Here is a 57,671-nt window from a genome sequence, read left to right on the forward strand (position 1 = left end):
CCCCCGCAAAACCCTCGACTGGGCCACCCCCGCCCAACGCCTCGACCAACTCCTCGTTGCAACAACCACTTGACCACAAGGGGTCTCGATACGCCGCTCCGCGGCTACTCGACCAGCATGGATCTCGCCGCACTGCGCAGAGCCCGCCACCTCTGCTGATCGAGTAGCCCGCGCAGTGGGCGTATCGAGATCCCCGCCATCAGCACTCGAGGCGACAGCTACCCCTCCCGGCGCTCCAGCTCCACCGCGCGGATCTCGTCCTGCAGGTCGCGGGTCGCCGTGCGCAGCGCCCGCTCCGCGTCGAGCCCCTGCGCCCGCGCCGAGGCGACGATCGCGAGCAGCAGCGGGCCGAGGTCCTCCTCCGACTCGATCGGCAGCGGCCCCTCCCCCGCGTCGACGATGCCGAGCGTCGTCGCCTTGCCGATCACCTTGTCCGCCAGCGCCAGCGCGGGCATGCCCTGCGGGATCCCGTCGAGGACGCTCGTCCGGTGCGGCTTCTCGGTCTTCTTCAGCTCGTCCCAGACGGCGATGACGTCATCGGCGGTCTCGGCGGTCGCGTCGCCGAAGACGTGCGGGTGGCGGCCGATCATCTTGGCGTTCATGTGCGCCGCGACGTCCTCGATCGTGAACGGCTCCGGGCCGTCGGCGGCCAGGTCGGAGTGGAAGAGCACCTGGTAGAGCACGTCGCCGAGCTCCTCGATCAGGTCGGCCCGGTCGCCGGCCTCGATCGCGTCGACCAGCTCGTGCGACTCCTCGATCAGGTAGCGCACGAGCGACTCGTGGGTCTGCTCGGCGTCCCACGGGCAGCCGCCCGGGGCGCGGAGGACGTGGACGGTGCGGATGAGCTCGTCGAGCCGGGGATGCGCGGTCACCCGGCCATCCTCGCATCCGCTCGGCGGGCGGAGGCCGGGAGGCTCAGGCGCGAGCGAGACGCCGGCGGGCGATCAGGAGGCAGCCGGCCGCGACGACCGGGACCGCCGCGAGCAGGCCCGGGGCCGACGCGACTCCCACCGCCGCAGCACCCGTCACCAGCACGCCGGCGAGGTTCCACAGCAGCACCGCGGCGCCGGCGCCGTCCCCGATCGGCAGCGGGATCGGCCCGAGCAGCGAGGGCGGGAGCGGGCCGCGGGTCGCGTCCATCGCCCGGGCCGCCACCGCGACCACCGCCACGGCGATGGCGGGCCACGCGGGCCCGGCGGCGAGAGCGCAGGCCGCGACGACGATCCCCACGGCGAGCAGCAGCGGCAGGATCCCGTGCAGCAGCAGCAGCTCGAACGGCGCAGGCGCGAGCAGCGCCGGCTGGCCCGCGGTCGCGGCGGCGTGGCGGAGGCCGTCGCTCCAGACCCCGGCGCCGCAGTAGGCGAGGACGCCGGCCAGCGCGGCGGGGAGCGCGAGGAGCGAGGGCGGCGCGACGGCCGCGACGGCGAGGGCCAGCCCCGCGGAGGCCAGCGCGGCGACTCCGGCGACGGAGCGGCCGGGCGTGCGCAGCGCGCCGATCGCGTCGCGGAGCGGCACGGCGAGGGCGAACGGGGCGACGCGGACGGCGTCGACGCGGCGGAAGCGGCCGGGCCGGGCGCGGTAGCCCTCGAGCGCGTCGGCGACCTCGCCGATCGCTCCCCTGCTCCGGGCCGACCGCCACTGCCGCGACTGCGCGACCACGACGACGCCGCGGACCGTGTCGAGCAGGCGCGGGACGACGGCGAGCGCGAGTGCGGCCAGGGCGGTCAGCACCACGGTGCCGGGCAGGGCCGATGGGTCGGCCGTCGCCAGCGCGCGGCCGAGGAGGGCACCCGGACCGGCCGGGAGCGCTGCTGCGGCGACCAGCACCCCGGTGAGCAGGGCCGCTCCTCGGCCGGGGAGGCACTGGCCGGCGAGCCAGGCGACGGCGAGGAGGACTGCGAAGGCCGCTCCGGCACCGACGGCGACGAGCGGTGCGCCGCCCACGGCGACGGAGATGAGCAGGGCGGCCGCGACGCTCGCGAGCACAGCGGCCGTCCCCGCGACCGTCACGGGCCGGCGCAGCACGAGGCGGCGAGGCAGGTCGGTGGCGAGCAGCACGGCGGTGGTGTGCGGTTCGCCGACCGCCGGACCGCGGACGCGGCCGAGCAGCACGGCGGCGGGCAGGAGCAGCCCGGCGGTGAGGCCGACGACGGTCGTCGGGTCGAGGGCGGCGAGGGCGGGGTCGGGCTCCGCGGCGAGCAGGACGACGGCCCGGAGCACGGGCAGGACGACGACCAGGAGGGTCATCGCCGCGAGGTAGCCGGCGTAGGCGCCACCGCGCCGCTCGGCCGCGGCGCGGGAGCGGTGCAGAGCGCGGACGGCGTGGACCCGCTCGCCCGGGCCGTCGACCCGGAGGCGCCTGACGCCGGCGCGGCCGGCCCTCATCGGCCGCCCAGCTCGAGGACACGGGTGGCCAGCGCGCTCGTCAGCAGCGGGCTGTGGGTCGCGATCAGCACCGCGCGCGCGCGGGCGGCCTCGCGGAGGACCTCGATGACGAGCGGCACGCGGTCGACGTCGAGCCGCTGCTCCGGCTCGTCGAGCAGCAGCACCTCGCCGGGCCGGGCGAGCACGAGCGCGAGGGAGAGGAGCTGGGTCTGCCCGGAGGACAGCTCGTGCGGGAACCGGCTCGCGAGGGTGCCGAGGCCGAGCGCGTCCAGACTTGCGACGGCCGTGCGGCGCGCCTCGGCGAGCGGCGCTCCCCAGGACAGGGCGACCATGGCGAGGTGCTCCTCGAGGGTCAGATCGCGCTCGAAGGGCGGGGTGCCGACGAGGGCGGCGACCCGGCGCCGATGCAGGCGATCTCGCTCCGTGACCGGGCGGCCGGCGATCTCGACGGTGCCGGAGCTCGGCGGCGTCAGGCCGGCGACCAGGCGCAGCAGCGTCGTCTTGCCGCTGCCGTTCGGACCGGTGACCGCCACGATCTCGCCTGGTTCGACCTCGAGCGAGATCGGGGCGAGCAGCTGTGTCTCCCCCGCCCGGACGGCCGCCTCACGCACTCGGACCAGCGGCGCAGGGCCCGGCTCGGATGCGGGACGGCGGCGGGGAGCGAGCAACGGCATGCCCTCATCCTCCCAGCGGGTGCGCGGGTGCGCGGGTGCGCGGGTGCGCGGGCGACGGTCGGCGGCGCGCGGTCTCGGCCGGGCGGGCGGGCGCCGTCGCGGGCCGCACATCCGCTGGTCATCGGCGCGTAACACGCGCCGACTACGGTGACCGCGGGGCGCGACCGCGGCCCGGAACAGGAACGCCACCGTGACCCTCACGCCTCCCGCCACCGGCACCGCCCTCGATCGCGGAGCGCCGCCGAGCGCCGAGCTGCACATCCACATCGAGGGCACGATCGAGCCCGAGCACATCGTCGAGATGGCGCGCCGCAACGGCATCGCGCTGCCGACCGAGGATCTCGACGCCCTGCGCGCGCGCTACGCCTTCGAGGACCTCGCGTCCTTCCTGGAGCTGCACTATTCGAACCTCACGGTCCTGAAGACGGAGCGCGACTTCTTCGAGCTGGCCACCGGGTACCTCGACCGCGCGAAGCTCGCCAACGTCCGCCGTGCGGAGATCTTCTTCGATCCGCAGACGCACCTGGGCAACGGGGTGCCGCTCGACGTCGTGATGGCCGGGCTCACCCGTGCGCTCGGGCGGAGCGAGGAGACGCACGGCATCTCGACCGACCTGATCATGTGCTTCCTGCGCGACCTCGGCGCCGACGCGGCGGACGAGATGCTGACGGCGATCCTGCCCTACCGCGAGCACATCATCGGCGTGGGGCTCGACTCGAACGAGGTCGGCTTCGGGCCGGAGCTCTTCATCGACGTCTACGCGCGGGCCGCGGCGGAGGGCCTGCACCTGGTCGCGCACGCGGGCGAGGAGGGCGGCCCGGAGACGGTCGCCGAGACGCTCGAGCTGCTGAAGGTGGAGCGGATCGACCACGGCATCCGCGCGATGGAGGACTCGGCCGTCGTGGCGATGCTTCGCGTGCAGGGCGTGCCGATCACTGTCTGCCCGCTGTCGAACGTGGCACTGCGCGCCGTCGACACGATGAAGGACCACCCGCTGCCGGCGATGCTGGACGCCGGGCTGATCGTCACGGTCTCCAGCGACGACCCGCCGTACTTCGGCGGCTACGTCGATGCGAACTACCGCGCGCTGGTCGAGGAGCTCGGGATGGACGACGCCCAGCTGGAGCGCCTCGCGCTCAACTCCTTCGACGCCGCCTTCATCTCCGCCGAGGACCGCGACCGCTGGAAAGCCGAGGTCCGCGCCCACTTCGCGCACTGATCCCCGCCGCGAGATGCCACTTGTGCACGCGACACGCCGTGAAAGGCGTGCACAAGTGGCATCTCGCGGGGAGGGCTAGCCCTCGGGGTGCGGGGCGAGGTCGGGGGTCGCGCGATCGAGGTCGGCGGCCTCCTCCTCAGGGCGGGGGGCGATCGTCTCGTCCTCCTCGAGCTCGGGGATGCTCGGCTCGTCAGGGCCGGGGATGCGCGGCGGGACGGAGTGCTCGTCGGAGGCGGTCATGATCGTCCTTCGTTCGGGGGTCGGTGTCGTCGGGATCGATGTCGTCGAGATCGGTGTCGTCGGGCGGCGTCCGGAACGGTGGCGCCGCCCGATCGAGAGGGTGCCGGCGGTCAGCTCGCGACGGCGGCGGGCTCGGGGAAGAGCGCGTCGAGCAGGTTCGCGACCCAGTCGATCAGCGCGCGGTCGCCGAGCGGGACGCCGTCGAGCACCGGCATCGGCACGACCACGGCGTTCGCCTGCTGCAGGTACTTCGCGGTCGGGTACATCCGGCGCAGGCGCACCTGGATCGAGTCGGCGAGGTGCGCGGGCGCGACGCGGACGTTCGAGCCCATCGCGACCACGTCGCTGAGGCCGGCGCGCTGCGCGCGCATCCGCAGCCGCGAGACCAGGACGAGGTTCTCCACCGCCTCGGGCAGCTCGCCGTAGCGGTCGGTCAGCTCCTCGACCACGAGGTCGACGCTGCCCTCCTTCGCGGTCGGCGAGGTCGCCGCGGACAGCTTCTGGTACGCCTCCAGGCGCAGGCGCTCGCTGTCGACGTACTCCTCCGGGATGCGCGCGTCGACCGGCAGCTCGAGCCGCAGCTCGGTCTGGCCCTCCGCGACCTCGCCGCGGAAGCCGTCGACGGCCTCGCCGATCATCCGCAGGTAGAGGTCGAAGCCGACGCCCTGGATGTGGCCGGACTGCTCGCCGCCGAGCAGGTTGCCCGCGCCGCGGATCTCGAGGTCCTTCAGCGCGATCTGCATGCCGCCGCCGAGGTCGGAGTTCGCGGCGAGGGTCTGCAGGCGGTCGTGCGCGGTCTCCGACAGCGGCTTCATCTCGTCGTAGAGGAGGTAGGCGTAGGCGCGCTCGCGGCCACGGCCGACGCGACCGCGCAGCTGGTGCAGCTGCGAGAGGCCGTACTTGTCGGCGCGATCGACGATCAGGGTGTTCGCGTTCGGGATGTCCAGGCCGGTCTCGACGATAGTCGTGGAGACGAGCACGTCGAACTTGCGCTCCCAGAAGTCGACGATGATCCGCTCGAGCTGCGACTCGCTGAGCTTGCCGTGCGCGACGGCGATGCGCGCCTCCGGCACCAGCTCGGCGAGCTGCGCGGCGACCCGGTTGATCGTCGAGACGCGGTTGTGCACGAAGAACACCTGGCCCTCGCGCAGCAGCTCGCGCCGGATCGCGGCCGAGACCTGCTTCTCGGAGTACGGGCCGACGAAGGTGAGGATCGGGTGGCGCTCCTCCGGCGGCGTCGCGAGCGTCGACATCTCGCGGATGCCGGTGACCGCCATCTCGAGCGTGCGCGGGATGGGCGTGGCGCTCATCGAGAGGATGTCGACGTTCTTCTTCAGCGCCTTCAGCTTCTCCTTGTGCTCGACGCCGAAGCGCTGCTCCTCGTCGATCACGAGGAGGCCGAGGTCCTTGAAGACGATGTTGTCGCTGAGGAGGCGGTGGGTCGCGATGACCATGTCGACGGTGCCGTCGGCGAGGCCCTCGATCGTCTCCTTCGACTCCTTCGCGCTCTGGAAGCGGCTGAGGGCGCGCAGGTGCACCGGGAAGCCGGCGAAGCGCTCCTGGAAGGTCTCGAGGTGCTGGCGCACGAGCAGGGTGGTCGGCACGAGCATCGCGACCTGCTTGCCGTCCTGGATCGCCTTGAACGCGGCGCGCACGGCGACCTCGGTCTTGCCGAAGCCGACGTCGCCGGAGAGCAGGCGGTCCATCGGGATCGGCCGCTCCATGTCGGCCTTGACCTCGTCGATCACGGTCAGCTGGTCGGGCGTCTCCGCGAACGGGAACGCCTCCTCCAGCTCGCGCTGCCACGGGGTGTCCGGCGGGAAGGAGTGCCCGCGCGAGGCCATCCGGGCGGAGTAGAGCTTCACCAGCTCGACCGCGATGTCGCGGACCGCGCGGCGCGCCTTGCTCTTCGCCTGCGCCCAGTCGCTGCCGCCCATCTTGCTCAGCGCGGGGGCCTCGCCGCCGACGTACCGGGAGAGGAGGTCGAGCTGGTCGGTCGGGACCAGCAGCTTGTCGCCCGGGAAGCCGCGCTTGCTGGGCGCGTACTCGAGGACGAGGTACTCGCGTCGCGTCTTCACGGCGTTGCGCCCGCCGCTGGAGATCTCGCGCTGCGAGAGCTCGACGAAGCGGCCGATGCCGTGGGTGGCGTGCACGACGAAGTCGCCGGGGCTGAGCTGCAGCGGGTCGACGACGTTCTTCCGGCGCGAGGCGAGCTTCTTCACGGCGCGCGAGTCGTAGCCGACGGTGCGGCCGTAGAACTCGGTGTCGGTGAGCAGAGCGACCTTGGCGCCGTCGACCTCGAAGCCGTGGTCGACGTTGGCCTGGAGCACGTAGGCGAGGCCGGGCTCGAGCTCGGCGGGCAGATCGGGGACGATGCGCGCGGCGACCTCGTGCTCGGCGAGCACCTGGTCGGTGCGCTCGACGGTGCCGGTGCCGGGGGCGGTCAGCACCACGCTCCAGCCGTCGGCCAGGCGGGCGCGCACGTGCGCGAGCGCGCCCTCGACCGCCCCGCCGAAGCCGGGCACGGGCTCGCCGTCGACGCGGACGGCGAGGATCTCGTCGATCCCGAGGTCCTCCGGCAGCACCTCGGCCTCGCCGGCGGCGGGACCCTGGCGGAAGGTGCTCATCGTCCACCACGGGTGGTCGGGCGTCTCGGCGCCGGGGGCGCTGAACTTCACGGCGTCGCGGAGGGCGCCGAGCGAGATGAACTCACCGGACGCGAGGTCGATCGGAGCTTCGGCGCCGGCGGTCGCGGCGCTCCACGCGGCCTGGAGGAACTCGCGGTTCGTCTCGGCGAGGCTGATCGCGCGGGTGGCGACCCGCTCCGGGGCGAGCACGGCCACCGCGGCGCCGGCCGGGAGGTAGTGCGAGATGGGGACCAGCCGCTCCAGCAGCGCGGGCGCGAGCGACTCCATCCCCTCGACCGGGATGCCCTCGGCGATCTTCGCGAGCATCGCGGAGAGGCTCGGGAACTCGTGCAGCATCTCCCGGGCGCGCTGGCGGACGGCCGGCACGAGCAGCAGCTCGCGGCTCGGCGGCAGCACGACGGAGTCGGCCTCCCCCGGCAGCGAGCGCTGGTCGGCGACGGAGAAGCCGCGGATGGAGTCGACCTCGTCGCCGAAGAAGTCGATGCGGCTCGGGTGCTCGGCCACGGCCGGGAAGACGTCGAGGATCCCGCCGCGGACCGCGAACTCGCCGCGCCGGGTGACCATGTCGACCCGCGAGTAGGCGAGGTCGACCAGCTCGGACGAGATGCGGCCGAGGTCGTAGCCGCGGCCGCCCTTGACCAGGCGGATCGGCGCGATGTCGGCGAGGTTGTCGGCGACGGGCTGCAGCGCGGCGCGCACCGAGGCGACGACGACGAGCGGCTTCTCGCCGGTCCAGGTCTTCATCCGGCGCAGCGCGTCGAGGCGGCGGCCCACGATCTCGGCGCTCGGGCTGAGGCGCTCGTGCGGCAGCGTCTCCCAGGCCGGGAACTCGACGACCTCGGCGTCCGGGAGCACGCAGCTGAGCGACGCGCGGATGTTCTCGGAGTCGCGGCCGGTCGCGGTGACGACGAGCGCGGCCTGCGGACGGTCGGCCTCAGCGCGGCGCTCCAGCAGGCCCGCCAGCAGGGGGACGCGGAGGCCGTCGGCCACGGAGAAATCGGCGTCGCGGATCGCGAACGCGAGAGCGTCGTCGAACGTGGAGGCGCGCGAGAGCGCCGAGATGATCCGGTTGAGAGGCACCGACCGAGTTTACTGCCGACGTCCGACACCGTGCGGTGTCGGACGTCGGTCCGCGCCGGTCCCTGCCCGGCGCGGCGCGGTCGGCTTCGCGATGGGGTGCGTACCGCAGAGCGTCCTACGTTCGGCTGCTCGAAATCGCTTGGCACGCGATTTCGAATTCGCCTTCGGCGGGGTCGGCTGGCTTGCCGGGTGCTCGTCGTTCTTGATCCGTCGGGAGTGGTTGTCCGGGAGGGGTTGAGGCGACCGTTTCTGACGGATCGACTCGGCGTTCGGGAGAGGGGCGGAATCGATCGGTCGTCGGTGGTCACCTGAGGGGAGCTGGAGCAGCCGTTCGTGACGGGTCGGCGGGGCAGTCAGGTGGAGGGGAAGAGGGGGCGGGTGCGGTGGGCGGCGGTGTGGAAGGGGGACGCGGGGAGGGTGGTGACTGTCTCGGGGACGGCCCGGGCGGGCCACTCGACGGCGAGGCGGAGCGTGGGGAGGGGTGGGAGGGGCCAGAGCCAGAAGTCGCGGGACCAGGTGTCGCGATTCACGTCGGGGCGGCCGTCGCCCTCGAGGACGGGGCCGTCGACCAGCGCCTCGAAGACGTCGGCTGTGGAGGCCCACGGGGACTCGTCCTGCGTGGTCACGGTGCGGCCGTCGGGGAAGGAGACGCCCCAGCGCAGGCCGTCGGGGGCGAAGCGCTCGTCGAGCTGCCCGCGGCCGTGTGCGCGCTCGAGGTACTCGAAGACGCGCTGGCGGGCGCGGCGGCCGGGGTCGGCGATCCGGACGCTCAGGCGCAGCAGCACGCCCTCGTCGTAGCAGCGGGCGAGATCGAGCGAGATCACCGTCGTCGCGGAGCGGCCGAGCTCGTGCTCCAGGAGCACCGTCCCGGGGATGCGGTGCCACGGCGGGCCGGTCCAGGCAGGCAGCTCGAACGGCGGCAGGAGGTCGTCCTCGTCGTAGGCACGCGGCTCGACCTCTCGGAAGAACGACTCGCTCACGGCTGCTCCTTCGCGTCGGTCGGCCCACGGTAGCGCGGGCGACGCCGCCGCGCTGCGGACGGCGGGTCTCGATACGTTCCTGCGGGGCTACTCGACCAGCATGGTGGACGGGGGACATCGCCGGCCGCCGGGCGCCCACTGCATGCTGATCGAGTAGCCCGCGGAGCGGGCGTATCGAGATCCACCACCGTCAGAACGCGAGTCTGCAGACCCGCCCTGCTGGTGGTGGCGGGTCTCGATACGCCCCTGCGGGGCTACTCGACCAGCATGGGGGGGGGGGGGGGGGGACATCGCCGTCTGCCGGGCGCCCACTGCATGCTGATCGAGTAGGGCGCGCAGCGGCCGTATCGAGATCCGCGGTGCTGAGGACGGTGGGTCTCGATACGCCCCTCCGGGGCTATTCGACCGGCATGAGCCGCGCAGCGCCCCGTATCGGGATCCGCGCAGGGCGCGCTACGAGGTCGTGTGGACCTTCAGCTGGGCGGCCTGGAGGCCGGCGTCGGCGATCAGCTCGACGGCGTCGGCGGCGTCGGCGATCAGGATCGGCAGGTTCTCGCGCTCGGGGCCGGCGAAGTCCTTGAGGACGAAGTCGGCGGCGGGCTGGCGGCCCGGGGGGCGGCCGATGCCGACGCGCACGCGGAGGAAGTCGGCGCCGTCGGTCGCGGCGAGGATGTCGCGGATGCCGTTGTGGCCGCCGTGGCCGCCGCCGTTCTTGAGGCGCAGGGTGTCGAAGGGGATGTCGAGCTCGTCGTGCACGACGATCAGGCGCTCGGGCGCGAGGGAGTAGAAGTCGAGCAGCTGCGCGGTCGGGCCGCCCGAGACGTTCATGAAGCTGTTCGGCTTGCCGAGGATCAGCTTGGGCCCGCCGGGGCGGAGGAAGCCCTCGGCGACCACGGCGTTCGCTCGGTTGTGCCGGCGGAAGGAGCCGCCGATCCGGGTCACGAGCTCGTCGAGCACCATCTGCCCCACGTTGTGCCGGTTGCGCGCGTACTGCGCGCCCGGGTTGCCCAGTCCGACGACCAGCCAGGTCTCGCCCATCTCGTTCCCTCTTTTCGATGCGCTCAGCAGCGACGTCTTCCGCGGGGCGCAGCCCCCGGACGCGGAACGGGCCCGCTCGCGATCGCGGCGGGCCCGTCCGTGCGGGTGGTGCTCCGACTACTCGGCGGCCTCGGTGGGCTCGGCCGGCGTGGTGGGCTCGCCCTCCTCGCCCAGGTCCTGCTCGACCTCCTCGGTGACGTTCACGATGAGCGCCTCGGGGTCGGTGAGCAGCGTCGCGCCCTCGGGGAGGGTGACGTCGGCAGCGGTGATCTGCGTGCCGGCCTCGAGGCCCTCGACCGAGACGACGACGTTCTGCGGGATCTTCGTGGCGTCGACCTCGAGCGAGAGCGTGTTCGCCTCGGTGGAGACGAGCGTGCCGGGAGCGGCCTCGCCCTCGACGTGCACGGGGATGTCGACCGAGACCTTCTCGCCGAGACGAATGACCGCGAGGTCGATGTGCTCGATGATCTGGCGGACCGGGTCGCGCTGGATGTCCTTGACCAGCGACGTCTGGGCGACGCCCTCGATGTCGAGCTCGAGGATCGCGTTCGCCTTGCGGGTCAGCAGGAGGATCTGGTGACCGGGGAGCGTGACGTGCACCGGGTCGGTGCCGTGGCCGTAGAGGACCGCGGGGATCTTGTTCTGGGCGCGGATCTTGCGGGCCGCTCCCTTGCCGAACGAGGTGCGGACCTCGGCGACGACCTTGTTGGTGAGTTCTGCCATGGTGTTCTCCTGGACGGCGCCGTGCGCCGCCTGCTCGGGTCCCGGCCTGGGGCCGCGGACGGGGTTTCGACTCGAACGCGTGTCTGCGTGAGGAAAGGTCCGCGGCGCTCCTTCCGGAGCTCCACCTGGTTCCACCGCGTCGATCACGGATGCACGGGGCATCCCTCGCCGAAGTTCAGCTGCTCACCCTACCGGCCGCGCGGCCGAGCCGCCACCCGCGGGCGCCCCTACCGCGCCCCCAGCCGGGCTGGCTAGCGTGCGGGCATGACTTCTGACGACTTCGGCTCCTACGTCGAGAAGAACGGCTTCCACCGCGACACCAACTACATCCCGACCCGCATCACCGCGGACGGCCGCGACGGCTACCCGGTCGAGGCGGGCCGCTACCGGCTCGTCGTCTCGCGCGCCTGCCCGTGGGCGAACCGCGCCGTGATCGTCCGCCGCCTGCTCGGCCTCGAGGACGCGCTGTCGATGGGCATCTGCGGACCGACGCACGACAAGCGCAGCTGGACCTTCGATCTCGACCCGGGCGGCGTCGACCCGGTGCTCGGCATCCCGCGACTGCAGGACGCGTTCCTCGCCCGCTTCCCCGACTACCCGCGCGGCATCACGGTGCCGGCGATCGTCGACATCCCCACCGGCCAGGTCGTCACCAACGACTACCCGGTGATGACGCTCGACTTCTCGCGGGAGTGGACGGAGTTCCACCGTGACGGAGCCCCGGACCTCTACCCGGAGAAGCACCGCGACGAGATCGACGAGGTCGCGGAGCTGGTCTTCCAGGACGTCAACAACGGCGTCTACAAGTGCGGCTTCGCGGGCTCGCAGAAGTCCTACGAGCGGGCGTACGACGCGCTCTGGGCCCGCCTCGACTGGCTGGAGGAGCGGCTCAGCACGCAGCGCTACCTCGTCGGCGACACGATCACCGAGGCGGACGTGCGCCTCTTCACGACGCTCGCCCGCTTCGACGCCGTCTACTACAGCCACTTCAAGGCCAACCGGAACCTGCTCTCGGCGATGCCGGCCCTCTGGGGCTACGCCCGCGACCTGTTCGCGACCCCGGGCTTCGGCGACACGATCGACTTCCAGCACATCAAGTCGCACTACTACGAGGTGCAGCGCGACATCAATCCGACCGGCGTCGTGCCGAAGGGCCCGGACCTGTCCGGCTGGCTCGTCCCCTCGCACCGCGAGGAGCTCGGCGGCCGCCCGTTCGGCGACGGCACCCCGCCCGGCCCGCCGATCCCCGCCGAGGTCGTCCCCGAGGGCCACGGCGCCTGACCTCCTGAACGGCCGTGCGCGCTGAGTTCCCCCTCCGTGCACGGCCGCTCCCGGCTGCGCGTCCGACCCCGGCGCTAGCCTGGATCCGTCAACCCTGAACGTGTACGTCGAGGAGAACCGTGTCTGACCAGCCCACCGCCACAGCCAACATCGGAGTCGTCGGTCTGGCGGTGATGGGCTCGAACCTGGCCCGCAACCTCGCCAGCCGCGAGGGCAACACCGTCGCCGTCTACAACCGCTCGTACGGGCGCACCGAGACGCTGATCACCGAGCACCCCGAGGCCGGCTTCGTCGCCTCGGAGACCATCGAGGCCTTCGCCGCCTCGCTGAAGACCCCGCGCACCGCGATCATCATGGTCCAGGCCGGCCGCGGCACCGACGCCGTGATCGAGCAGCTGACCGCCGCGTTCGAGCCCGGCGACATCATCGTCGACGGCGGCAACGCGCTGTTCACCGACACCATCCGTCGCGAGAAGGCCGTCCGCGAGACCGGCATCCACTTCGTCGGCACCGGCATCTCCGGCGGCGAGGAGGGCGCGCTCAAGGGCCCGTCGATCATGCCCGGCGGCTCGGTCGAGTCGTACAAGACGCTCGGCCCGATCCTCGCCTCGATCGCCGCGGTCGCCGAGGGCGAGCCCTGCGTCACCCACATCGGCACCGACGGCGCCGGCCACTTCGTCAAGATGATCCACAACGGCATCGAGTACGCCGACATGCAGCTCATCGCCGAGGCGTACGACCTGCTCCGCACCGTCGGCGGCCACGAGCCCGCCGCCATCGCCGACGTCTTCGACGCCTGGAACAAGGGCGACCTCGAGTCGTACCTCATCGAGATCACCGCCGAGGTGCTCCGCCAGGTCGACGCCGACACCGGCAAGCCGTTCCTCGACATCGTGCTCGACCAGGCCGGCTCCAAGGGCACCGGCGTCTGGACCGTGCAGAACGCGCTCGACCTGGGCGTGCCCGTCGGCGGCATCGCCGAGGCCGTCTTCGCCCGCGCCGTCTCCTCCAAGCCCGCGCAGCGCGCCGCCGTGCAGAAGCGCGTCACCTCGCGCCCCACGCCCGTCGCCCTCTACGACGGCTTCGAGGACGACGTCCGCGCCGCCCTCTACGCCTCGAAGGTCGTCGCCTACTCGCAGGGCTTCGACGCGATCATCGCCGGCGCCGAGAAGTACGGCTGGGAGATCGACAAGGGCGCCGTCGCGAAGATCTGGCGCGCGGGCTGCATCATCCGCGCCCAGTTCCTCAACCGCATCGTCGACGCCTACGCCGAGAACGCGGAGATCACGACGCTGCTCGAGGACCCGTACTTCGCCGAGGCCGTCGCCAACGGCGAGGCCGCCTGGCGCCGCATCGTCTCCACCGCCGCGCTCTCGGGCGTGCCGATCCCCGGCTTCGGCGCCGCGCTGTCGTACTACGACTCGCTCGCCTCCGAGCGCCTGCCCGCCGCCCTCGTGCAGGGCCAGCGGGACTTCTTCGGCGCGCACACCTACCAGCGCGTCGACAAGGACGGCACCTTCCACACGCTGTGGTCGGGCGACCGCACCGAGGTCGAGCAGGACCCGTCCACGCACTGACCCGCGGACGCGCCCACGGGTGCACACGCAGAAGACGCCCCCGCCTGCCGGATCCTCGGATCCCGCGGGCGGGGGCGCCTTGGTCGTGCGGAGCGACGGGTCGCCGGGTCAGCGCAGCCAGACGGTCGTGGCCGGCGGCAGCAGGCGCCCCTCGAGCGGCGCGCTCGCGAGCAGCACCTCGCCCTCGGGGAGCGCCACCGGCTCCTCGCCGAGGTTGGTCACCGAGTGCCAGCCGTTCGGGCGGGCGAAGTGCAGCACGCCGGGCTGCGCGTCCCGCCACTCCAGGCTCTCGTCGGTCTGCAGCTCGTGCCGGAGCGCGAGGGCGCTGCGATAGAGCGCGAGCGTCGAGTCCTCGGCGAGCTCCTCCGCCTCGACGGAGGAGTCGGCGAACCAGACGGGCTGGGGCAGGTGCGCCCCGCCGGGTCCGAACCCGAAGGAGTCGCCGGTCGACTCCCAGGGCAGCGGGACGCGGCACCCGTCACGGCCGACGTCGGTGCCGCCGCTGCGGAAGAACGTCGGGTCCTGGCGGTCGGCGTCCGGGATCCCGGCGACCTCGTGCAGGCCGAGCTCCTCGCCCTGGTAGAGGTACGCCGAGCCGGGCAGCGCCAGCAGCAGGAGGGTGGCGGCGCGGGCGCGGCGGAGGCCCAGGGCGCGGTCGAGCACCGGCTCCGCTCCCCCGCTGAGCAGCCACTGCTTCGCGGGCGCGGTCTCGGCCCCGCCCTTCTGCGGGAGCCCGTAGCGCGTCGCGTGCCGGACGACGTCGTGGTTGGACAGCACCCACGTCGTCGAGGAGCCGGACTCGGCGGCCAGCTCGAGGTTGAAGGTGATCAGCCGGCGGAACTCCTCCGCGTCGAGGCCGGCCTCGAGCAGGTCGAAGTTGAAGGCCTGGCCGAGCCCTTCCGGGCTGGCGTACCGGGCGCGGCGGGAGGCGTCGACCCAGGCCTCCGCGACGGCGGTGCGCGGCGGGTCGTAGGAGTCGAAGAGGGCGCGCCACTCGGCGTAGACCTCGTGCACCTCGTCGCGGTCCCAGAACGGGTGGCTGCCGTCGATCCGCTGGCCGTCGATCTCCGCCGCGGCGGGGAGCGGCTCGGTGAGGTCCTTGACCAGCGAGTGCGCCACGTCGATCCGGAAGCCGTCGACGCCGCGGTCGGACCAGAAGCGGAGGGTCTCGAGGAAGTCGTCGCGGATCTCGCGGTCGGCCCAGTTCCAGTCGGGCTGCTCCTTCGCGAAGAGGTGCAGGTACCACTGGCCGTCGCCGACCGGCTCCCAGGCGGGGCCGCCGAAGACGGACTCCCAGTCGCTCGGCGGCAGGGCGCCGTCCTCGCCGCGGCCGTCGCGGAAGACGTAGCGCTCCCGGGCGGGCGAGCCCTTCGGGGCGGCGAGGGCCTCCTGGAACCACGGGTGCAGGTCGGAGGAGTGGTTGGGCACGATGTCGACGATGACGCGGATGCCGCTCTCGTGCAGGCGGGCGGTCAGCTCGTCGAACTCGGCGAGGGTGCCGATCCGCGGGTCGACGTCGCGGTAGTCGGCCACGTCGTAGCCGCCGTCGGCCAGCGCCGACGGGTAGAACGGGCTGAGCCAGACCGCGTCGATGCCGAGCTCCCGCAGGTACGGGATCCGCTCGAGGATGCCGGCGAGGTCGCCGATCCCGTCGCCGTTCGCGTCCGCGAAGCTCCGCGGGTAGATCTGGTAGACGGCCGCCTGCCGCCACCACTGGGCGTCCTCGGTCGTGCCGCTCCTGCTGAGTACCGTGTCCGTCACGGGTGTCCTTCCGTTCGTCGTGGTGTGTGGTCTGGTGTGGTGTGGTTCGTGCTGATCGAGGAGCCCGCGCAGCGGGTCCGCCATGCTGATCGAGTAGCCCGCGCAGCGGGCGTATCGAGATCCACCCCTCAGGCCTGCCTCTGGGTGAGCGTGGGGCTCGATACGCCCCTCCGGGGCTACTCGACCAGCAAAAAAAGGGGCGGCAGCGCGTCAGCGCGTCATTTGATGGCGCCTTGAGTCACGCCCGACATCACCCAGCGCTGGGTGAACAGGTAGACGATGATCGCCGGGGCCATCGCCATCAGGTAGGAGGCGAAGGCGACGTTGTAGTCGTTGCTGAACTGGGTCTGGAAGATCTTCTGCAGCACCGGGAGCGTCTGCAGCGACGGGTCCGAGGTGATCAGCGACGGCATCATGAAGTCGTTCCAGGAGGCGAGGAAGGCGAAGATGCCGACCGTCGCGCTCATCGGGGCGAGCAGCGGGAAGACGAGCCGCCAGAAGACCTGATTGGTGGTCGCGCCGTCGAGCCGGGCGCTCTCCTCGAGCTCCTCGGGCAGCGAGCGGAGGAACGCCGTGAAGAGCATCACGCTGAAGCTCAGCTGGAACATCACGTGCAGGATCGCGACGCCGAGCGGGTTGTCGAGCCCGACGAGTCCGGTGAGCGAGACCTGCGACAGCGCGAGCACCGGGAACGGCAGGAACATCGCCGCGAGCAGGTAGAAGAACGACCAGCGGTAGAAGCGCTTGCTCCAGTTCCGCGAGATCGCGAACGCGGCGAGGGCCGAGAGGACGATCGTACCGCCGACCGTGATCGCCGAGACGAACACCGAGACGGCGAAGCCGCGGGGGAAGTCGGTCAGGTTCCAGGCCTGGACGAACCCGTCGACCGAGAACGGCAGCGGGATCGAGAAGGCGTTGCCGTCGACGGCCTGGGCGCCGGTCTTGAAGGCCATCGTCAGCGTCACCCACAGCGGGCCGATCACCGAGAGGGCGCAGACCACGAGGACGAGGGTGAGCAGGAGGCTCGAGCGCCGCCGCTTCCCCCCGCGACGGGCGTCGGCGTCGACAGCGGCGCGGGTGCCGGGGAGGGACGGGGCGAGGGGGACCTGGCTGGTCATCAGAAGGCCGCCTTTCCGCGCGAGACGCGCAGCTGTACGAGCGCGATCACGAGCGCGATGAGGAAGAAGATCGTGGCGTTGGCCATCTGGTAGGCGTAGTCGCCGCTGGTGAAGCCGGAGAAGATCGTCATCGCGACGCTGCGGGTCGAGGTTCCGGGGCCGCCGTCGGTCAGGCCGACGATGATGTCGTAGGAGTTCAGGAAGTTCTTGAAGCCGATCACGAGGTTGATCACGACGTAGCCCGCGACGAGCGGCAGCGTGATCGAGCGCAGCTGCCCCCAGCTGGAGGCGCCGTCGAGCGACGCGGCCTCGTAGACGTCGCCGGGGATCGAGAGCACGCCGGCGATGTAGATCAGCAGCGCGGAGGGCACGGCCTGCCAGGCGGTCACGATCACGATCGCGAGCCAGGCGAGGTTCGGATCCGCGAGGATGCTGCTCGCCAGCGGCGTCGCTCCGACCGACTGCGCGAAGGCGGGCAGCGAGTTGGAGAAGAGGAAGTTGAAGACGAACGCGATGATGATGCCCGAGACGACCATCGGCAGCACGAACACGGCCCGCAGCGCGACCTTGCCGCGGATCTGCGAGGTGAGCGCGATCGCCAGGAGGAACGCGACGACGTTGACCAGGAGCACGGTCACCAGCGCCAGGCCCACGGTGAAGCCGTAGGAGGCGAGGATCGCCGGGTCGGAGAACAGCGCGACGTAGTTCGTGCGTCCGATGAAGCTCCACTCGCCGAAGCCGATCGAGTCGGTGAAGCTGAAGAAGATCCCCATCAGGGCGGGCAGGGTGATCGCGAGCGTGAAGAGCACGAGCGCGGGGAGCAGGTAGAGCAGGAAGGTGCGGTCGGTGCGCGGCTTCCGGCGCGGGGCGGAGGCCGTGCGGGGAGTCGCGACGGTGCGCTCCTCCGGGCGGGCGGGGGCGGAGAGGGCCATGGTGTCTCGTCTCTGAGAGGTGGTCGGGGAGGTCTAGGAGCGGAACGCGATGCGCGCCCAGTCGGCGTCGATCGTGCGGAGCGTCGCGGCGGGGTCGGAGCCGAGGGCGACGCCCTGGACGTAGTTCTGCAGCGGGATGTTCTGCGGCACGAGCTGCGAGGCGCCGAGGCTGAACGCCGCCCGGTCGTAGAACTCCTGCAGCTCGACGAGGGTGGGCTGGGTGACGGCGGGGGCGTCGGTGGTGACGCCGAAGGCGTTGTTGTCGGCGTTGTAGGCGTCGATGATCTCCGGCTGCATCAGGAAGGAGAGGAACTCGCGCGCCGCCGCCTTCTTGGTCGAGGCCTCCGGGATCCAGAGCGCGAGGTCGACGTTCACCCGCACGCGGCGCTCGTCCGGATCGTCCGTCATCGGCAGCGGGAAGGCGCCGATCGAGAGGTCCGGGGCGGTCTTCGCGATCTCGCTCAGCGCCCACGGGCCCTGGAAGTACATCGCCGCCTCGCCGTTCGAGAAGGCGAGGTTGCCGTCGCCGTAGGCGCGGCTGGCCGCGTTCGGCTGCGCGTAGCCGGCGAGCTGCACCATCTGCTCGACGGGAGCGGCGAAGTCCTTCTCGAACGAGACCGGCGAGGAGGGGCCGACGTCGGCGCCCTGCTCCTTCAGCTGCGAGAAGAAGGCCTCGAGGTCGACGGTCCCGCCGACGGAGTAGTCGAAGAGACCCTGCGCGACCGTCCACGGGTCCTTGTACGTCCCGTAGATCGGGGTGATGCCCGCCGCGGTCAGCGCGTCGCAGACCGCGAGGAACTCTGTCCAGGTGGTCGGCACCTCGAGGTTCTGCGCGGCGAAGATCTCGCGGTTGTAGAGCACCGCCGACAACATCAGCGAGTAGGGCAGCACGCTGGTGCGGCCCGGGTAGGACGCGGTCTGCTCGATCAGCGGCTGCAGGTCGGGGTTGATCCGCTTCGCCTCGGCCATGTCGGACAGGTCGCTCAGGGCGCCCCGCTCGACGAACCGCGCGACCTCGAAGTTGTAGTTCAGGCAGCCGAGGTCCGGCGGATTGGTGCGGACGAAGCCCGCCGAGAGGTTCGAGGAGAAGTCGTGCACGACCCGCACCCGCGACTGCGCGGCGTGGAAGCGGTCGATGACCTCGTCGAAGTAGCCGATCACCTCGGGCTTGGACTGGAAGAAGGTGATCTCGGTGACCCCGCCCGAACCGGAGGGGGAGGCGCAGGCGGCGAGGCCGAGCGCGGCGGCGCCGGCACCCGCCGCGGTGAGCAGGGTGCGCCGGCTGAGGGCGGTGGTGGTGAGGGGCACGTCGTCGTCTCCCGGGTTGCGGATAAGTTACTTCGGCGACTAAATCTAGGTAATAAATCTAGTACGCGATGTACTGTTGCAGCCGATCCGGCCGACGTCAAGGGGAAGGGGGACGCGATGTCCGAGAGCAGGCTCTCCCTGAGCACCGGCTCGTTCCAGCGCCGGCGCAGCGCGCTCGACGTGCTCGAGCGCGCCTGGACCGGTGAGGCGGTGACCGCCTCCGCCCTGATCGAGCGCACCGGCCTCACCCGCTCCACCGTGATCGCCGTCTGCGACGACCTGATCGAGCTCGGATGGCTGGAGGAGCTGGAGAACCAGCGCGCGGCCGGCGACTACGTCAAGGGGCGGCCTGCGCGCCGGTACGCACTCCGCCGCCGCGCGGGCGTCGTCGTGGGCGTGGACGCCGGACAGCACAGCGTCGGCGTCTTCGTCGCCGACCTGCTCGGCGAGACCCTCGTGCGGCACGTCGAGGCCGTCGATCACGAGCGCGTCGAGGACCTCCCGCACGAGCGCCGCGTCGCCGACATCGATCGGGTGCTCGACCGCGCCCTCCTCCTCACCGGCGTGACCGACGACGAGGTCCTCGCGCTGACCCTCGGCGTCCCGGCTCCCGTCGACGCGCTCGGCCACTCCCCCGCGGGCGACAACGGCTTCTGGGGCGCGATGAACCCCGGGCTCGTGGACCACTACTCCGGCCGCGGCTGGTCGCCGGTGGTCGACAACGACGCGAACCTCGCCGCGCTGGCCGAGGGCTGGCGCGGCGCGGCGATCGGCTGCGACGACTACCTGGCGCTGCTCTCCGGCGAGCGGCTCGGCGGCGGGATCGTGCTCGGCGGCTCGCTGCTGCGCGGCGCCCGCGGCCTCACCGGCGAGATGCGCTACCTCGACCTGGTCGAGGGCGTCGGCTCGGCGGAGGGCATCGCGGCCCTCGCGCGGACCTGGGCCCGCGAGGCGCTGGCCGTTGCGGGCCGGCCGGCGTCGCTCCTCGACGCCGTGGCGCAGCCCGGTGCCGCCGAGGTGCTGGCCGCGGCCGACGCGGGCGATCCGCTGGCCTCCGCCGTCGTCGCGCGGCTGACCGACCGCCTCACCGCCATCACCGCGACCGTCGCCAACCTGCTCGACGTCTCCCTGATCGTGGTCGGCGGGGCTCTGGCCGCCTCAGCCGGCCCTCTGCTCGCCGCGGTCTCGGAGCGCCTGGTGGGCGAGGTGCACGCCCCGGCACCGCGGATCCTGCCGTCGACCCTCGGCGATCAGGCGGTCGCTCTCGGCGCCGTCCGCTCGGGACTCGGGCGGGTGCGGGCGGATCCGCTCGCGCTGTCGCTGCCGAGCCGGCCGGTCGAGGCCGCCGCGCTCGCGTAGAGGCCGCTAGCGCCGGAAGGCGCGGACGATGAGCAGCAGCGCGAGCAGGACGGCGACCGCCGCAGCCGTCGCCGAGGGCAGCGCGAGCAGGAGGACGAGCGCGCCCGCCGCGGAGACGATCGCGGGCCACCGCGCACCGGCGACTCCGCGGTCCAGCCGGCGCAGGATCAGCGCGATCAGCGAGGCCGCGACCGCGAAGGCGAGCAGGGCGTCGGCGTCGAGGACGACCACGGCGAGAACCGACACGAGGCAGACGGCGAGCTGACCGGCCGCGGGCACGCCCGTGCGGCGGTTGCGGTGGGCGAAGGGGCCGGGGATCTCGCCCGCGTCCGCGAGCCGGACCAGCGCCGAGGCGTCGCGCCGGGTCAGGGCGACGAGCGCGAGGAGGGCGGCGAGCACGGCGGCGATGCCGACGAGGGCGGCGGCCGGGGTCCCGGCGGCGACCGCGGAGAGCGAGGCCGGGACGTCGGCGAGCTCCTGCGGACCGACGAGCAGGAGCAGCCCGACGCCGATCACGGCCGCGACGAGGGTGATGACGCCGATCCCGAGCAGCGAGCGGCCGAGCGTCGGCGTCTCGCCGGGCGAGGCGGGCGCGAAGAGGACGAGCAGCAGGGCGGCCGCCGTTCCGGCACCCTCCGCACCGCCGATCACCGTCTCGGACGGGGTCGCGACGGGGTCCGCGAGGGCGACGATCACGGCGGAGGCCAGCAGGAGGAGCAGCACGAGCCCCAGGAGCAGGCGCGCGAGCCCGGGCGGGACGGCGCCGCCGCGGAGCACGAAGAGGGTGGTGCCGACGATCAGGAGCACGGCGACCGGGCGAGCGCTCGCGCCGACGATCGAGTCGGCGGCGGTCAGTGCGAGCGCGGACGCCGCGAGCGCGCGGCCGGCGAGCCCGAGCCACTCCCCCGTCGGTCCGTCGTGCACCTCGCGGCCGGAGTCGGCGACTGCGCCGACGACGGCCATCGCCGCCGCGAGCCCGAGACCGAGCAGCAGCCACCAGCCGGCCTCGTGCGCGGCGGGCGACCAGACCAGGAAGAGCGCGGCCACGGCGATCGACGCCCGCGACAGCTCGGAGGCGCGCAGCAGACCCCCCGTCCGGGTCTGATCACCATGCATGCGCATTCACTCATGCTAGGGCGTCGGACCTCTTCCCGGAGGGCCGAAGGCCGCGCCCCCATGTTGATCGAGTAGCCCGCACAGCGGGCGTATCGAGATCCACCACCGTCAGACGCGGGTCTGCAGACCCGCGCTGCAGGCGACGGCGGGTCTCGATACGCCGCTCCGCGGCTACTCGACCACCATGAATACGCCGCTCCGCGGCTACTCGACCAGCATGCAGAGTGCAATCACACCCTTCGTCGCCCGTGCTGATCGAGTAGCCCGCGCAGCGGGCGTATCGAGGTCCACCACCGTCAGACGCCGGTCTGCAGACCACCCCTACTGGCGACGCCGGGTCCCGATACGCCGCTCCGCGACTACTCGACCAGCATGTGGCGCGCGGAGCGCGGACGTCTCCGGGTGCGGCCTACGCGTCGCCGTCGAACATGGAGGTGACGGAGCCGTCGTCGAAGACCTCGTGGATCGCGCGGGCGAGCAGCGGGGCGATCGGCAGGATCGTCAGGCGGTCCCACTTCTTCTCCTCGGGCAGCGGCAGGGTGTCGGTGACGACGACCGAGTCGATGAACTCGGAGCTGAGCAGCTCGCGGGCCGGGTCGGAGAAGACGGCGTGGGTCGCGGCGACGACGACGCCGATCGCGCCGGCGGCCTTGAGCGCCTCGGCGGCCTTCGCGATGGTGCGGCCGGTGTCGATCAGGTCGTCGACGAGGAGGCAGACGCGGCCGCTGACCTCTCCGACGATCTCGTGCACCGAGACCTGGTTCGCGACCTTGGGGTCGCGGCGCTTGTGGATGATCGCGAGCGGCACGCCGAGCTTGTCGCTCCAGATGTCGGCGACGCGGACGCGGCCCATGTCCGGCGAGACGACGGTGAGGGTCGAGGGGTCGAGCTTCTCGCGGAAGTGCTCGAGCAGCACCGGCATCGCGAAGAGGTGATCGACGGGGCCGTCGAAGAAGCCCTGGATCTGCGCGGCGTGCAGGTCGACCGACATGATGCGGTCGGCGCCGGCGGCCTTGAACAGGTCGGCGACGAGGCGGGCCGAGATCGGCTCGCGGCCGCGGCCCTTCTTGTCCTGGCGCGCGTAGGGGTAGAACGGCGCGACCACGGTGATCCGCTTGGCTGAGGCGCGCTTGAGCGCATCGACCATGATCAGCTGCTCCATGAGCCACTCGTTGATCGGCGAGGTGTGCGACTGCAGGACGAAGACGTCCCCGCCGCGGACCGACTCGCCGTAGCGGACGTAGAGCTCGCCGTTCGCGAAGGTGCGCCCCTCGGTGGTGACCAGCTCGGTGCCCAGCTCGTCGGCGACCGCTTCCGCCAGTGCCGGATGCGCCCTCCCCGAGACCAGGACCAGGCTCTTCTTGTTGCTGGCGGTGATGCCCGTCACTGTGCTCCGCTTCCTCCGGTCGCGCGGTCGGTGCCCTCGGGCTCCGACGCCTGGGCGGCCTCGGCGGCGGTGGCCGACGCGGTTCCCGGACGATGGGTCTGCACCCATCCGGCCATGTTGCGCTGCGGAGCGACGGTGATGCCGAGGGCTCCGGCGGGGATGTCCTTGCGGATGACCGTGCCGGCGCCCGTGTACGCTCCGTCACCGATTCTAACGGGGGCGACGAAGACGTTGTGCGACCCGGCGCGCACGTGCGACCCCACGACGGAGGACGCCTTGTTCACCCCGTCGTAGTTGGCGAAGATCGAGCCGGCGCCGATGTTCGACTCCTCGCCGATCGTCGCGTCGCCGACGTAGGAGAGGTGCGGCACCTTCGAGCCGGCGCCGATCGTCGCGTTCTTGGTCTCGACGTAGGTGCCGATCTTGCCGCGCTCGCCGAGCACGGTGCCCGGGCGCAGGAACGAGAACGGGCCGACCTGCGCCTGGGCGCCGATCACCGCGAGTGTCGCGTCCGAGCGCTTGATCACCGCGTCCTCGCCGACCTCGCAGGAGTCGAGGGTCGTGTCCGGCCCGATGATCGCCCCGGAGGCGATGACCGTCGGCCCCTTGATCTGCGTGCCGGGGAGGATCTCGACGTCGGGCGAGAGCACCGCGTCGACGTCGATCCAGGTGGTGGCCGGGTCCTGGATCGTGACGCCCTCGAGCTGCCAGCGGCGGACGATGCGGGCGTTGAGCTCGAGCGCGGCGTCGGCGAGCTGGGCGCGGTCGTTGATGCCGGCGACGAGCCAGCGGTCCTGCACGGGGACGGCCTCGATGGCGCGGCCGGCGGCCTTGAGCGCGGCGGCGGCGTCGGTGAGGTACTTCTCCTGCTGCGCGTTGTCGGTGCCGATCGCGCCGATCACCGCGCGGAGGGCGGCGGCCTCGAAGGCGTAGACGCCGGCGTTGGTCTCGGTCAGCGCGAGCTCGGCGTCGCTGGCGTCCTTCTGCTCCACGATCGAGGCGAAGCCGCCGTCGCCGCCCCGCACGATGCGGCCGAAGCCGGTCGGGTCCTCGAGCACGCAGGAGAGCATGGTCAGGGCGTTCGCCGCGGCGAGGTGCTCGTCGACCAGGCGGCGCAGCGTCGGGGCGTCCAGCAGCGGGACGTCGGCGCTGAGCACCACGACGGTCCCGTCGAAGTCGTCCGGCAGCGCGGCGAGGCCGAGCTCCACGGCGCGGCCGGTGCCGGGCACCTCGTCCTGATCGACGACGAGGGCCGCCGGCGAGTGGTCCAGGACCGCGGCGGCGACCCGCTCGCGCTCGTGCCGCACGACCGTGACGACGTGGCCGGCGTCGAGCGAGGCGGCCGTGTCGAGGACGTGCCCCAGCAGCGGGCGCCCGGCGAGGCGGTGCAGGACCTTGGGGGTGCGGGACTTCATCCGGGTGCCCTGACCGGCGGCCAGGATCACCACCGCGAGCGTGCTGTCGACCATGGTGCGCGTGCTCCTCCGTCCGGCACCGGTGCTCGGTGCTCGAGCTCCGCCACCAGGATTCGAACCTGGACCGGACAGCTCCAAAGGCTGCCGTGCTGCCGTTACACCATGGCGGACCGCGCTCTCGCGCGCCGTCCATCCTGCCATCCGCCCGCACCCGCCGTCGCCGTGGCGTCCCCGCCGGGCGGCTCCCGGCGACTCCCGGGGCGCGCACCCGCCAGAATGGACGGGTGAGCGCGAATGACGAGGTGGACGGCATCGTCGACGCCTGGGTGCGCGAGCGGCCCGACCTCGACTTCACTCCCCTGCAGGTCTTCTCGCGGATGCGCCGGCTCGCCAAGCAGCTGGAGCGGGCGCGCGGCAGTGCCTTCGGCCGCTCGGAGCTCGAGACCTGGGAGTTCGACGTCCTCTCCGCCCTCCGCCGCGCGGGGGCGCCCTACCGGATGAGCCCGAAGCAGCTGCTCCAGGCGACGATGGTCACCAGCGGCACGATGACGAACCGGATCGACCGGCTGGTCGAGCGCGACCTCGTCGAGCGCCTCGACGATCCGAACGACGGCCGCGGCGTGCTGGTGCAGATGACGCCGTCGGGCCTGTCCCGGGTGGATGCGGCGATCACCCGGCTCGTCGACGCCGAGCAGGAGCTGCTCGGAGCGCTCACGCACGCGCAGCAGGAGCGGCTGGCGCAGCTGCTCCGCAAGCTCTCGCTCGACTTCGGCTGACTCCGCTGCAGAACATCAGCTGAGACGGGGGTCCCTCGCCCCACAGCGGAGGCACCCCCTTCTCAGCTGATGTTCTGCGCCGCGCTCAGCCCTCGAGCAGCTCGGACAGCTCCAGCCAGCGCAGCTCGAGGCCGGTCGCCTCGTCCTGGTGCTCGCGCAGCTTCGCGTTCAGGCCGAGGATGCCGTCGTAGTCGTCCGGGTCGTGGGTCGCCATCTTCTCGTGCACCGCGGCGGAGAGCTGCGTGAGCTTGTGCAGGCGCCGGTCGATCGCCGACACCTCCTTCTCGGCGGTGCGCCGCTCGGCGCCGCCGAGACCGGACGGGGCCGGAGCGGACGCGCCGGTCGAGCCGCCCGCGGGCGCGCCCTTCTCCAGCGCGCGGCGCAGGTCGAGGTACTGCTCCACACCACCGGGCAGGTGGCGGAACGCGCCGTCCATCACGGCGTACTGCTGGTCGGTGACCCGCTCGAGCAGGTAGCGGTCGTGCGAGACGACGAGCAGCGTGCCGGGCCAGGAGTCGAGCAGGTCCTCGATCGCGGCGAGCATGTCGGTGTCGAGGTCGTTGGTGGGCTCGTCGAGGATCAGCACGTTCGGCTCGCTGAGCAGGATCAGCAGCAGCTGCAGCCGGCGGCGCTGGCCACCGGAGAGGTCCTTCACCGGCGTCGAGAGCTGGGCGCTGGAGAAGCCGAGGCGCTCGAGCAGCTGCCCGGGGGTCATCTCCTTGCCGCCGATCGAGTAGCTGGTGCGCTGCTCGGCGATGATCTCGCGGACCGGCTGGTGCTGCACCTCGGTCAGCTCGCGCAGCTGCTGGTCGAGGATCGCGACGCGGACCGTGGTGCCGCGCTTCACCTTGCCGCTGGTCGGCTGCACGCTGCCGGCCACGAGGCCGAGGAGGGTCGACTTGCCGGCGCCGTTGACGCCGAGGACACCGGTGCGCTCGCCGGGCGCGATCCGCCACTCGATCCTGTTGAGCACGGTCCGCTCGCCGTAGCGGACGGTGACGTCGAGCAGGTCGACGACGTCCTTGCCGAGCCGCGAGACGGCGAGCTGCGAGAGCGAGACGGAGTCGCGCACGGGCGGCTCGTTCTCGATCAGCTGGTTCGCCGCATCGATGCGGAACTTGGGCTTGGCCGTGCGGGCCGGAGCGCCGCGGCGGAGCCAGGCCAGCTCCTTCTTCATCAGGTTCTGCCGCTTCGACTCCATGGTCGAGGCCATCCGGTCGCGCTCGACGCGCTGCAGGATGTACGCCGCATAGCCGCCCTCGAAGGGCTCGACCAGGCGGTCGTGCACCTCCCAGGTCGCGGTGCAGATCTCGTCGAGGAACCACCGGTCGTGGGTGACGACCGCGAGGCCGCCCGAGGTCGCGGCCCAGCGGCGCTTGAGGTGCTCGGCGAGCCAGGCGATGCCCTCGACGTCGAGGTGGTTGGTGGGCTCGTCGAGGAAGACGACGTCCCAGTCGCCGACGAGCAGCTTGGCCAGCGCGACGCGGCGGCGCTGGCCGCCCGAGAGCGCGCCGACGACGCCGTCCCAGGGGACGTCGCGCAGCAAGCCGGCGATGACGTCGCGGGTGCGCGCGTCCCCGGCCCACTCGTGCTCCTCGAGGCCGCCGACGACGGCCTGGGCGACGGTGAGCTCCTCGTCGACGGTGTCGGCCTGGTCGAGCATGCCGAGCGTGACGCCGCGGCGGTGGGTCACCCGGCCGCCGTCGGGCTCGATGCGCTGCGCGAGCAGGCGGAGGAGGGTGGACTTGCCGTCGCCGTTCCGGCCGACGATGCCGATGCGGTCGCCCTCCTCGATGCCGAGGGAGACGTCGTCGAAGATGACCCGCGTGGGGTACTCGAGGCGGAGCGACTCAGCGCCCAGGAGATGTGCCATAGGGGCCGAGTTTACCGGGGGCCGCCTCCGCGGATCCCCACGGGCGGACGCGGTGTGCTCAGGCGACCGTCACGGTGCGCATGTGCCAGCCGGTCGCGCCGTCCGGGGCGGGCGGCGCCTCGTCCTGCGTCTGCACCAGGCCCTCGGAGTCGGTGGCGCGGACCAGGACGACGTGGTCGCCGGCGATCGCGTCCCACTCGTAGACCCACTGGATCCAGGTGTCGGCGGTGACGGCCTCGGCGAGGCGCGCGGGCTGCCAGGCACCGCCGTCGATCTGGACCTCGACCTTGGAGATGCCGGTGTGCGGGGCCCAGGCGACGCCCGCGACCGCGACCGTGCCGGACGGGACGGCCTGACCCTGGCGCGGGACGTCGATCCGGGACTCGACCTTGATCGGGCCCCGCTCGGTCCAGCCGCGGGTCGACCAGTAGGCGACGTCGTCCTCGAAGGTGGTGACCTTCAGCTCGGTGACCCACTTCGTCGCCGAGACGTAGCCGTAGAGGCCCGGGACGACCATCCGCACCGGGAAGCCGTGCTCGACCGGGAGCGGCTGGCCGTTCATGCCGACGGCGAGCAGGCTCGCGCGGCCCTCGTCCGTCAGCACCTCGAGCGGGCTGGACGCGGTGAAGCCGTCGATGCTGCGGGAGAGCACCATGTCGGCGCCGGCAGTCGGGCGGGCGCGGGCGAGCAGCTCGCGGATCGGGTAGCCGAGCCAGAGCGCGGTGCCGATCAGGTCGCCGCCGACCTCGTTCGAGACGCAGGAGAGGGTGACGAGGTGCTCCTCCAGCGGGAGGGCGAGCAGCTCGTCCCAGGTGAGGGTGATCTCCTCCTCGACCATGCCGGTGATCTTGAGCGACCAGTCCGCCGGGTCGACGCTGGGCACCGAGAGCGCGGTGTCGATGCGGTAGAAGTCGTCGTTGGAGGTGACGTAGGAGCTGATGCCCTCGATGTCGTCGAGGACGCCGGCCGCGGGGATCGGCGCGGCGGTGGCGGCGGGGGTCGGCAGCACCACGGCCTCGCGGACCGCGGTCACGGCGGAGGCGGCGGCGGTGACGACCCGCGCGCCCACGCCCGCGACGACGGCCGCGGCGCCGGCGATGCCGACCAGGCGGAGGAAGGAGCGGCGGTCGGTCGAGCCCTGGGCGGGCTCCTCGTCCCAGGCGCGCAAGCGGGCGGAGGCGGCGCGCAGCACCATCGCACCGGCGACCATGCCGACCACGCTCGGCGCGGCGTCGATGCCGGACGCGCCCTCCCGGCTGACGGCCGCGAGCGCACCGAGGCCGGCGACGGCGGCGAGGACCAGGACGCCGAGCGGCGTCTTGCGGTACTCGAGCAGTCCGGCGGCGATCGCGAGCAGGGCGACCGCGATCCCGAGGGAGACGAGGAGGACGAGCTTGTCACCGGTGCCGAACAGGGCGATGACCGTGTCCTTGACGCCCGGCGGGACGATGTCGATCACGAAGCCGCCGACCGCGACGAGCGGGCTGCCGCCGGCGCCCGTGAAGACGGCGACGAGCTCGGCGGTGGCGAGGGTGACGGCGGCCGAGACGAGCCCGGTGAGGATCGCGAACAGTGCTACTCGTCTGGGGGCCATGAGCGGCACTCTAGGCCACGAGATCGAGCGTTCTCTGCGGACGGCGCGGCGGCCCACCCCTGCTGATCGAGCAGCCCTCGCTGAGGGCGTATCGAGATCCACCGTTGAGCAGACGCCGGGTCTCAATACGCCGCTCCGCGGCTGCTCGACCAGCATGCAGTGGCGGCTGCTCGACCAGAATGTGGAGGCCGCCGCGCATGGAGACGAACCCGCCCCGTTCATGCTGATCGAGTAGCCCCCGCAGAGGGCGTATCGAGATCCACCGTTGAGCAGACGCCGGGTCTCGATACGCCGCTACGCGGCTACTCGACCAGCATGCGGGAGCCGCTCCGCGGCTGCTCGACCAGCAGGCAGTGGCGGCTGCTCGACCTGCGTGGTCAGGTGGAGAGGAGGCGGGCGCCGTGGACCGGGCCGGAGACGCGGACGGCGCGCAGGCGGGCGGACGTCAGCTCGAGCTGCAGGTCGAGCGCGGCGTCGGCGTCGGGCAGGAGGAAGGCGACCGTCGGGCCGGAGCCGGAGACCAGGCCGCCGAGCGCGCCGCTCTCCTCGCCGCGCTCGAGGATCCGCGCGAGGCCGGGCTGCAGGTGCAGGGCGGGCGCCTGGAGGTCGTTGTGCATCGCGTCGGCGAGCATCGCGGCGTCGCCCGCCCGGAGAGCCTGGAGCACGTTCGGCTCGATGCTCGGCGTCGCGGAGATCGGCCGGAAGTCGTGCAGGTGCCGCTCGCGGTGGCGGTCCAGCTCGCGGTAGACCTCGGGGGTCGACAGGCCCTGCTCCGAGAGCACGAGCACCCACTCGAAGCGGCCCTTCGCGAGCGCGGGGCTCAGCTCGTCGCCGCGGCCGACGCCGATCGCGGTGCCGCCGGTGAAGGAGAACGGGACGTCCGCGCCGAGCCCGGCGGCGATGCCGAGCAGCTGCTCGCGGGTGCAGGCGGTGCCCCAGAGCGCGTCGCAGGCCAGCAGCGTCGCGGCGGCGTCGGCCGAGCCGCCGCCCATCCCGCCCGCGATCGGCACGTTCTTCTCGATCTCGAGGTGCACGCCGCCGCGGTAGCCGGTCGCCCGGGCGAGGGCGCGCGCCGCCTTGATCGCGAGGTTCGACCCGTCGACGGCGAGGCCGCGGGTGTCGATCGAGCCGGAGAACTCGACCGAGAAGTCGGGGGCATCGCTCGCGCGGACGTCCTCGTAGAGGGAGAGCGACTGGAACGCCGTCGCGAGCTCGTGGTAGCCGTCCTCGCGGACGGCGCCGACCTTCAGGTAGACGTTGATCTTGCCTGGCGCTCGCGCGTGGACCCGGTTCGACGTCGTCGCGCGATGGGCCATGCGACCACGCTACAGGGTGGCGGAGCCGCGCTCGTCCGCGGCGGGAGCGCTCTCGTCGACGGCCTCGCCGGCATCCTCGTCGGCGCTCTCGCCGTCGTCCTCGGCCCCCGTCGCAGTCGGCACTGAGCCACCGCGGACCGGCACCCGCGCCGGGTCGAGCGCCCGGCCGAGGGCGGTGAACGCCGCGACGTCGAGCTCCTCGCCGCGGGCCGTCTGCGGCACGCCGGCCGATTCGAGCGCGGCGATCGCGGCCGTGCTGTCGCCGAAGAGCGCGGCGAGCGACTGGCGGAGCATCTTCCGCCGCTGCGCGAACGCCGCGTCGACCACCGCGAAGACGGCGCGGCGCAGGGTCTCGTCGCCCGGCTCCTCGCCGCGCTCGAACGAGACGAGGACGCTGTCGACGTTGGGCACCGGCCAGAAGATCTGCCGGGACACGGTGCCGCCGGTCGTGAACGAGCCGAACCAGGACGCCTTGACGCTCGGGCCGCCGTAGATCTTGGAGCCCGGGCCGGCCGCGAGGCGGAGGCCGACCTCGGACTGCACCATCACCACGCCGGAGCGGATGCTCGGGAAGTGCTCGAGGAAGTGCAGCAGCACCGGCACCGAGATGTTGTACGGGAGGTTCGCGACGAGCCGCACGGGCTCGCCCGGCAGCTCGAGCACCTTCATCGCGTCCGCGCGGATCACGGTGAGGTCGGCGGCGGGCGCCATCAGCTGGACCGTGCGGGGCAGCTGCTCCGCGAGCCGGCCGTCGATCTCGACGGCGACGACCCCGGCGCCAGCCTCGAGCAGGCCGAGGGTGAGCGAGCCGAGGCCCGGGCCGATCTCGACGACGCTCTCGCCCGGCTCCACGCGGGCGAGCTTGACGATGCGGCGGACGGTGTTGGCGTCGTGCACGAAGTTCTGGCCGAGCTTCTTGGTCGGCGTGACGTCGAGCAGCTGGGCGAGATCGCGGATCTCGGCGGGTCCGAGCAGCTTCGGGACAGCGACCTCCTCGGCCGCCGCCTCCGCCGCGTGCCGGCCGGTCATGCCAGCTGCCCGACCGGCTCCGACGGCTCCGAGCCGACCTCGCCGCCCCACTCGCCGTAGACCTGCTCGGTGTTCGAGGCGATCGTGGCGGCCAGGTGGCCGACGTCGGTCTCCAGCGTCGCGGCCATCGAGCGGAGGGTGTGCGGGATCAGGTAGGGCGCGTTCGGGCGGCCGCGGAACGGCTCGGGAGTGAGGTACGGCGCGTCGGTCTCGACGAGGATCAGGTGCCGGGGAGTGGCGATCAGCGCCTCGCGCAGCGACTCGGCGTTCTTGAACGAGACGGTGCCGGCGAAGGAGAGGTACCAGCCCTCCTCCGCGCACATCCGCGCCATCTCGGCGTCGCCGGAGAAGCAGTGGAAGACGGTGCGCTCGGGGGCGCCGACGCGGCGGAGGGTCTCCATCACCTCGCGGTGCGCGTCGCGGTCGTGGATCTGCAGCGCGATCCCGGTCTCCTTCGCGATGCGGATGTGCTCCTCGAACGAGCGGAACTGGGCGGCGCGGCCGCTCTCGCCGGTGCGGAAGAAGTCGAGGCCGGTCTCACCGACGGCGCGCACGCGCGGCTGGGAGGCCAGTTCGGCGATCACGGCGAGGGCGTCGTCGAGCTCGCCGCGCTCCTCGAGCGCCGGCGCCTCGTTGGGGTGGATCGCGACGGCGGCGAGCATGCGCGGCTCGGAGGCGGCGCGCTCGGCCGACCAGCGGCTGGTCTCGACATCGGTGCCGACCTGCACGACGCCCCGGACGCCGACCGTGGAGGCACGGTCGAGCTGCTCGCGGTAGTCCAGGGGCTCGAGACCATCGCTGATCTCGAGGTGCGTGTGGTTGTCGTAGACGGGGACGACGAGCGCCTCGGGCAGCGGCGGGTACGTCAGGTCGCGGCCGGACGTGTTCTCGCGGGCGCGGACGTGCTGGCTGTCGGTCATGGCTCCAGGCTACCGGGGCGGGGCGGCGGGGCCCCGGCGGGTGGATCTCGAGAGTGCGCGCCTGCGGACGGTGGATCTCGACACGCCCGCGCAGCGGGCTACTCGATCAGCATGGAAGAGCGCCCCCGCAGGGAACGCCCTCGCATGCTGGTCAGGCTGTTGCCGACGTGTCGGCCCACGCTGCTGGTCGAGTAGCCGCCGCAGGCGGCGTATCGAGACCCCGCGTCTGCAGACGGTGGATCTCGATACGCCCGCAAGCGGGCTACTCGATCAACATATGGGCGCCTGCGGAGCAGGCTCCGTGACCCTCGGAAGGCGCCCGCGCAGCGGGCTCCGCGATCAGCGGCCAGGGCGACTCAGGACTCCGGGACCTCGATGCGGGGGAAGAGCGGCGCGAGGGTGCCGACGGTGGTGCCGACGGGCAGCTGTCCCCACTCCCCCGCCGCGCGCAGCGGCTGGGCGGTGAGCGCGCCGAGGGCGTCCTGCACGCCGAGCGCCTCCCAGAGCGCGGTGGTCGCGCGGGGCACGACCGGCGAGAGCAGCACCGCCAGGGCGCGCAGCCCCTCCGACGCCGTGTAGAGGACGGTGCCGAGGCGCTCGCGCTCGTCCCTCTTGGCCAGGGCCCACGGCTCCTGCTCGGTGATGTAGCCGTTGAGCTCGTCGACGATCGTCCAGACGGCGGTGATCGCGTCGTGGATCGCGAGGGTCTCGATCGAGCGGTCGGCCGCGGCCGCCGCCTCCGCGACCGTCGCCTGCACGCGCTCCTCCGCCTCGGTCGGTGCCGAGGGCTCGGGCACGACGCCGTCGTAGTAGCGGTGCAGCATCGCGATGACCCGCGAGGCGAGGTTGCCGAAGCCGTTCGCGAGCTCCGCCTGATACCGCGCCGCGAGATCCTCCCAGGAGAAGGAGCCGTCCTGCCCGAAGGTGATCGCCCTCATGAAGTAGTAGCGGAACGCGTCCGACCCGAAGGTGTCGGTGATCTGCTCCGGCGCGATGCCGGTGAGCTTCGACTTCGACATCTTCTCGCCGCCGACCAGCAGCCAGCCGTGGCCGAAGACCTGCTTCGGCACGTCGAGCCCGGCGGCCATCAGCATCGCGGGCCAGATCACCGCGTGGAACCGGAGGATGTCCTTGCCGACGATGTGGGTCGCCGGCCAGCGACGCTCGAACTCCGCCTCGTCCTGGCCGTAGCCCACGGCGGTGATGTAGTTGAGCAGCGCGTCGAACCAGACGTAGACGACGTGCGAGTCGTCCCAGGGCACCTTGACGCCCCAGTCGAAGCTCGAGCGCGAGATCGAGAGGTCGGCGAGGCCCTGGCGCACGAAGCTGACGACCTCGTTGCGCGCCGACTCGGGCTGCACGAAGTCGGGGCGCTCCTCGTAGAGCGCGAGCAGGCGGTCGGTGTACTCGCTCATCTTGAAGAAGTAGTTCTTCTCCTTGAGCAGCTCGACCGGCTTCGAGTGGATCTTGCAGACGTACTGGCCCTCGTACTCGCCGGTGCCTTCGTCGAGGTCGGAGAGCTGCTTGTACTCCTCGCAGCCCACGCAGTAGTAGCCCTCGTACTCGCCGGTGTAGATCGCGTCCTCGTCGTAGAGCTTCTGCAGGAACTTCTGCACGTTGACCTCGTGGCGCTGCTCCGTGGTCCGGATGAAGTCGTCGTTCGCGATGTCGATCGTCGACAGCAGCGGCTTCCACGAGTTCTGCACGAGCCGGTCGGCCCACTCCTGCGGGGTCGTCCCGTTCGCGGTGGCGGTGCGCAGGATCTTCTGGCCGTGCTCGTCGGTCCCGGTCAGCAGCCAGGTGTCGTCGCCCGCCTGGCGGTGCCAGCGGGTGAGGACGTCGGCGGCGACCTCGGTGTACGCGTGCCCGATGTGGGGGACGTCGTTCACGTAGAAGATCGGGGTCGTGAGATAGAAGGAGGCGCCGTCGGACATGGCGACCATCCTATGGTTCGGCGCCGGGGCCTCCCTCTGTGTGACGGAGCGGTGCCGGACGCGACCCGGGCCGGGACTCAGCCGCGACGGGACGCGAGGGCCGCCTCGTAGAGCGCGCGCTTGGACAGGCCGGTGATCTCCGCGACCTCGGCCGACGCCTCCTTGAGCCGCGCGCCGGCCGCGACCCGCTCGAGCACGTCGGCGAGCCCGTCCTCGAGGGAGGCCTCGCGCTCGGGGGCGCCCTCGACCACGAGGCAGATCTCGCCGCGGAGGCCGTCGGCCGCCCACTCGGCGAGCTCGGCCGCGGTGCCGCGGCGGACCTCCTCGAACATCTTGGTCAGCTCGCGGCAGACCACGACCCGCCGCTCGGGGCCCATCGCCTCGACGAGATCGGCCAGGGAGTCACCGATGCGGTGCGGCGACTCGAAGAAGACCATCGTCCGGCGCTCGTCGACGAGCGAGCGGAACAGCGTGACCCGCTCGCCGTGCTTGCGCGGCAGGAAGCCCTCGAAGCTGAAGCGGTCGGTCGGCAGACCGGAGACGGCGAGCGCCATCAGCACGGCCGACGGGCCGGGCAGAGCGGTCACGCGGACGCCGGCGGCGACGGCGGTCTCGACGAGGTGGTAGCCCGGGTCCGAGACGGTCGGCATCCCGGCGTCGCTGAGGACGAGGAGGTCCTCCTCGCGGGCGAGCTCGACCAGCTCCGCGGAGCGCTCGCGCTCGTTGTGGTCGTGCAGGGCGTAGAGCTGCGGGCGGTTCTCGATCCCGAGGGCGCGGAGCAGCTGGATGGTGACGCGGGTGTCCTCGGCGGCGATGTGCCGGGTGCTCTCGAGAGCCTCGACGAGCCTCCGGGTCGCGTCGCCGAGATTGCCGATGGGCGTGCCGGCCAGGATGATCATCCGTCCATCCTCCCAGTCGGCGCGCGACGACGGCCGAACCCGGCCCGGCGGCGGATCCGCGCGCCGTTAGCATGGCCGGGTGACGGACCGACCGCAGCGCGACTTCGACGACCTGCTCCTCGACTCCGCGGGGGCCTCGCGCGCCGTGCCGGTCGGGCCCGCGGACGGGAGCACCGCCGACGCCACCGTCGAGAGCGCCCCGCCGGGGGGCGTGCGCGAGAGCGCGCCGGACCTGCCCCGCGGCTCCTGGTTCGACGACGTGCACGACCGCCTCGTCGCGACCACCGCGCGCCGCCGGCTGTGGGAGCTGGGGCTGCCGATCCTCGTCGTCGTGGTCGCCGCCGTGCTCCGCCTCTGGAACCTCGGGCACCCGCGCTCGCTGGTCTTCGACGAGACCTTCTACGTCAAGGACGCCTGGACTCTCTGGAACCTCGGCTTCGAGGGCGCCTGGCCCGAGAACCCCGACCCGGGCTTCGCCACCGGCGCCGTCGACGTCTTCACCGGAGCGCCGTCCTTCGTGGTGCACCCGCCGCTGGGCAAGTGGATCATCGGGCTCGGGATGGGCCTGCTCGGCGCGGACGACAGCGTCGGCTGGCGCCTCGCCACCGCGATCGTCGGCATCCTCGCGGTCGCCCTCGTGATCGTGATCGGGAAGCTGCTCTTCCGCTCCACCTTCCTCGCCTCGCTCGCCGGCCTGCTGCTCGCGATCGACGGCCACGCGATCGTGATGTCGCGGGTCTCGCTGCTCGACGGCATCCTGATGTTCGTCGCCCTCTGCGGTGTCGCCGCGATCCTGCTCGACCGGCGCTGGGCCGAGGAGCGGATGGCCGTGAAGGTCGCCGCGGGAGACCTGCCGAGCTGGGGCCCGGTGCTCTGGTGGCGGCCCTGGCTGCTGACCGCCGGCCTGATCTTCGGCCTCGCCGCGGGCGTGAAGTGGACGGGCATCTACTTCCTCGCCGCCTACGGCGTCTACGCGGTGGTCGTCGATGCGCTGCTCCGCCGGCGCGCGGGCGTGCCGTTCTGGGTCAGCGGCGCGATCCTCAAGCAGGGGCCGGTCACGTTCCTCCTGGTCGTGCCGATCGCGCTGATCGCCTACCTCGGCACCTGGCTCGGCTGGCTGCGCACCTCCGGCGGCTGGGCGCGGCAGTGGGCGACCGAAGCGCCGGGCAACGCCTGGACCGGCGCGCTCGCCTGGGTGCCGGACTGGGCACAGAGCCTCTGGCACTACCACGTGCAGATGTACGACTACTCGATCAATCTGCGCGCCACCCACCCCTACGAGGCGAACCCGCTGACCTGGCTGCTGATGCTGCGGCCGACAAGCATGTACTTCGTCGACCAGGCCACCGGCGTCGACGGCTGCGCGGCGGTGCGCTGCGACGAGGCGATCACCTCGGTCGCGAATCCGCTGATCTGGTACGCCGGCGTGCTCGCGCTGGTCTACCTGCTCTACCGGCTCGCGCGCTACCGGGAGTGGCGCGCCGGCTTCGTGCTGATGGGCATCGTCGCCGGGTACCTGCCCTGGATGCTGTACCTGGACCGCACCGTCTTCCAGTTCTACTGCGTCGTCTTCGAGCCCTACATGATGCTGGCGCTCGCCCTGACGGCGGGGGTGGTGATCGGCAAGCGCGGTGACGAGCGCGGCAGACGCACGCGCGGCATCGTGATCGTGCTGATCTTCGTGGTGCTCGCGGCGGCCCTGACCGCGTACTTCTACCCGCTCTGGACCGGGCAGCAGACGTCGTTCTCGTTCTGGCAGGCGCACATGTGGCTGCCCTCGTGGGTCTGATCGCCCGGATCGGGCCCGGGCTCGCGGCCTGCGCGGCCGCGGCGGTCCTGGCGTTCGCGGTGCACCTGGCGATCCCCGCCGTGCCGATGCTCACGGCCGCCGTGGCGCTCGGCATCCTGGTCGCGCAGCTGCCGGCGACCCGCCCGCTGCTCGGCGGCCGGCTGGCCCCGGGGCTCAAGTTCTCCTCGCGCACGCTGATGCGCGCCGGCATCGTCCTGCTGGGGCTCAAGCTCTCGCTCGTCGACATCGCTTCGCTCGGCTGGGGCGCGATCCTGATCGTCGTCGCGATCGTGCTCGCGACCTTCGGGCTGACCTACGGCCTCGGGCGCGCACTGCGCCTGCCCGGCCGCGAGCCGCTGCTGCTGGCCGCGGGCTTCTCGATCTGCGGGGCCTCGGCGGTCGGCGCGATGGCCGGGGCGACCCGGGCGAAGGAGGAGGAGCAGGCGGTGCCGGTCGCGCTGGTCACCCTCTGCGGCACCCTCGCGATCGCGGTGCTGCCGGCGCTGCGCTACCCGCTCGGACTCACGGACGTGCAGTTCGGGCACTGGGTCGGCGCGTCGGTGCACGACGTCGGCCAGGTGGTGGCGACGGCGCAGGTCGCGGGGGCGTCGGCCCTCGCGATCGCGGTGGTCGTGAAGCTGACCCGCGTGGTGATGCTGGCGCCGATGGTGGCCGTCGCCGCTGCCGTGACGCGACGCGGCGGAGACGAGGGCGGGCCGCGACCCGCGATCGTGCCGCTGTTCGTCGTCGGCTTCCTCGCGGCGGTGCTGCTGCGGACGCTGCTGCCGCTGCCGGAGGGCGTGCTGGTCGCGGCGGACACGGCGCAGACCTGGCTGCTGGCGGCGGCGCTGTTCGCGCTCGGGAGCGGCGTGCGGCTGCGGGCGCTGCTCACGACCGGCTGGCGGGCGCTGGTCGTCGCGCTCGCCTCGTGGTTCGCGATCGCCGTGATGTCGCTGGCGGCGGTGCACGCGACGCTGTGACGGCGCGTCGCCGCCTGGGACTGTTACGGGATGCGTCGCTCCGGCGGCCCGGTGTCGGCGGCGCCCGCTAGCGTCGATCGCATGGCAGATCGCGAGTACGGCTTCAAGACGCGGGCAATCCACGCCGGCAACATCCCCGACCCGGTGACGGGCGCGCGAGCGCTGCCGATCTACCAGACGAGCGCGTTCGTCTTCGACGACACCTCCGACGCGGCGGCCCGGTTCGCGCTGCAGAAGTACGGGAACATCTACTCCCGGCTCTCCAACCCCACCGTCGCCTCGTTCGAGGAGCGGGTCGCGAGCCTCGAGGGCGGGCTCGGCGCCGTCGCGACCGCCTCCGGCCTGTCGGCGCAGTTCATCACCTTCGCGGCGCTGGTCGGCGCGGGCGACCACGTCGTCTCCTCCGCCAACCTCTACGGCGGCTCGATCACCCAGCTCGACGTCACGCTGCGGCGCTTCGGCGTGGAGACCACCTTCGTGCAGTCGAGCGACCCGGCCGACTACGCCGCCGCGATCACCGACAGGACCAAGGTGCTCTACGCCGAGACGATCGCGAACCCCTCCGGCGAGATCGCCGACATCGAGGGTCTGGCCGCCGTCGCGCACGCCGCCGGCATCCCGCTGATCATCGACTCGACCGTCGCCACGCCGTACCTCGTCCGCCCGATCGAGTGGGGCGCCGACATCGTCATCCACTCGGCCACCAAGTTCCTCGGCGGGCACGGCACCACGCTCGGCGGCGTCGTCGTCGAGTCGGGCCGCTTCCACTACTCGCAGGAGAAGTTTCCGCTCCTGCACGACGCCGTCGCCTCCTACGGCGGTCTCTCCTGGGACGGCAACTTCGGCGAGTACGGCTTCCTCACCCGCCTGCGCGCCGAGCAGCTGCGCGACATCGGCCCGGTCCTCGCCCCGCACTCGGCCTTCCTGCTCGCGCAGGGCGTCGAGACGCTGCCCTACCGGATCCAGGCGCACGTCGACAACGCGCGCCGCGTCGCGGAGTGGCTCGACGCCGACCCGCGGATCGAGGAGGTCTACTGGGCCGGCCTCCCCGCGCACCCGCACCACGAGCGCGCGCAGAAGTACCTGCCCAAGGGCCCCGGCTCGGTCTTCAGCTTCGTGGTCAAGGGCGGTCGCGCCGTCGGCCAGACCTTCATCGAGTCGGTCGACCTCGCCAGCCACCTCGCCAACATCGGCGACGCGAAGACGCTGGTGATCCATCCCGCCTCGACGACGCATGCGCAGCTCACCGAGCAGCAGCTGCTGCACGCCGGGGTGCTGCCGGGCCTCGTCCGGCTCTCGGTCGGCATCGAGGACGCGGACGACATCATCTACGACCTCGACCAGGCGCTCACCCGCGCGGTCGAGGCGCACGGCACGCCGGACGCACCGACCGAACTGCCGGACGACGTCTCGGTGACCATCGACTCCCCGACCGTGGAGGTCTGACCATGAGCGACACCGCCAGCGGCATCGCTGCCGACACCGCCGCGACCACCGAGGCCGACGACACCGTCGTCGCGCACCTGTCCAACGGGCTCAGCTGCTCCGTGCCGACGAACTCGCCGCTGGCGAAGCTGCTCAAGTCGCAGCGCACCTGGGTCGGGCCGGACGCGAAGAAGCGGCTCGACATCCTCCGCCGCGCGAAGACCGTCGCGATCGTCGGCGCCTCGCCGAACCCGGCGCGCTCGTCCTACTTCGTGTCGACCTACCTGCAGCAGTCGAGCGACTACGAGCTGTACTTCGTGAACCCCAACGCGAAGGAGATCCTGGGGCAGCCGGTCTACAAGAGCCTCGCCGATCTCCCCGTGGTGCCGGACATCGTCGACGTCTTCCGCAAGGCGAGCGACATCCCGTCCGTCATCGACGACGTGGTGACCATCGGCGCGCCGACGGTGTGGGTGCAGCTCGGCATCTGGAACCAGGAGGCCGCCGAGTACGGCGAGTCGAAGGGCCTCACCGTGGTGATGGACCGCTGCCTCAAGGTCGAGCACGCCCGCTTCCACGGCGGCCTGCACCTCCTCGGCTTCGACACCGGCCAGATCACCTCCCGCAAGACCCTGCGCTGACGCCGCCCTTCTCCTCCGCGAGATGCCACTTGTGCACGCTTTCCACGGCGTGTCGCGCGCACAAGTGGCATCTCGCGGAGGGGGTCAGTCGCCCTTCACGTTGACGAGCTGGCGGAGGGTGTGCCGGATCTCGACGAGGTCGGCCGCGTCGGCCATCACCCGGTCGATCGGCTTGTAGGCCGCCGGGATCTCGTCGAGGAAGGCGTCGGTGTCGCGGTACTCGATGCCGGCCATCGCCTCCCGCAGCTGCTCGCGGCTGAAGGTCTTCCGCGCCGCCGACCGCGAGTACTCGCGGCCGGCGCCGTGCGGCGACGAGTTCAGCGACATCGCGTCACCGCGCCCCACCACCACGTACGAGGCGGTCCCCATCGAGCCGGGGATGAGCCCCGGCCGTCCGGCGTCGGCCTGGATTGCGCCCTTCCGGCTCACCCAGACGTCGCGGCCGAAGTGGCGCTCCTTCTCGGTGAAGTTGTGGTGGCAGTTGATCCGCTCCCGCTCCTGGACCGCGACGCCGCTCCACTCGGAGAGCTGCCGGATCACCCGGTCCATCATCTCCTCGCGGTTGAGCAGCGCGAACCGCTGCGCCCAGCGCAGCTCGGCGACGTAGCGGTCGAACTGCTCCGTCCCCTCGACCAGGTAGGCGAGGTCGGGGTGCGGCAGCGCGATCCAGTGCCGCTCGCAGTACTCGCGGGCGACCCGGATGTGCGCCGTCGCGATCCGGTTGCCCACGCCCCGCGAGCCGGAGTGCAGGAACAGCCAGACCGCGTCGGTCTCGTCGACGCTGACCTCGATGAAGTGGTTGCCGCTGCCGAGCGAGCCGACCTGCAGCCGCCAGTGCTTCGCCGAGCGCGACGGGTCGAAGCCCGCCTCGACGGCGAGCGCCTCCAGCTCGGCCACCCGCGGCTCGGCGGTCGCGACGATCTTCCGGTTCGCGGCTCCCGCCGACAGCGGCACCGCCCGCTCGATCTGCCGCCGCAGCTCGCCCAGGTCGCGGCCGGCGAGATCGCTCCGGGAGAACTGCGTGCGGACGGCGATCATGCCGCAGCCGATGTCGACGCCCACGGCCGCCGGGATGAGCGCGCCGAGGGTCGGGATGACCGAGCCGACCGTCGCTCCGAGTCCGAGGTGCGCGTCGGGCATCAGCGCCAGGTGGGGGTAAATGAACGGCATCTCCGACGCGGTGAGCGCCTGCTGCCGCGCGTTGTCGTCCAGGATGCTCGCCCAGGAGACGAGCCGCTCCGTGATTCTCTGCATGGTCCTTCCTCTCGTGAAGGCCCGGCGGTCGCCGGGATCGGGGTGGGACGCGCTCGGGGCGGCGGGATGCCGCGAGCCGACCGCGAGGCCCCTCCCCTGCAGAGGAGTGCCGACGCACGAGGGCCCCGAGACGACGTCGTCCGGGAGCCCGCGGCGGATGCCTAGGCCTGCCGGACGACGCCGGGCTGGAGGTTCGCGAGATCGCGCTTCGAGCGTTCGAGCTCGACCGCGCCGACGAGGGCGCGGGGGCGATCGGCGACGAGCAGCTCGTCACGGGTCGATCGGTTCGCGGTCACGGGCTGCTCCTTCCGGGCGTCGGGGGTGCGCACTCCGGTGGCGCGCCCGCCGAAGCTAGCAGTGCCGCTGGAGGCGTGCAACCCGGGCGTGTCGCGCGGCGCGGGACGTCGGAGCCCATTGGCGGAGGATCCTCCTGCCGTCCGCTGAGCACCTCCCCCTCCCGGCGGAGTCTCCTCCGCATCGCGTGGGCGCTCTCTGGGCGACCCCTCCGTGTCCCCGGATCCGTGACAGCGACAGGAGTAGGCAGGACGGGCAAGGGAGAAGCGAACTCCGCCGATCGTGACAACGAATCCGGCCGCCCGGCGGCCACGAAGAGGTGTACGAAACGATGAGAACCACCCGTCCCACTCCAGTCGCCCAGCGCCCGAGGCGCCTCCTGATCGCAGGGCTCGCCTGCGGCGCCCTCGCCCTCGGGTCGGTCGCCACGGCACCCGCGGTCTTCGCCGCCGAGGCACCGATCAGCGCCGCTGCCGCCTCGGCCGCCGCCTGGCCCGTCGTCGCTGAGGGCGAGAACAGCGCCAACGCCCGATCCGTGCAGCACCTGCTGAACGCCGCCGGCGCCTCCGTGGACGCCGACGGCGTCTTCGGCCCCGCCACCGCCGCCGCGGTGACCTCCTTCCAGAGCGCGCGCGGCCTCTCGGCCGACGGCATCGTCGGCGCGCAGACCTGGGCCGCCCTGATCACGACGGTGTCCTCGGGCGACTCCGGCGAGGCGGTCAGCGCGCTCCAGGTGCAGCTGAACAAGGTCGGCGCGAGCCTCACGGTCGACGGCGCGTTCGGCGCCGCGACCCTCGCCGCCGTGAAGAGCGTCCAGTCGGCGGCCGGGCTGACCGTCGACGGCGTCGTCGGTCCGCAGACCTGGCAGTCGCTGGTCGGCGCGGGCTCCGGCACCACTCCCGAGCCCGGGCAGCCGGGCGAGACCTTCGCGACCCTCAGCGAGGAGCAGCTCGCGAACGTCCGCACGATCATCGCGGAGGGCAAGACCGCCGTCGTCCCCGAGTACGGCTGGGTCGTCGCCATCGCCACGGCGATGCAGGAGTCGCGACTGCGGAACCTCTCCGGCGGCGACCGCGACTCGGTCGGCCTGTTCCAGCAGCGCCCGTCGGCGGGCTGGGGCGACGCGGCCGACCTCGTCGACCCGGTCTACGCCTCCAGGGCGTTCTACGGGGCGGCGAACAGCCCCACGACCAACACCGGACTGACGGACATCGCCGGCTGGGAGTCGATGTCGGTGACCGAGGCGGCGCAGGCCGTGCAGGTCTCGGCCTACCCGGACGCCTACGCGCAGTGGGAGACCCTGGCGCGCGAGGCCGTCGAGAGCGAGGGATGAGGATCATGAGCACCACGGACATCAGCACGACAGAGGTCGGCACGACCGGCACCACCACGACGGCCCCCGAGACCCGGCACCGGCGGAGCCTCGGCGCCCGCGCCCTCGCGATCGTCACCGCCCTGCTGCTCGCCTTCGGCGTCAGCGTCGGGACCGCGACCAGCGCTCAGGCGGCCGACTGGCCCGTCCTCTCCTCCGGGTCGACCGGCGAGGACGTGACCACCGCGCAGTACCTGCTCCGCTCGTCGGGTCAGTCGCTCGCCGTCGACGGCGCGTTCGGCGCCGGCACGCAGTCGGCGGTCACCTCCTTCCAGTCCGGCGCGGGCCTCGCGGCCGACGGCGTGATCGGCGCAGCCACCTGGGGTGCGCTGACGGTGACCGTGCAGAGCGGTGCCTCCGGAGACGCGGTCAGCGCGGTGCAGACGCAGCTGAACGCGAACGGCGCGTCCGTCGCGGTCGACGGCGCGTTCGGCGCGGCGACCACCGCCGCGGTGCAGAGCTTCCAGGGCAGCGCCGGACTGACCGCCGACGGCATCGTCGGACCGGCCACCTGGAAGGCGCTCGTCGCCGGGACCGGTGGCGGCACGACGCCTCCCCCGTCGGGCGACGCCGCCGCGACCGCGCAGGCGATCCTCGACAACCCGGGGATCGAGCTCTACGAGCTGGGCTCGGACGCCGCCTCCACCTCGCTCGCGAACATCCGCGACACGGCCGCCGGCCAGCCGGCCAAGACGAGCCCCGAGGGCGACGCCGGCGTGACCTCGGTCGCGCTGAACCCGGCCATGCTCGACGCGCTGCTGAAGCTGAACACGCAGTACGGCCACACGCTGCGGGTCACCTCCATCGCGGGTGAGGACCACTCCACCGGCTCCGGCCACTACACCGGCGACGCGGTCGACATCGACCTGATCGACGGCGTGCGGGTCTACGAGGGCGCCGACCACCAGGCGATCCAGAACGCCTGCGCCGAGATGGGCGCGACGCTCACGCTCGGCCCCGGCGACGCGGGCCACTCGGACCACGTGCACTGCGAGTTCTGACCCTCGGGACCGCGGTCCCGGTACTCGGAACGACAGGGGGCGGGCGCTCGATCGGGCGCCCGCCCCCTTCCGCGCGCGAGGCGTAGTCTCGGGAGATGAGTGCATACGTCTCCGCCTTCGACCTGTTCAGCGTGGGGATCGGCCCCTCCAGCTCGCACACGGTCGGCCCGATGCGGGCGGCTCTGGCCCTCGCCGAGCGGCTGCGCGACGCCGGCCTGCTCGACCGGGTGAGCCGCGTGGTCTGCACGCTCTACGGCTCACTCGGCTCCACGGGCATCGGCCACGGGACGCCGGACGCGATCGTCGCCGGGCTGTCCGGGCTGCACCCGGAGACCTGCGACCCCGAGGAGGTCCGCGGAGCGTGGCGGCGGCTCGACGAGGACGGCGCGATCGCGCTCGCGGGCGAGGCGCGCCTGCCGATGACGCGCGACGACATCGCCTTCGAGCCGCGCACCCGGCTCCCCGAGCACCCCAACGCCCTGACGTTCAGCGTCTGGCTCGGCGACGCGGCGCTGCCCGAGTGGGAGGAGACCTACTACTCGATCGGCGGCGGCTTCATCCGCCGGGCCGGCGAGCGCGCCGAGCTGGCCTCGCTCGCTCCGCACCCCTACCCCTTCGTCTCCGCGCTCGACCTGCTCGCGACCTGCGACCGGACCCGCTCGAGCATCGACGAGATCGCCGCCGCGAACGAGCGGGCGCTGCACCCCGGCCTCGACGTCGACGCGCGGCTGGACGCGATCTGGGACGCGATGGCCGCCTGCGTCGAGCACGGCCTGGCGACCGAGGGCGTCCTGCCGGGAGGTCTGGGCGTGCAGCGCCGCGCCTCCGTCCTGCGCGGGCGGCTCGAGGCCTTCGAGGACGACCCGCTGGACCGCGCGCGGGCGACCTCGGTGGAGTGGCTGCACGCGTTCGCGCTCGCGGTGAACGAGGAGAACGCGGCCGGCGGGCGCGTCGTCACCGCGCCGACGAACGGGGCGGCGGGCATCATCCCCGCCGTCGCGCACCACTACCTCCGCTTCGTGCCAGGCGCCGACCGCGCGGGCATCCGGCGGTTCCTGCTCACCGCGACGGCGATCGGCTCGCTCTGCAAGACCAATGCGTCGATCTCGGGCGCGGAGGCCGGCTGCCAGGGCGAGGTCGGCTCGGCCTGCGCGATGGCGGCGGGCGCGCTGTGCGCGGTGCTCGGCGGGACTCCGCGGCAGGTGGAGAACGCGGCCGAGATCGCGATGGAGCACCACCTCGGGCTCACCTGCGACCCGGTCGGCGGGCTGGTGCAGATCCCGTGCATCGAGCGCAACGCGATCGCGGCGTCGACCGCGGTCAGCGCGGCGCGGCTGGCGCTGCACGGCGACGGGACGCACCGGGTCTCGCTCGACACCGTCATCGAGACGATGCGGCAGACCGGCATCGACATGTCCTCGAAGTACAAGGAGACCAGCGAGGGCGGCCTCGCGGTCAACGTCATCGAGTGCTGAGCGGGTCGGTCGGTGCCGCCGGAGGGACGGCCGCGCCGAGCGGACTGTGACGCCGGATGAACCACGATGACGCACCGGCCTGCGGAGCGTCGGGGGTCGCGCCTAGCGTGGTGCGGGTGAGCAGCACTGCAGCCCCCTACCTCGCCCGGCCGATCGTCTCCACCCAGTGGCTGGCCGACCAGCTCGGCCGCGAGCACCTCGTCGTGGTCGACGCGAGCGTCCTGCTGGTGACCGGCTTCGACGGCCGGCCCGGCTACCTCGGCGGCGACGAGCAGTACCTCCTCGAGGGCCACGTGCCCGGTGCGGTGTTCGGCGACCTGCTCGCGCAGCTCTCGGATCCGGAGGCGGCCTTCCCCTTCACCCGGCTCGACCCCGAGCGCTTCGCCGCGGCGACCGCCGCGCTCGGCATCGACGACGACTCGGTGGTCGTCGTCTACGACTCCGCGGTGGGCCAGTGGGCGTCGCGCCTGTGGTGGCTCCTGCGCGCCGCCGGGCACGACGCGGTCGCGGTGCTCGACGGCGGACTCAGCGTCTGGCGGCGGGAGGAGCGCCCGATCGAGACCGGACACGTGGAGCCGCGCGCGGCCGCGGGCATCACCGTGCGCCCCGAGCGCCCGCTCTGGATCGACAAGGCCGGCGTCGAGCGCGTCGTCCGCGGCGAGGAGCCGGGCGCCCTGGTCTGCGCCGTGCCGCCGAAGGAGTTCACCGGCGAGCAGGGGCGACGGCCGCGCCTCGGCCACCTCCCCGGCTCGGTGAGCGTCCCGGCCGTGCGGCTGGTCGACCGCGAGGACAACACGCTCCTCCCGCCGGAGCGGCTGCGGGCGCTCTTCGGCGAGACGCTCCAGGCCGAGCAGATCGTCCTCTACTGCGCGGGCGGGATCGCCGCGACGGCCGACGCGCTCGCGCTCGCCGTGCTCGGCGTCGACACCGCGGTCGTCTACGACGGCTCGCTGCACGAGTGGGCCGCCGACCCCGACGCCCCGCTCGTCGTCACGGCCGCGTGAGCAGCTCCTCCGGGAGCTCGGTCGTCGGCAGCGCGCAGACGAAGGCCTCGCAGGAGTAGGCCGTCGGCAGGCCGTCGCGCGACGTCCGGCCCTCGAAGAGCTCGAAGCCCGCGCGGGCCCACTCGGCCGCCGCGTCGTCGCTCACCACCGCGAGCACGCCGAGCCCGGTCTCCCGGGCGCCGGTCTGCAGTTCCGCACGCGCGCCGCCGTCGGGCACGACGACGACCAGCTGCGTGACCGGTCGCGCGAGGCGCTCCGCCAGCGCGAGCACTCCGCCGAACCCCATCGGCTGCCCGAGCGCCCCCGGACCGATGCCCGCGACCACGGCCTCCGCCGCCTCCCGGTAGCGCCGCTCCCCCGTCAGCAGGTACAGCCCGTGGGCCGCCTCGGCTGCCGCCGAGAGGCCCGAGGGGTAGGCGCCCTCGGACGGATCCGCCGCCAGCAGCAGCCCGCGCGCGGTGAGCGCCGGGTCCCCGCCGCCGGGCAGCGCGAACGGCGGCCAGGACGGGGCCACGTCCAGCGCCCCGTCGAGCAGCGTCCGGGCGACGAGCGCGTAGCGGGGCGTCCCCTCGGCGAGCGCCAGCTGTAGCAGCCCGCCGGCGAGCATGCCGAGGTCCTCCAGCGCCGGGCGCGCGGCGGACATGGAGTCGCCGAGCGAGGCGCGGACGCCGACGCGCCCGTCGACGAGGTGCCGCTCCAGGAGGAGATCGGCGGCGGCACGCGCGGCAGCGATCCAGTCCTCCCGGCCCAGGGCCCGCCCGGCTCGCGCGAGCGCTCCGATCGCCAGCCCGTTCCAGCCGGTGACGACCTTCTCGTCGAGCGCGGGCGGGGTCAGATCCGTGCGGTCCTCGGCCAGGTAGTAGCCGCCCTCCGAGCGCTGCCCGTCGATGACGCTCTCGGAGTCCTGCGCACTGGCGAAGCCGCCGCTCGGCCGCCGCAGCGTCGCGAGCAGGAACGACGCGACGCCCTCCGCCACCCCGGCGAGCGCCTCCCGGTCGGTGCCCTCGCGCCCGAGCAGCACCGCCGCGACGTCGAGCAGCTGCGCATTGTCGTAGAGCATCCGCTCGTAGTGCGGATCGCTCCAGTCCTGGCGGGTGGCGTAGCGGAAGAAGCCGCCGTCGCGATCCCGCAGCGGCGAGCCCGCCAGCGTCAGCAGCGTCCGCTCGGCCAGCGCCGCCCCGTCGTCCCGCGACGCCAGGAACCCGAGCACCGGCGCCACCGGGAACTTCGGCGCCCCGCCGAATCCGCCGTGCACCCGGTCCTCCTCGGCAGCGAGCGCCCCGACGGCCGCCGCGAGCGCCGCGTCGTCCGGGAGCGCGTCTCCCGTCGGCACCACCGCGGTCGCCTCCCGCAGCGCCGCGCTCAGCGACCCCGCCGTCGCCTGCACCTCGTCGCGCCGCAGCCGCCACGCCTCCGACACCGCGTCGAGCACGTCCGAGAACGCCGGCACCCCGCTGACGGCCCGCGGCGGGAAGTACGTCCCCGCGTAGAACGTCTCCCCGGCCGGAGTCGTGAACACCGTCAGCGGCCAGCCCAGATTCCGCGTGAACGCACTGGCCGCCGTCAGATACGCGGTGTCGACGTCCGGGTGCTCCTCGCGATCCACCTTGACCGCCACGAACCCGTCGTTCAGCCGCGCCGCCAGCACCGGATCCGAGAACGACTCCCGCGCCATCACGTGGCACCAGTGGCAGGTCGCGTACCCGATCGACACCAGCACCGGCACGTCCCGGCGCACCGCCTCGGCGAACGCCTCCTCCCCCCACGGCCACCAGTCCACCGGGTTGCCTGCGTGCGAGCGGAGGTACGGACTGACACTGGAGCGAAGTCGTTCGGCCATGCCCTCCACGCTAGACGCGCCGCCCGCCGCCGTCCGGGGCGTTGACAGCCGCCCCCCACGCTCGCCGCTCCCCCGGTCGACACCCGCTCCGCGGGGCCCCCCATGCTGATCGAGTAGCCCGCATGGCGGGCGTATCGAGCGGAGGGGGCGCCTTCGGCGCCATCGCAGGGCGGGGAAGAGGCCGACGTCCGTGCGGTGGTGGGTCTCGATACGCCCCTGCGGGGCTACTCGACCAGCATGTGTGCGGGTGTCTCTTCCAAGTAGATCCACCACCGTCAGAATCCGAGCATGCAGACCCGCCCTGCTGACGCCGGTAGGTCTCGATACGCCCCTGCGGGGCTACTCGACCAGCATGACTGCGATACGCCCCTCCGGGGCTACTCGACCAGCATGACTGCAGCCGCCCCGCTGACGACGTCGAGTCTCATCCCGAAGGGATGGACGCCTCCCCTCGGCGCCCACCCTCGCCTCCGGCGGGGTGGACGCGGTGCCTCGTCGCGGCTCCTGGCTCGGGTCTGGCGGGCGCGCCGCAGGCGCGCGGGAAGGAGCCGCGACGAGGTACCGCGTCCACCCCACCCGCCAGCACATCAGACACCGAAGGACGCCTCAGCGCTCGAAGAACCACCCGGTCGGCCGCTGCGGCCCCGACGACGACCCGCCGCCGCTCGCCCGCCGGCCGAAGACCAGGTACGCGATGCTCCCCGCGAACGGGAGGATCACGATCAGCGCCACCCAGCCGACCTTCGCGACCTTCGACAGCCGCCCGTTCGCCAGCACGCCCCGGATCGCGAGGATCAGCAGGACGATGTTCAGGATCACGAGGAGGGACTGCGTGTTCACACTCGGCTCTCTGCTCGGCCCGCACGGCGCGGGGGGCCGCCCGCGGGATTCCGCCGGGAGACCTGGGCATCATGTCACGGCGCCGTAGGATGGAGGGCTCATGTCAGACGTCCTCAGCATCCGGTATCCTCCCGAACTCCCCGTCTCGGCGCGCAGGGACGACATCGCCGCCGCCATCCGCGACCACCAGGTCGTCATCGTCGCCGGCGCCACCGGCTCCGGCAAGACGACGCAGCTGCCCAAGATCTGCCTCGAGCTCGGCCGCGAGAGCATCGCGCACACCCAGCCCCGCCGCATCGCCGCCCGCACCATCGCCGAGCGCATCGCCGAGGAGCTGGACGACGAGGTCGGCGGGATCGTCGGCTACCAGGTCCGCTTCACCGACAAGGCGAGCGCGTCGACGCGGATCAAGCTGATGACCGACGGCATCCTGCTCAACGAGATGAACCACGACCGGATGCTGAGCCGGTACGACACGATCATCATCGACGAGGCGCACGAGCGCAGCCTCAACATCGACTTCCTGCTCGGCTACCTACACCGGCTGCTGCCCCGCCGCCCGGATCTCAAGCTGATCATCACCTCCGCGACGATCGACCCGCAGAGCTTCGCCGAGCACTTCCGGGACGCCGCCGGAGAGCCCGCCCCGATCATCGAGGTCTCCGGCCGCACCTACCCCGTCGAGATCCGCTACCGCCCGCTCGTCGCCGAGGAGCCCGAGGAGGAGGACGACACCGACGTCCCCGACGCCACGAGCGGCAGCCGCGACCTGATGACCGGCATCGCCGACGCGCTGGCCGAGCTGGCCCGCGAGGACCAGGGCGACGTCCTCGTGTTCCTCTCCGGCGAGAACGAGATCCGCGACGCCGAGGACGCGATCCGCGGCCGGAACCTCCCCGGCACCGAGGTCCTCCCCCTCTACGGCCGGCTGTCGGCCGCCGACCAGCACCGCGTCTTCGAGCGCGGACGCACCCCGGGCGTCCGCCGGCGCGTGGTCCTGGCGACCAACGTCGCCGAGACCAGCCTCACCGTGCCCGGCATCCGCTACGTCATCGACGGCGGCACCGCCCGCATCTCGCGCTACAGCGCCCGCTCGAAGGTGCAGCGCCTGCCGATCGAGGCGATCTCGCAGGCGTCGGCGAACCAGCGCTCCGGCCGCTCCGGCCGCACCAGTGCGGGCATCGCGATCCGGCTCTACTCGGAGGAGGACTTCGAGCGCCGCCCCGAGTTCACCGATCCGGAGATCCTGCGCACCGGCCTCGCCGCCGTCATCCTGCAGATGATCTCGCTCGGCCTCGGCGACATCGCCGGCTTCCCGTTCCTCACCCCGCCCGACTCCCGCGGCATCAAGGACGGCCTCGACCTCCTCACCGAGCTCGGCGCCCTCCGCGGCGACGCCGACTCCCCTCCGCGAGATGCCACTTATGAGGGCGACACGCCGAAGAAACCCGTCACAAGTGGCATCTCGCGGGGGGCCGACAAGGCGCCTCAGCTCACCAGGATCGGGCGGGATCTCGCGCGGCTGCCGATCGACCCGCGGTTCGGGCGGATGGTGATCGAGTCGCGCAAGCACGACGTCAGCCGCGAGGTGATGGCGATCGTCGCCGGGCTGACGATCCAGGACGTCCGGGAGCGCCCGCTTGAGCGCCGCGCGCAGGCCGACCAGCAGCACGCCCGCTTCGTCGACCCCACCAGCGACTTCCTCACCCTGCTCAACCTCTGGAACTACGTCGAGGAGAAGCAGGCCGAGCTCTCCTCCAGCGCCTTCCGCCGGCTCTGCAAGGGCGAGTACCTCAACTACCTCCGCGTGCGCGAGTGGCAGGACGTCTTCCGCCAGCTGCGCCAGCTGGCCCGGCCGCTCAAGCTCGAGCTCGGCGAGCCGAAGGTCGACCCCGACGGGATCCACCGGAGCCTGCTCGCCGGTCTGCTCTCGCACCTGGGCATCAAGGACACCACCTCGCAGCAGGCGCAGCGCGCGGCGAAGAACCGCGAGCGCCAGAGCGTCCAGTACGTCGGCGCCCGCAACGCGAAGTTCTCGATCTTCCCCGGCAGCGCACTGGCGAAGAAGCAGCCCGACGCCCTGATGAGCGCCGAGCTGGTCGAGACCAGCAAGCTCTTCGCCCGCTCCAACGCCGCGATCGATCCGGCCTGGGCCGAGGCGATCGCCGGCGACCTGGTGAAGCGGCAGTTCAGCGAGCCGCACTGGGAGAAGGCGCAGGGCGCGGCCGTCGCCTACGAGAAGGTCACGCTCTACGGCGTGCCGATCATCGCCCGGCGCCGGGTGCAGTTCTCCCGGATCGACGCCGGCTACGCCCGCGAGCTGTTCATCCGCCACGCCCTCGTCGAGGGCGAGTGGGACGCGCGGCACGCCTTCGACCGGAAGAACCGGGCCCTGCGCGCCGAGCTCGAGCGGCTCGAGGAGCGCACCCGCCGCCGCGACCTGCTCGTCGACGACGAGGCGGTCTTCGACTTCTACGACCGCCGGGTCCCGCGCGACATCACGTCGGTCCGCTCCTTCGACTCCTGGTGGCGCACCGCCCAGCACGACGAGCCCGACCTGCTGACGATGACGCAGGAGACCCTCCTCCCCGAGGACGCGGAGCAGATCGACGAGACCGCGTTCCCGACCCAGTGGCGCCAGGCCGACCAGCGCTTCCGGCTCTCCTACCGGTTCGAGCCGGGCACGGAGGAGGACGGCGTCACCGTGCACGTGCCGCTCGCGCTGCTGCCGCGCGTCACGCCGCTCGGCTTCGACTGGCTGGTGCCGGGGCTCCGCGCCGAGCTCGTCACCGCGATGATCAAGGCGCTGCCCAAGCACCTGCGCCGGAACGTCGTCCCGGCGAACGACTGGGCGCGCAAGCTCACCGCCGCGCTCCCGCAGGACGTGCCGAACCCGCCGACGGAGTCGTTCGCCGCGACCCTCGCCGGGGCGATCCGCCGTGAGGCCGGCGTCGTGATCGACGCCTCCGACTTCGACCTCGAGCGCATCCCCGCGCACCTCCGGGTCACCTTCGCGATCGCCGACGAGCGCGGCCGCACCGTCGCCGCCGGCAAGGAGCTCGCGCCTCTGGCCGAGCGCCTGCGCGGCCGGGTCCGCGACGAGGTCGCCCGGGTCGTCGAGGCGCGCGTGCCGGACGCCCTCGAGCGCCGGGGGATCAAGACGTGGGACATGGCGGAGCTGCCCCGCGTCACCGACACCCGCCAGGGCGGCAACACGATCCGCGCCTACCCGGCACTGATCGACGACGGCGACTCCGTCTCGATCCGCCTGCTCGCGACCGCGGAGGACCAGGCGCGCGAGCACCCGCGCGGCGTCCGCCGGCTGCTGCTGCTCGCGACGCCCAGCCCCGTCGCCTACGTGCAGCAGTACCTGACCGCGAACGAGAAGCTCGTGCTCGCGCAGAGCCCGTACCAGAACACGACGGCGCTGTTCGGCGACTGCCTGCTCGCCTGCGTCGACGCGGTGCTCTGGCGGATGAAGCCGGACGGCATGCTCTTCCTCCGCGCCGAGTTCGACGCGGTGCGCGACCGGGTCTCGGGCAGCGTGATGGACTCGATGTTCGAGACCGTGAAGACCGTCACCACGATCCTCACCACGGCGCGCGGGGTCGAGAAGGCGCTCAAGGCCTCCACGAGCATGGCGCTGCTCCCCGCGCTGACCGACGCCCGCGAGCAGCTGACCGGGCTCGTGCACCCGGGCTTCGTCTCCGCGACCGGACTCGAGCGGCTGCGGCACCTGCCGCGCTACCTCGCCGGCATCACCGAGCGCTTCGGCAAGATCGGCGAGAACGTCGGCCGCGACCGGGTCTGGCTGAACGAGGTGCAGGCGGCGCAGGAGCTCTACCGCTCCGCGGGCGGCACGATCCCGTTGCCGCCGCACGCGCCGGAGCGTCTCGTGCGCGCGCGCTGGCTGATCGAGGAGCTGCGGATCAGCTTCTTCGCGCAGAGCCTGGGCACCGTCGAGAGCGTCTCGCTGCAGCGGATCCGGAAGGTCCTCGCGGGCTGACCGGGGCCGCCGGCGGCCGGTTCGGCGGACGACGCCGGCGGGCCGCCGCGGGCCGCTAGTGTCGTCCGGTGGGCAGCTACACCGAACTCCTGAGAACCCCCGGCGTGGGTCGCATCATCGCGGCCCAGCTCACCGCGCGCTTCCCGTTCGGGATGCTCTCGCTCGCGTTCCTGCTGCACGTGGAGCGCGTGCACGACTCCTACGCCGCGGCCGGCCTGGTGCTCGGCTCGATGTCGATCGGCCAGGCGATCGCCGGCCCGCTGACCAGCCGCCTGATGGGCCGGCTCGGGATGCGGCGGGTGCTCACCGCCACCCTCATCGTCTGCGCGGCCGCGATCATCGCGATGGCGGTGCTGCCGCTGGAGATCTGGCAGTTCGTCGTCATCGGCTTCGTCGCGGGCCTCAGCATGCCGCCCGTGCAGCCGGCGGTCCGGACGATCTACCCGAAGATGGTGCCCAGCTCGCAGCTGACCCCGCTGTTCTCCCTCGACGCCTCGGCGCAGGAGATCATCTGGGTGCTCGGCCCGGTGCTGACGACGTTCGTCTCGATCCAGATCTCGACCGTCGCGGGCATCCTCACCGCCGCGTTCTTCCTCGTCGGCGGCGGCATCTGGTTCATCGCCTCACCCGAGGTCGGCCGGGTGCGCATCCCGCGCTCGCGTCGGAAGCTCGGCGTCGTGCTGACCAAGCCGCCGGTGCTGCTCGCGACCGTCGTCGGCTTCCTGCTGGTCGGCGCCTGCGCCGCGGTCGAGGCCGGCGTCGTGGCGGTCTTCGGCGAGGGCGGCGTGGAGTCGGGCGTCGTCCTGGCGGTCTTCGCCGCGGGCTCGCTCGTCGGCGGCCTCACCCTCGGCCACATCCCGATCAGCCGCTGGGCGACCGCGCGGCGGATGCTGATCGTCACCGTCGGCATGGGCCTCGCGGCGTTCTCGACCGATTTCTGGTGGCTCTCGATCACGCTGTTCCTGGCCGGCGTCGGCATCGCGCCGGCCCTGGCCGCGCTCTTCACGATCACGGCCGCGAGCGTGAAGTTCTCGGACACGGCGGAGGCCTACGGCTGGGTCGGCACCGGGCAGCTGATCGGCGCGGCGCTCGGCTCGGCGATCGCGGGCGTGCAGATCGACCGATCCGGCCCGACGGCCGCGATCGTGGTCGCCGCGGTGTTCGCCTTCGTCGGCTTCGTCGTCCCGGCGCTCGGCCGCCGCTTCCACCCGGACCTCCGCGGCCGCGACGCCAGCCCGCTGCCGGACACCGAGCCGGTGGAGCTGCCGACCTGAGTCGGCGTCCTCCGACGCCCTCGCGCGGAGGCGTCTCCCACTCCGCTCCGACTCGGCTCCCTTGAGGCTCCCAGCCTGTCCCCCTTAGGGTGGGGCTCGCACGGGACGGAGGGGCTGCCGATGGCACTGCGCGACGACGCGGAGGAACTCGTCCGCCAGCATCAGCGCGAGGCGGAGGAGGCGCACGTCCTCGACCCCTGGGCCGACCCCGAGACGCCCGAGTGGGCCGGCGAGCTGGCCGCGGCGCTCTGGCAGGGCTCGTTCCGCCCCAGCCCCGTCTACTACCGCGCGGAGGACCCCTCGCACGCCTGGCGCGGACCGCATCCGATCCGGGTGCACCACCTCGGCTTCGGCTGGCAGATCACGGCGCGGCGCCTGCGGGCCGGCGCGATCGTGCCGAGCACCGTCGTCCTGCTCGAGACCGGCACGCTCTGGCTCGGTCTCGGGCCCGCCCGCCGACCGGGCCGCGGACTGCGCGCCCTCGGGGAGCAGGGCCTCGTCGACGGACTGCAGCCCGGACACGACGACTACTTCGCCGTCCGCCGCTTCGTGCACACCAGCCAGGCCGCGCGCGACGACCGCCGCCTCCTCTTCGGCGTCGCCGGCCTCGCCGCCCTGATCGAGGACACCGTCCGCGTCGGCCCGCACGGCGAGCTGCACTGGCACCTCTGACCCCTCCCGCGAGATGCCACTTGTGACCGGTTCTCGCGGCGTGTCGTGCGCACAAGTGGCATCTCGCGGAGGGGGAAGAATGGGGGGATGAGCGTTCCCCTGGTTCCCCTGAACGACGGACGGGCGATCCCGCAGATCGGGCTCGGCGTCTACAAGATCGGCGACGTCGAGGCGGCCCGCACGGTCGCCACGGCGCTCGAGGCCGGCTACCGGCACATCGACACGGCGACCCTCTACGGCAACGAGCGCGGCGTCGGCGAGGGGATCCGCGCCAGCGGCCTCCCCCGCGAGCAGGTCTTCGTCACCACCAAGGTCTGGAACGACGACCACGGCTTCGACGAGACGCTCGAGGCCTTCGACCGCAGCCTCGAGTTGCTCGGCACCGACTACGTCGACCTCTACCTCGTGCACTGGCCGATCCCCTCGCGCGACCGCTACGTCGGCACCTACCGCGCGCTGGAGCGGATCCGCCAGGAGGGCCGCGCCCGCTCGATCGGCGTCTCGAACTTCGCGATCGAGCACCTCGAGCGGCTGCTCGGCGAGACCGAGGTCGTGCCCGCGATCAACCAGGTCGAGCTGCACCCGCGGCTCCCCCAGGACGAGCTGCGCGCCTTCGACGCCGCGCACGGCATCGTGACCCAGGCCTGGTCGCCGCTGGCCCGCGGCCGCCTGCTCGACGAGCCCGTGCTCGCGTCGATCGCCGCGAAGCACGGCGTCTCGCCCGCGCAGGTCGTGCTCCGCTGGCACGTGCAGCTCGGAGTAGTCGTGATCCCGAAGTCGGTGACGCCCGCGCGGATCCGGGAGAACCTCGACGTGTTCGGGTTCGCCCTCGACGCGGAGGATCTGGCAGGAATCGGTGCACTGGCGTCCGGCGAGCGCACCGGCCGCGACCCGAGCCTCGACTGACGCGCCCTAGCCTGGCGGCATGACGACGCGAGCCCCGGAGACGAGAACCGCCCTCCTCCTGCACGGACTCGGCGGCGCGTCCGGCACCTGGTGGCGGGTCGCCGAGGCGCTGACCGGTGCCGGCTGGAGCGTGACGGCACCGGATCTGCGCGGGCACGGTGCGGGCGCCCGCGGCGGGTCGTCCCGGCACGACGACTACGCCGACGACGTGCTCGCCCTGCGCGCTCCGTCCGGCACCTGGGACCTCGTGGTCGGCCACTCCCTCGGCGGGTCCGTGGCGGTGCGGGCCGCGGCGCGCGACGCCGGATGGGCCGCCCGGCTGGTGCTGCTCGACCCGGTGCTGCAGCTGGCGACCGAGTCGCGGGCGGAGGTGCGCACCGGCGAGCTCGCCGCCCTCGCCGTCACCGCGGACGAGCTCGCCGCCGCCGAGCCGCACTGGGACGAGCGCGACCGCGCCGAGAAGCTCCGCGCTGCGCACGCCGCCGACCCGGCCGCCGTCGCCGCGACCGTCGACGACAACGACCCCTGGGACCTGCTCGCCGACGTCCCGGCCCTGCGCACGCCCGCGCTCGTGCTCGCGGGCGACCCGCAGGTGTGCACGTTCTTCCCGCCGTCCCTCGCCGCCCAGGTCCTCCGCGCGAACCCGCGCGTTCGCTACGCGGTGGTCGCCGGAGCCGGTCACAGCCCGCACCGCGACCGGCCCGCGGAGACGATCGCGATGCTCCGCGAGTGGGCCGAGAGCGACGCGACGGCCTGAGACGCGCTCCGGCCGCGGCCGGCCGCCCGTGTTTCCACCGGGTGACAAGTGCCGCGAAGGGGTGTCGTTCTCGCGCGACCTGTGAATACGCTCGCAGAGGGCACCGCCGCTTCTCAGCACAGCGAGGGCGACGGAGGCCGTCGGTCCGACGGCCGCTGCCCTCGACGAAAGGGACCACCTGTGGCTACCACCACTGAAGACACCTCCGGCGCACGACGTCGACGTCCACTCCTCGGCTCGGCCGCGATGATCGGCGCCGGTGCGCTGGTCGCCGGCTTCGCCTTCGCTCCCGCGGCGAACGCCGTCGAGCCCGTCGACTTCGCCGATGCGGTGACCGTCGACGGCATCATGAACCACCTCGAGGCCTTCCAGGCGATCGCGGACGCCAACGACGGCAACCGCGCGATCGGCACCGAGGGCTACGAGCAGAGCGGCCAGTACGTCGAGGCCGTGCTGAAGGCCGCCGGCTACACCACCGAGCGCCAGGACTTCACCACCACCACCCAGACGATCGACGAGTTCTCGCTGACCACGACCCCCGCGGTCGAGGGCATCCCGATGTCGTTCACCCCCTCCACCCCCGAGGGCGGCGTCACGGGCGAGCTGATCCAGCCGGTCGACCCGCTGGGCTGCGACGCCGACGCCTGGGCCGGACTCGACGCGACCGGCAAGGTCGCCCTGGTCAGCCGCGGCACCTGCAGCTTCTCGGAGAAGTCGGCCGCCGCCGGTGCCGCCGGGGCCTCGGCCGTGATCATCTACAACAACGCTCCCGGCGAGGCGCTCAACGGCACGCTCGGCGCGCCCGACGACAGCTACATCCCGTCGGTCGGCGTGACGCTCGAGGAGGGCCAGTCGCTGATCGCCGCGCTGCCCAGCACGGCGACGCTGGTCCTCGAGCAGACGACCACCGACACCGACACCTTCAACATCATCACCGAGACGCCCGGCGGCGACCACGACAACGTGGTCATGCTCGGCGCGCACCTCGACGGCGTGCCCGAGGGTCCCGGCATCAACGACAACGGCTCGGGATCGGCCACGCTCCTCGAGACCGCCGTCCAGCTCGCGGACGCGGGCGAGACCACCAACGCCGTGCGCTTCGCCTGGTGGGGCGCCGAGGAGGTCGGGCTCGTCGGCTCGTACACCTACGTCGACTCGCTCTCGGAGGAGGAGGCCGGCGACATCGCGACCTACCTGAACTTCGACATGGTCGCCTCGCCGAACTACGTCGTCTCGGTCTACGACGCGAACGAGTCCACCTTCGAGGCCCCGGTCGAGGTGCCCGCGGGCTCCATCGCCACCGAGAAGGCGTTCACGGACTACTTCGACTCGATCGACCAGCCCTGGATCGACACCGCGTTCGACGGCCGGAGCGACTACGACGGCTTCATCTCCGCCGGCATCCCGGCCTCGGGCCTGTTCACGGGAGCGGACGACATCAAGACCGAGGAGGAGGCCGCGCTCTTCGGCGGCACCGTCGGCATCGCGCACGACCCGAACTACCACTCGGCCGGCGACGACCTGGCGAACATCAACCAGGAGGCGCTCGGCATCACCTC

General features: G+C 72.7%; 46 protein-coding genes and 1 tRNA gene (1 of these 47 running past the window's edge). 20 read left to right on the forward strand and 27 right to left on the reverse strand.

Annotated features, from left to right (window positions below; translation table 11 throughout):
• Window positions 1-218: 218 nt before the first annotated feature.
• Genes EDF36_RS14530 through EDF36_RS14540 form a run of 3 tightly spaced genes read right to left on the reverse strand, consistent with a single transcriptional unit; the run spans window position 219 to window position 3,059 of the window.
• Window positions 219-872, reverse strand: coding sequence for a MazG family protein (locus tag EDF36_RS14530; protein ID WP_123733558.1), 654 nt, complete (start codon window positions 870-872; stop codon window positions 219-221).
• A gap of 43 nt (window positions 873-915) precedes the next feature.
• Window positions 916-2,385, reverse strand: a complete 1,470-nt coding sequence (locus tag EDF36_RS14535; RefSeq protein ID WP_123733559.1) for a hypothetical protein — start codon at window positions 2,383-2,385, stop codon at window positions 916-918.
• Window positions 2,382-3,059 (reverse strand): ABC transporter ATP-binding protein, encoded by a 678-nt coding sequence (locus EDF36_RS14540; RefSeq protein ID WP_260300731.1) that lies wholly within the window; start codon window positions 3,057-3,059, stop codon window positions 2,382-2,384. The genes EDF36_RS14535 and EDF36_RS14540 overlap by 4 nt, the downstream gene beginning before the upstream one ends.
• Window positions 3,060-3,249: 190 nt before the next feature.
• Here EDF36_RS14540 and EDF36_RS14545 point away from each other — a divergent pair, with 190 nt between their 5' ends.
• The gene (locus tag EDF36_RS14545; protein WP_123733560.1) at window positions 3,250-4,278 is read left to right on the forward strand and encodes an adenosine deaminase; all 1,029 of its coding nucleotides are present in this window, start codon (window positions 3,250-3,252) and stop codon (window positions 4,276-4,278) included.
• Between the two features lie 75 nt (window positions 4,279-4,353).
• On the opposite strand, the gene EDF36_RS21325 is transcribed toward EDF36_RS14545, so the two are convergent.
• The 5 genes from EDF36_RS21325 to EDF36_RS14565 all read right to left on the reverse strand — a co-directional run bounded on the left by EDF36_RS21325 (window position 4,354) and on the right by EDF36_RS14565 (window position 10,987).
• Window positions 4,354-4,518 carry a hypothetical protein gene (locus EDF36_RS21325; RefSeq protein ID WP_159422277.1) on the reverse strand — a complete coding sequence of 55 codons (165 nt, stop codon included), beginning with the start codon at window positions 4,516-4,518 and terminating at the stop codon, window positions 4,354-4,356.
• A gap of 110 nt (window positions 4,519-4,628) precedes the next feature.
• Window positions 4,629-8,246 carry a transcription-repair coupling factor gene (mfd, locus tag EDF36_RS14550; RefSeq protein WP_123733561.1) on the reverse strand — a complete coding sequence of 1,206 codons (3,618 nt, stop codon included), beginning with the start codon at window positions 8,244-8,246 and terminating at the stop codon, window positions 4,629-4,631.
• 353 nt (window positions 8,247-8,599) lie between these two features.
• A complete protein-coding gene (locus EDF36_RS14555) occupies window positions 8,600-9,226 on the reverse strand; it encodes a hypothetical protein (RefSeq protein WP_123733562.1) in 627 nt (208 codons plus the stop codon).
• 453 nt (window positions 9,227-9,679) lie between these two features.
• Window positions 9,680-10,264 (reverse strand): aminoacyl-tRNA hydrolase, encoded by a 585-nt coding sequence (gene pth, locus EDF36_RS14560; RefSeq protein WP_123733563.1) that lies wholly within the window; start codon window positions 10,262-10,264, stop codon window positions 9,680-9,682.
• A gap of 117 nt (window positions 10,265-10,381) precedes the next feature.
• The gene (locus EDF36_RS14565) at window positions 10,382-10,987 is read right to left on the reverse strand and encodes a 50S ribosomal protein L25/general stress protein Ctc (RefSeq protein ID WP_123705137.1); all 606 of its coding nucleotides are present in this window, start codon (window positions 10,985-10,987) and stop codon (window positions 10,382-10,384) included.
• 264 nt (window positions 10,988-11,251) lie between these two features.
• Here EDF36_RS14565 and EDF36_RS14570 point away from each other — a divergent pair, with 264 nt between their 5' ends.
• Window positions 11,252-12,268 carry a glutathione S-transferase family protein gene (locus EDF36_RS14570; protein ID WP_123733564.1) on the forward strand — a complete coding sequence of 339 codons (1,017 nt, stop codon included), beginning with the start codon at window positions 11,252-11,254 and terminating at the stop codon, window positions 12,266-12,268.
• 119 nt (window positions 12,269-12,387) lie between these two features.
• Complete coding sequence (gene gndA / locus EDF36_RS14575) at window positions 12,388-13,845, forward strand: NADP-dependent phosphogluconate dehydrogenase (RefSeq protein WP_123733565.1); 1,458 nt, start codon at window positions 12,388-12,390, stop codon at window positions 13,843-13,845.
• 108 nt (window positions 13,846-13,953) lie between these two features.
• On the opposite strand, the gene EDF36_RS14580 is transcribed toward gndA, so the two are convergent.
• The 4 genes from EDF36_RS14580 to EDF36_RS14595 form a co-directional block, all read right to left on the reverse strand.
• A complete protein-coding gene (locus tag EDF36_RS14580; protein WP_397459906.1) occupies window positions 13,954-15,606 on the reverse strand; it encodes an alpha-amylase family glycosyl hydrolase in 1,653 nt (550 codons plus the stop codon).
• A gap of 218 nt (window positions 15,607-15,824) precedes the next feature.
• Window positions 15,825-16,724 carry a carbohydrate ABC transporter permease gene (locus EDF36_RS14585; RefSeq protein ID WP_123705141.1) on the reverse strand — a complete coding sequence of 300 codons (900 nt, stop codon included), beginning with the start codon at window positions 16,722-16,724 and terminating at the stop codon, window positions 15,825-15,827.
• Window positions 16,724-17,656 carry a carbohydrate ABC transporter permease gene (locus EDF36_RS14590; RefSeq protein ID WP_123733567.1) on the reverse strand — a complete coding sequence of 311 codons (933 nt, stop codon included), beginning with the start codon at window positions 17,654-17,656 and terminating at the stop codon, window positions 16,724-16,726. The genes EDF36_RS14585 and EDF36_RS14590 overlap by 1 nt, the downstream gene beginning before the upstream one ends.
• A 33-nt stretch (window positions 17,657-17,689) precedes the next feature.
• Window positions 17,690-18,964 carry an ABC transporter substrate-binding protein gene (locus EDF36_RS14595; protein WP_123733568.1) on the reverse strand — a complete coding sequence of 425 codons (1,275 nt, stop codon included), beginning with the start codon at window positions 18,962-18,964 and terminating at the stop codon, window positions 17,690-17,692.
• Between the two features lie 117 nt (window positions 18,965-19,081).
• Here EDF36_RS14595 and EDF36_RS14600 point away from each other — a divergent pair, with 117 nt between their 5' ends.
• Window positions 19,082-20,323 (forward strand): ROK family protein, encoded by a 1,242-nt coding sequence (locus EDF36_RS14600; protein WP_123733569.1) that lies wholly within the window; start codon window positions 19,082-19,084, stop codon window positions 20,321-20,323.
• 6 nt (window positions 20,324-20,329) lie between these two features.
• On the opposite strand, the gene EDF36_RS14605 is transcribed toward EDF36_RS14600, so the two are convergent.
• The 4 genes from EDF36_RS14605 to EDF36_RS14620 form a co-directional block, all read right to left on the reverse strand.
• Window positions 20,330-21,439, reverse strand: coding sequence for a hypothetical protein (locus EDF36_RS14605; RefSeq protein WP_185020492.1), 1,110 nt, complete (start codon window positions 21,437-21,439; stop codon window positions 20,330-20,332).
• A 409-nt stretch (window positions 21,440-21,848) separates the two neighbouring features.
• Window positions 21,849-22,826, reverse strand: coding sequence for a ribose-phosphate diphosphokinase (locus EDF36_RS14610; RefSeq protein ID WP_123447631.1), 978 nt, complete (start codon window positions 22,824-22,826; stop codon window positions 21,849-21,851).
• A complete protein-coding gene (gene glmU, locus EDF36_RS14615) occupies window positions 22,823-24,295 on the reverse strand; it encodes a bifunctional UDP-N-acetylglucosamine diphosphorylase/glucosamine-1-phosphate N-acetyltransferase GlmU (RefSeq protein ID WP_123733571.1) in 1,473 nt (490 codons plus the stop codon). The genes EDF36_RS14610 and glmU overlap by 4 nt, the downstream gene beginning before the upstream one ends.
• A gap of 44 nt (window positions 24,296-24,339) precedes the next feature.
• A tRNA-Gln gene (locus EDF36_RS14620) sits at window positions 24,340-24,411 on the reverse strand.
• A gap of 114 nt (window positions 24,412-24,525) precedes the next feature.
• Here EDF36_RS14620 and EDF36_RS14625 point away from each other — a divergent pair.
• Window positions 24,526-25,017, forward strand: coding sequence for a MarR family winged helix-turn-helix transcriptional regulator (locus EDF36_RS14625; protein WP_123447633.1), 492 nt, complete (start codon window positions 24,526-24,528; stop codon window positions 25,015-25,017).
• Between the two features lie 85 nt (window positions 25,018-25,102).
• On the opposite strand, the gene EDF36_RS14630 is transcribed toward EDF36_RS14625, so the two are convergent.
• Window positions 25,103-26,890 (reverse strand): ABC-F family ATP-binding cassette domain-containing protein, encoded by a 1,788-nt coding sequence (locus EDF36_RS14630; RefSeq protein ID WP_123733572.1) that lies wholly within the window; start codon window positions 26,888-26,890, stop codon window positions 25,103-25,105.
• A gap of 58 nt (window positions 26,891-26,948) precedes the next feature.
• Window positions 26,949-28,484: a molybdopterin-dependent oxidoreductase gene (locus tag EDF36_RS14635; RefSeq protein WP_123733573.1), complete on the reverse strand. Its 1,536-nt coding sequence runs from the start codon at window positions 28,482-28,484 to the stop codon at window positions 26,949-26,951.
• On the opposite strand from EDF36_RS14635, the gene EDF36_RS20950 reads away from it, so the two are divergent.
• The gene (locus tag EDF36_RS20950) at window positions 28,483-28,719 is read left to right on the forward strand and encodes a hypothetical protein (protein ID WP_148060054.1); all 237 of its coding nucleotides are present in this window, start codon (window positions 28,483-28,485) and stop codon (window positions 28,717-28,719) included. The two genes, EDF36_RS14635 and EDF36_RS20950, sit on opposite strands and share 2 nt — an antisense overlap.
• Window positions 28,720-28,861: 142 nt before the next feature.
• Here EDF36_RS20950 and EDF36_RS14640 read toward each other — a convergent pair whose 3' ends face one another.
• The 5 genes from EDF36_RS14640 to rsmI all read right to left on the reverse strand — a co-directional run bounded on the left by EDF36_RS14640 (window position 28,862) and on the right by rsmI (window position 34,582).
• Window positions 28,862-29,800: a 4-(cytidine 5'-diphospho)-2-C-methyl-D-erythritol kinase gene (locus tag EDF36_RS14640; RefSeq protein WP_123705149.1), complete on the reverse strand. Its 939-nt coding sequence runs from the start codon at window positions 29,798-29,800 to the stop codon at window positions 28,862-28,864.
• 9 nt (window positions 29,801-29,809) lie between these two features.
• Window positions 29,810-30,829 carry a 16S rRNA (adenine(1518)-N(6)/adenine(1519)-N(6))-dimethyltransferase RsmA gene (gene rsmA / locus EDF36_RS14645; protein ID WP_185020493.1) on the reverse strand — a complete coding sequence of 340 codons (1,020 nt, stop codon included), beginning with the start codon at window positions 30,827-30,829 and terminating at the stop codon, window positions 29,810-29,812.
• A complete protein-coding gene (locus EDF36_RS14650) occupies window positions 30,826-31,749 on the reverse strand; it encodes a TatD family hydrolase (protein ID WP_123733574.1) in 924 nt (307 codons plus the stop codon). The genes rsmA and EDF36_RS14650 overlap by 4 nt, the downstream gene beginning before the upstream one ends.
• Window positions 31,750-32,105: 356 nt before the next feature.
• Window positions 32,106-33,683: a methionine--tRNA ligase gene (metG, locus tag EDF36_RS14655; protein WP_123733575.1), complete on the reverse strand. Its 1,578-nt coding sequence runs from the start codon at window positions 33,681-33,683 to the stop codon at window positions 32,106-32,108.
• 77 nt (window positions 33,684-33,760) lie between these two features.
• Window positions 33,761-34,582 (reverse strand): 16S rRNA (cytidine(1402)-2'-O)-methyltransferase, encoded by an 822-nt coding sequence (gene rsmI / locus EDF36_RS14660; RefSeq protein WP_123447639.1) that lies wholly within the window; start codon window positions 34,580-34,582, stop codon window positions 33,761-33,763.
• Between the two features lie 79 nt (window positions 34,583-34,661).
• Between rsmI and EDF36_RS14665 the strand changes: the two genes are divergently transcribed.
• The 4 genes from EDF36_RS14665 to EDF36_RS14680 all read left to right on the forward strand — a co-directional run bounded on the left by EDF36_RS14665 (window position 34,662) and on the right by EDF36_RS14680 (window position 39,417).
• Entirely contained in the window at window positions 34,662-36,371 is a 1,710-nt protein-coding gene (locus tag EDF36_RS14665; RefSeq protein ID WP_260300733.1) for a dolichyl-phosphate-mannose--protein mannosyltransferase, read from the forward strand.
• Window positions 36,350-37,351: a YeiH family protein gene (locus EDF36_RS14670; RefSeq protein ID WP_123733576.1), complete on the forward strand. Its 1,002-nt coding sequence runs from the start codon at window positions 36,350-36,352 to the stop codon at window positions 37,349-37,351. The genes EDF36_RS14665 and EDF36_RS14670 overlap by 22 nt, the downstream gene beginning before the upstream one ends.
• Window positions 37,352-37,432: 81 nt before the next feature.
• Window positions 37,433-38,797 carry an O-acetylhomoserine aminocarboxypropyltransferase/cysteine synthase family protein gene (locus tag EDF36_RS14675; protein WP_243840023.1) on the forward strand — a complete coding sequence of 455 codons (1,365 nt, stop codon included), beginning with the start codon at window positions 37,433-37,435 and terminating at the stop codon, window positions 38,795-38,797.
• Window positions 38,798-38,799: 2 nt separating this feature from the next.
• Window positions 38,800-39,417 carry a CoA-binding protein gene (locus EDF36_RS14680; protein ID WP_123733577.1) on the forward strand — a complete coding sequence of 206 codons (618 nt, stop codon included), beginning with the start codon at window positions 38,800-38,802 and terminating at the stop codon, window positions 39,415-39,417.
• Window positions 39,418-39,501: 84 nt separating this feature from the next.
• On the opposite strand, the gene EDF36_RS14685 is transcribed toward EDF36_RS14680, so the two are convergent.
• Together EDF36_RS14685 and EDF36_RS21840 are read right to left on the reverse strand one after the other, a co-directional pair.
• Complete coding sequence (locus EDF36_RS14685; RefSeq protein ID WP_123733578.1) at window positions 39,502-40,671, reverse strand: RtcB family protein; 1,170 nt, start codon at window positions 40,669-40,671, stop codon at window positions 39,502-39,504.
• A 161-nt stretch (window positions 40,672-40,832) separates the two neighbouring features.
• Entirely contained in the window at window positions 40,833-40,967 is a 135-nt protein-coding gene (locus EDF36_RS21840; protein ID WP_260300734.1) for a hypothetical protein, read from the reverse strand.
• Window positions 40,968-41,296: 329 nt separating this feature from the next.
• On the opposite strand from EDF36_RS21840, the gene EDF36_RS21960 reads away from it, so the two are divergent.
• The 4 genes from EDF36_RS21960 (at window position 41,297) to EDF36_RS14705 (ending at window position 45,817) form a co-directional block, all read left to right on the forward strand.
• Window positions 41,297-42,298, forward strand: coding sequence for a peptidoglycan-binding protein (locus EDF36_RS21960; protein ID WP_123733579.1), 1,002 nt, complete (start codon window positions 41,297-41,299; stop codon window positions 42,296-42,298).
• A gap of 5 nt (window positions 42,299-42,303) precedes the next feature.
• Entirely contained in the window at window positions 42,304-43,338 is a 1,035-nt protein-coding gene (locus tag EDF36_RS21610; protein WP_221181669.1) for a peptidoglycan-binding protein, read from the forward strand.
• Window positions 43,339-43,433: 95 nt separating this feature from the next.
• Window positions 43,434-44,813 (forward strand): L-serine ammonia-lyase, encoded by a 1,380-nt coding sequence (locus EDF36_RS14700; RefSeq protein ID WP_123733580.1) that lies wholly within the window; start codon window positions 43,434-43,436, stop codon window positions 44,811-44,813.
• Between the two features lie 116 nt (window positions 44,814-44,929).
• A complete protein-coding gene (locus tag EDF36_RS14705) occupies window positions 44,930-45,817 on the forward strand; it encodes a sulfurtransferase (protein WP_185020494.1) in 888 nt (295 codons plus the stop codon).
• On the opposite strand, the gene EDF36_RS14710 is transcribed toward EDF36_RS14705, so the two are convergent.
• Together EDF36_RS14710 and EDF36_RS14715 are read right to left on the reverse strand one after the other, a co-directional pair.
• Window positions 45,804-47,657: a thioredoxin domain-containing protein gene (locus EDF36_RS14710; protein ID WP_123733582.1), complete on the reverse strand. Its 1,854-nt coding sequence runs from the start codon at window positions 47,655-47,657 to the stop codon at window positions 45,804-45,806. The two genes, EDF36_RS14705 and EDF36_RS14710, sit on opposite strands and share 14 nt — an antisense overlap.
• 606 nt (window positions 47,658-48,263) lie before the next feature.
• Window positions 48,264-48,497, reverse strand: a complete 234-nt coding sequence (locus EDF36_RS14715) for a PLD nuclease N-terminal domain-containing protein (RefSeq protein ID WP_123705161.1) — start codon at window positions 48,495-48,497, stop codon at window positions 48,264-48,266.
• A gap of 100 nt (window positions 48,498-48,597) precedes the next feature.
• Here EDF36_RS14715 and hrpA point away from each other — a divergent pair, with 100 nt between their 5' ends.
• The 6 genes from hrpA to EDF36_RS14745 all read left to right on the forward strand — a co-directional run.
• Window positions 48,598-52,503, forward strand: coding sequence for an ATP-dependent RNA helicase HrpA (gene hrpA, locus EDF36_RS14720; protein WP_123733583.1), 3,906 nt, complete (start codon window positions 48,598-48,600; stop codon window positions 52,501-52,503).
• 68 nt (window positions 52,504-52,571) lie between these two features.
• Window positions 52,572-53,777: an MFS transporter gene (locus EDF36_RS14725; protein ID WP_123733584.1), complete on the forward strand. Its 1,206-nt coding sequence runs from the start codon at window positions 52,572-52,574 to the stop codon at window positions 53,775-53,777.
• A gap of 120 nt (window positions 53,778-53,897) precedes the next feature.
• Window positions 53,898-54,449, forward strand: a complete 552-nt coding sequence (locus EDF36_RS14730; RefSeq protein ID WP_123447651.1) for a hypothetical protein — start codon at window positions 53,898-53,900, stop codon at window positions 54,447-54,449.
• 87 nt (window positions 54,450-54,536) lie between these two features.
• Complete coding sequence (locus tag EDF36_RS14735) at window positions 54,537-55,355, forward strand: aldo/keto reductase (RefSeq protein ID WP_123733585.1); 819 nt, start codon at window positions 54,537-54,539, stop codon at window positions 55,353-55,355.
• Between the two features lie 19 nt (window positions 55,356-55,374).
• The gene (locus tag EDF36_RS14740) at window positions 55,375-56,112 is read left to right on the forward strand and encodes an alpha/beta fold hydrolase (protein ID WP_123733586.1); all 738 of its coding nucleotides are present in this window, start codon (window positions 55,375-55,377) and stop codon (window positions 56,110-56,112) included.
• A 180-nt stretch (window positions 56,113-56,292) separates the two neighbouring features.
• On the forward strand, window positions 56,293-57,671 hold the 5' portion of the coding sequence (locus tag EDF36_RS14745) for a M28 family peptidase (RefSeq protein ID WP_260300736.1). The gene runs 313 nt beyond the window's last position; 1,379 of the gene's 1,692 nt are visible here — the first part of the coding sequence; the start codon lies at window positions 56,293-56,295; the stop codon falls past the right edge of the window.

It is taken from the genome of Rathayibacter sp. PhB152 (assembly GCF_003751395.1).
Taxonomy (GTDB): Bacteria; Actinomycetota; Actinomycetes; order Actinomycetales; family Microbacteriaceae; genus Rathayibacter; species Rathayibacter festucae.

Bases quoted from the DNA above. Each gene is read 5' to 3' on its own strand.
- EDF36_RS14535 (WP_123733559.1), bottom strand. From the start codon at position 2,385: ATGAGGGCCGGCCGCGCCGGCGTCAGGCGCCTCCGGGTCGACGGCCCG.
- EDF36_RS14540 (WP_260300731.1), bottom strand. From the start codon at position 3,059: ATGCCGTTGCTCGCTCCCCGCCGCCGTCCCGCATCCGAGCCGGGCCCT.
- EDF36_RS21325 (WP_159422277.1), bottom strand. From the start codon at position 4,518: ATGACCGCCTCCGACGAGCACTCCGTCCCGCCGCGCATCCCCGGCCCT.
- pth (WP_123733563.1), bottom strand. From the start codon at position 10,264: ATGGGCGAGACCTGGCTGGTCGTCGGACTGGGCAACCCGGGCGCGCAG.
- EDF36_RS14565 (WP_123705137.1), bottom strand. From the start codon at position 10,987: ATGGCAGAACTCACCAACAAGGTCGTCGCCGAGGTCCGCACCTCGTTC.
- EDF36_RS14570 (WP_123733564.1), top strand. From the start codon at position 11,252: ATGACTTCTGACGACTTCGGCTCCTACGTCGAGAAGAACGGCTTCCAC.
- EDF36_RS14585 (WP_123705141.1), bottom strand. From the start codon at position 16,724: ATGACCAGCCAGGTCCCCCTCGCCCCGTCCCTCCCCGGCACCCGCGCC.
- EDF36_RS14590 (WP_123733567.1), bottom strand. From the start codon at position 17,656: ATGGCCCTCTCCGCCCCCGCCCGCCCGGAGGAGCGCACCGTCGCGACT.
- EDF36_RS14600 (WP_123733569.1), top strand. From the start codon at position 19,082: ATGTCCGAGAGCAGGCTCTCCCTGAGCACCGGCTCGTTCCAGCGCCGG.
- EDF36_RS14605 (WP_185020492.1), bottom strand. From the start codon at position 21,439: ATGCATGGTGATCAGACCCGGACGGGGGGTCTGCTGCGCGCCTCCGAG.
- glmU (WP_123733571.1), bottom strand. From the start codon at position 24,295: ATGGTCGACAGCACGCTCGCGGTGGTGATCCTGGCCGCCGGTCAGGGC.
- EDF36_RS14630 (WP_123733572.1), bottom strand. From the start codon at position 26,890: ATGGCACATCTCCTGGGCGCTGAGTCGCTCCGCCTCGAGTACCCCACG.
- EDF36_RS20950 (WP_148060054.1), top strand. From the start codon at position 28,483: ATGAGCGGCACTCTAGGCCACGAGATCGAGCGTTCTCTGCGGACGGCG.
- EDF36_RS14635 (WP_123733573.1), bottom strand. From the start codon at position 28,484: ATGGCCCCCAGACGAGTAGCACTGTTCGCGATCCTCACCGGGCTCGTC.
- EDF36_RS14640 (WP_123705149.1), bottom strand. From the start codon at position 29,800: ATGGCCCATCGCGCGACGACGTCGAACCGGGTCCACGCGCGAGCGCCA.
- rsmA (WP_185020493.1), bottom strand. From the start codon at position 30,829: ATGACCGGCCGGCACGCGGCGGAGGCGGCGGCCGAGGAGGTCGCTGTC.
- EDF36_RS14650 (WP_123733574.1), bottom strand. From the start codon at position 31,749: ATGACCGACAGCCAGCACGTCCGCGCCCGCGAGAACACGTCCGGCCGC.
- metG (WP_123733575.1), bottom strand. From the start codon at position 33,683: ATGTCCGACGGCGCCTCCTTCTATCTCACGACCCCGATCTTCTACGTG.
- rsmI (WP_123447639.1), bottom strand. From the start codon at position 34,582: ATGATCATCCTGGCCGGCACGCCCATCGGCAATCTCGGCGACGCGACC.
- EDF36_RS14675 (WP_243840023.1), top strand. From the start codon at position 37,433: ATGGCAGATCGCGAGTACGGCTTCAAGACGCGGGCAATCCACGCCGGC.
- EDF36_RS14680 (WP_123733577.1), top strand. From the start codon at position 38,800: ATGAGCGACACCGCCAGCGGCATCGCTGCCGACACCGCCGCGACCACC.
- EDF36_RS14685 (WP_123733578.1), bottom strand. From the start codon at position 40,671: ATGCAGAGAATCACGGAGCGGCTCGTCTCCTGGGCGAGCATCCTGGAC.
- EDF36_RS21960 (WP_123733579.1), top strand. From the start codon at position 41,297: ATGAGAACCACCCGTCCCACTCCAGTCGCCCAGCGCCCGAGGCGCCTC.
- EDF36_RS21610 (WP_221181669.1), top strand. From the start codon at position 42,304: ATGAGCACCACGGACATCAGCACGACAGAGGTCGGCACGACCGGCACC.
- EDF36_RS14700 (WP_123733580.1), top strand. From the start codon at position 43,434: ATGAGTGCATACGTCTCCGCCTTCGACCTGTTCAGCGTGGGGATCGGC.
- EDF36_RS14710 (WP_123733582.1), bottom strand. From the start codon at position 47,657: ATGGCCGAACGACTTCGCTCCAGTGTCAGTCCGTACCTCCGCTCGCAC.
- hrpA (WP_123733583.1), top strand. From the start codon at position 48,598: ATGTCAGACGTCCTCAGCATCCGGTATCCTCCCGAACTCCCCGTCTCG.
- EDF36_RS14730 (WP_123447651.1), top strand. From the start codon at position 53,898: ATGGCACTGCGCGACGACGCGGAGGAACTCGTCCGCCAGCATCAGCGC.
- EDF36_RS14735 (WP_123733585.1), top strand. From the start codon at position 54,537: ATGAGCGTTCCCCTGGTTCCCCTGAACGACGGACGGGCGATCCCGCAG.
- EDF36_RS14740 (WP_123733586.1), top strand. From the start codon at position 55,375: ATGACGACGCGAGCCCCGGAGACGAGAACCGCCCTCCTCCTGCACGGA.